Source organism: Kutzneria sp. NPDC051319, from assembly GCF_040682195.1.
GTDB lineage: Bacteria > Actinomycetota > Actinomycetes > Mycobacteriales > Pseudonocardiaceae > Kutzneria.
Genome location: NZ_JBFBAM010000023.1, coordinates 1 through 57,281, shown reverse-complemented (window position 1 = coordinate 57,281; position 57,281 = coordinate 1). Strand labels below are relative to the sequence as shown.

The window sequence follows — 57,281 nt, the reverse complement described above, 5'->3', positions numbered from 1 at the left end:
TCGCGCCAGCGTGGCCTGGTGATGTCGATCTCGCCGACGCAGCGCATGCCGTACCGGTCGAGGTAGGCATCGATGGCCGCACGCGCTTCTGTCCCGCCCGCGAGCTTCGCCAGCGCGTCCAGGAAGTCCTCGTCCTCGACGCCCTGCAGATACGCCACCACCTCCGAGTGGGGGCGGATCACGTCCGCGACGTCGAGCAGCGCCAGTCCCATCTCCGAGGTGACGTTGCCGGGGGCGGACAGCGTGAGCGGGTCAGCCGCGTTCTTCTCGCCCAGCCACTCCGCCAGCTTGTCGTTGAGCCACCAGGTGGCCTCCATCCCGGCCATGATCGCTTGAAGGCTCAGCGGGTCACTGAGGACGCGCTTGTGCTCGGCGAAGGCGTCCAGCAGGAAATCGAACAGCGCCGGTCCGGTCTTCGTCCGGATGTCGCGCTCCAGGGCGCTGATCGACTCCTGGCTGCGTTCGACGAGCTCGGCGACGACGGTCGGATCGGTCGTGATCGGGGCGGACGGGCCGCCGGCCGCCCGGCCGCCGGGACTCGCGTCCGGCAGCGTCGGGACGAAGTCCTCGCGGTCGAGGATCGTTTGCAGAGCGTCCCTCATCAGGGGATCGTCTTTGCCCATGACGTCCAGGAGGCCGGCGCGGCTCGCGGGCGAGGCCAGGCGCCGGGTGACGTCGACGAACAGCCGCCCGCCGGCCGTGTGCATCGGCGCCATCGCCGTCAGCTGCCACACCGACAGCCCCAGTGGCTTGATCGGGTCGGTCATCATCTGCCCGTGACCGACCGACACGTAGACGTGATTCTCCTGGTCGCCGGCCTCGGGAATGGGGAACAGCGTGGTGATCGGCCGGCTCTGAACGAACTGGAAGCCGTCATCGGCCAGGCACCATTCGATGTCCTGCGGGCGGGCGAAGTGCGCCTCGATCCGCCGCCCGAGCTGCACGAGCCGCACGACCTGCGCATCCGTCAGCGCGGGCTGCTCCTGTCGCCGCGGGTCGATCGGCACCTCCTGCGTGCCACCGGTCGGCAGGGCGTGCACGGCCCGCTGTTTGGCGGCGATCGTCCTGGCGACGATGTCGCCGTGGCGCACCTTGTACACGTCCGGATTGACCCGGCCGGAGACCAGGGCCTCGCCGAGGCCGAAGCCGGCGTCCACGGTGGCGACGGTGCGGTTGCCCGTGACGGGGTCGGCCGTGAACAGGATGCCGGCCGCATGCGGGACGACCATCCGCTGCACGACCACGGCCATCTGCACCGCGCGATGGTCGATGCCGTTGCGGCGCCGGTAGGTCACGGCTCGCTCGGTGAACAGGGATGCCCAGCACCGGCTGACGTGCTGGAGGACCGCCGTCGGTCCGACGATGTTCAGAAACGTGTCCTGCTGGCCGGCGAAGGAGGCCGTCGGCAGATCCTCGGCCGTGGCGCTGGATCGGACGGCGTAGGCGGCGTGCTCGCCGTGCCGGACGAGCGCGCCGGTGATCGCCGCCGCGAGATCGTCCGGAACTGCGATCGCTTCGATGGTCCGACGAATCTGCGCGCTGAGCGCGCGGATCGCCTCCCGGTCATCCGGGTTCACGCGCGACAACCGATCGAGCCGATCGTCGAGCGACAGCGCGGCCGTCACGATCCGACCGAACGCGTGGGTCGTCACACAAAAGCCGGCCGGCACACGGATGCCGTCGATCCGTGACAGCTCGCCCAGGTGCGCGCCCTTGCCGCCGACGTCCGCGATCCGCGTCTGGTCGACCTCGTCAAATTCCACTATGTACTGCCCGATCACCGCGATACCCCCGTGGCCGTCGCATTCCATTGCTGGGCGCCGGCCGATCGAATCGACGGCGCCTCCACTTCGGTCGAACCCCGTGTCGGCGACCACACACGCACGTTCTGCCCCCATGTCCTCGTCCACTGTGGATCGGCCGCCGATTCTGCGGCACGACCGGGGTCTTGCGGCAAGCCCCCCGTTCCGCTATACGTTGAAAGTGGCGGGGAGTGTGATCTCCTTGCCTTCTCTTTTGCTCGTCCGCCGTGGACACAGGCCGGCTGCGCGAGATGCTCGATGAGCTCCGGCGGATGCGGCAGCGGTGCGAGCCCAAGTCGAAGCCGCGGTGGCGCTCACACCCGGATCTTGAGGCTCCTTCGCGCCGGTGATGGTGGCCCGCACTCGGTGCGGTGTCGAACCGGCCGGCCGGTCGCGCTTCAGCGTGGTTTTCCGCGCTCCGGGAACGTGGCCAGCCCTTGCTCGACCAGCCGGGCGGCGCGGCGGACCTCCTGGGTCACGGCGTCGATCGCGGCCGGCACGGGATGACCGGGTCGCAGGTGGATCCGGAGAGCCCGGAACTGGACCCGCCACAGGCCCAGGAGGGTGGCCGCGACGATCTGGGGTTCCGGGTCGTCGGGTCGCAGTCCGGTCCGGTCGGCGAGCACTTCGGCCGCGATGTCGACGAACCGGTCGGCGGTGTCACTCCGGTATGCCCGTAGCGACGGGGTGTTCCGGATCAGGTCGCCGAACTTCTGGTACTGCGCCAGCCTGCGGTCGGTGTCGGTGTCGGTGTCGGCGGAGAGGCCGGCGACGACGCCGTGCAGTTCGTGGTCGAGCACGGCCAACATCGCGGTGACCGGGGGCAGCGCCGGGTTCGACAGGTGCGTGCGCAACGCCTCGGCCGTCGCCTCCAGCCGGTCCAGCAGCAGCGCCTCCTTGCTCGGGAAGTAGTTGAAGACGGTCTTCTCGGACACCCCGCACGCCTCGCCGACGTCGGTCACGCGGACGGCGTCGAAGCCGTGCTCGACGAACATCCGCGCGGCGGTGTCGGACAGCTGCTGGCGCATCGCGCGCTTCTTGCGCTCGCGCAACCCTTCGGCGGCCGGCCGACTGGTTCCCGTTGTCGCCATGCGGCCATCCTACTTCAGCCGCACGAAAAGTTCTGCTACGGTATTTTTCTAGCCGCTAAACCTACTCGTCAGGGAGGCCGCCATGGCCGAGATCCACATCGTTCGCGACTACCCGCACTCGCCCGCGAAGGTCTGGCGGGCGATGACCGACCCGGACCTCATCCCGTACTGGACCTCGACCGGGAAAGGCGCTCGCGCCGTCGGGTTCCGGCCCGTGGTCGGCAACCGGTTCCAGTTCGTCGCCAAGCCGATGCCCGGCTGGCGGGGGATCGTCGACTGCGAGGTGCTGGAGGTCAGCGAGCGGGAGCTGCTGCACTACACCTGGGTCGGGGCGGCGGGCGAGGCGCCCAGCCACGTCCGCTACCGGCTGGAGCCCACGGCCGAGGGAACTCGCTTCACCTACCACCACACCGGGTTCACCGGCGTCGGCGGGTTCGCCATGGCCAAGTTGCTCGGCTCGGTCCGGACCAGGATGCTCACCGTCGGGGTGCCCGCCCTGCTCGCCGAGCTGGACGAGACCGGCGCACTGCGCCCGGGCACGACGCTGCGGCTGACTCAGCCCCGGTGAACATCCCCGCTCAGACCTTCGCGCTCGTCGCGGCGGTCACGCACTTGTGGATCTTCACGATGGAAAGCGTCCGCTTCAGCCGCCCGCAGGTGCACGCCATGTTCGAGGTTCGCCCGGCGGACCTCGACACTGTCCGCCCCTGGGCGTTCCACCAGGGCTGCTACAACGCTCTGCTGGCCCTGCAGATGCTCGCCGGCCTGATCGCGGTGCACCTGGGCGCCTCCACCGCGGGCCACGCCCTCGTCCTGGCCGCCGGCGCGTCCATGCTCGCGGCGGGTGTGGCCTTGATCGCCTTCGACCCCCGCCGGGCGCGGATCAAGGGCCTGATCGGCCAGGGCGCACCGGCCCTGGCCACGCTCATCGCCCTCGTGGCCTGAACGCGTCGTCATCTCCTAGCCGGCGAACTCCTCCCGCAGCTCCCGGCGCAGCAGCTTGCCGGTGGCGGTGCGGGGGAAGTCGGTGCGGAACTCGATGCGGCGGGGGCGTTTGAAGGAGGCCAGGCCGGCGGCGCAGTGGTCGAGGAGCTGGCGGGCGAGGTCGGGGGAAGGGGCCGAGGCGGGCTGGACGATGGCGATGACGCTCTGGCCCCACTCGGCGTCGGGCACGCCGATGACGGCGGCGTCGGCGACGGCGGGGTGGGTGAGCAGGTGCTGCTCGACCTCGGCGGGGTAGACATTGACGCCGCCGGTGAGGATGAGGTCGGTGCGGCGGTCCAGCAGGTAGAGGTAGCCGTCGGAGTCGAAGCGGCCGAGGTCGCCGACGGTGTGCAGGTCGCCGATGCGGTTGGCCCGGGTCTTGGCGGGGTCGTTGTGGTACTCGAACGGGTCGCCAGGGGCGTCGTAGTAGATGGTGCCGGCCTCGCCGGGCGCCACCTCGTGGCCGTCGTCGTCGAGCAGCTTGACGGTGAGGCCGGGCAGCGGCCGCCCGACGGTGCCGGGGCGGCGCAGCCAGCCCTGCGGGTCGATCATGCTGACCAGGCCCTCGGTGGCGCCGAGGTACTCCCACACGATGGGGCCGAGCCAGTCCATCATGTGCTGCTTGACCTCCACCGGGCACGGCGCGCCGGCGTGGATCAGGGTGCGCAGGCTGGACAGGTCGTAGCGGTCACGGACCTCGGCCGGCAGTCGCAGCAGGCGGACGAAGTGAATGGGCACGAAGTGGCTGTCGGTGACGCGGTGCTGCTCGATGGCCCGCAGCGTGGCCTCGGCGTCGAACTTGCGCCGCCAGACGATGGTGTGCCCGAGGTGCAGCGCCGAAAGGGAGAAGTAGCTGGGCGCGGCGTGGTACAGGGGCGCGACGACGAGGTGCACGCCGTCGTCGGGCTTGAGACCGAACGGGGCCACGGAGTCGGCCATCGCCTGGGCGATCACGCCGGGCGGCCGGCCGGTCAGCCTGCGCTGCACGCCCTTGGGGCGGCCGGTGGTGCCGGAGGTGTACATCATGACCCGGCCCTCCAGGAGATCCGACGGGTCCTCGGAAGGGCCGTCCAAGGCCGCGTAGTCCTGCCAGCCCGGCACGGCGCCGTCGACGGCGAACCGGTGCGGCACGGCCAGGTCGAGGTCGGCGGCCAGGTCGGCGTGCGCGACGACGACCTTGGCCCCGGAGTCGGTGACGATGAACTCGACCTCGGGCGGCGTGAGGTGGGTGTTGACCGGCACCAGGTACAGCCCGAGCTGCCCGGTGGCCAACACCAGCTCGTAGTAGGCGGACGAGTTGTGCACCATCGCGGCGACGACGTCACCGGGGGCGAGCCCGAGGGCCCGCAGCGCATGGCTGAGGCCGTTCACGCGGGCCCGGAGCTCCCCGAAGGTCGTGACCTGGCCGTCGGAGTCGACCAGCGCCGGCCTCGACGGATCCGCGACCGCTACTCCATAGAACCCGTTCGGCATCCCCAGATCCCTTCGCGAAGGAACGTCGCCTCCGACGGTACGGCCGTTGTCGAATGAGGGGTGGGATTCGGTGCCCCGTCGACGACTTTCGATGCCCGAGCGACCATCGGTCAGAAGTGGTCATGGGTGACTTGTTCTGGTTGTTCTGTTTAGGTTATCGCGCACCGATGTCCCGATCTTTCGTGATCCTGCGCGTAAATTCCGTGCTGCGCTCGCCGCCGGCCTCGCCGCGGCCGTGATCGCGGCGTAAGCCCCGGTCTGGCGCAGGCGGCCCTGCTACCGCACCCGGGCCGCCTCGACGATCACGCTGTTCACCGGGGACAAGATCACCGTCAACGGCCAGGACGTGTCGCCGCTGCCCGGGTTCCTACCACTGCCGGTGGTAGGAAACCGGGACGTACGCTGAACCGAGGTCTGGGTAACCCTTGGCCGCCGAGGCACGCTCACTTCGTGACCGAAACACTGAGCACACCACGGCGGGCCGCCACTCGCCTGCCGGGCAAGGCCCTGTTCGGGCTGTTCTTCGCCGGCTTCATCGCCATCCTCACCGAGTGCCTGCCGGCCGGCCTGCTGCCGGAGATGAGCGCCACGCTGCACACCAACGCGGCGCTGACCGGCCAGGTCGTCACGATCTACGCGCTGGCCACCGCGCTGGGCGCGATCCCGCTGTCGCGGCTGACCGCGCGCTGGCCGCGCCGCAACGTGCTGATGGTGGCCCTGGCTGTCGTCCTCGTGACGAACGCGCTGACGGCGCTGTCCACCGACTACACCCTGACCATGGTCATCCGCTTCGTCGCCGGCCTCGGCACCGCGATGGTCTGGCCCCACCTCGGCAGCTACGCCGCCCGCCTGGCCCCCGCGCACCTGCAGGGCCGCGCGGTCGCCATCGCCTCCGCCGGCACGCCGATCGCGCTGGCGCTGGGCGTCCCGCTGGGCACGCTGGTCGGCAGCGTCGGCGGCTGGCAGATCGCCTTCCACGCCTCGGCTTTGCTGGCCGGTCTGAACATGCTGTGGATGCTGGCCACGCTGCCCACCAAGCCGGGCCTGCCCACGGACGACCGGTTCAGGCTGACCAAGGTCCTGATGATCCCGGGCCTGCGCACGGTGCTGTACGCGCTGACCGCGTACATGGTGGCGCACAACATCCTCTACACCTACGTCACCGATTTCCTGGGCTACGCCGGCATGTCCGGCCAGACCGGCTGGGTGCTGTTCGCCTTCGGCGTCACGTCGGTGCTGAGCGTGCTGGTCGTCGGCACGCACATCGACCACCACCTGCGCCGGCTCACCGTCGGCAGCACCCTGGTGTTCGCCGTCAGCGCGCTGGTGCTGGCCGTGCTGTCGGGCGTGCCGGTGCTGGTCTACGTGGCCGTGGCGGCCTGGGGCCTGGCCTTCGGCAGCTCCGCCAGCCTGTTCATCGTGGCCGGTATGAAGGCGACCGGGGAGGCCGCGCACGTGGCCCAGTCCATCACCATCACGGTGTTCTCCGGCTCCATCGCGATCGGCGGCTTCCTCGGCGGCCTGCTGATCGACGACCTGGGCACCGGCTCGATCACCTGGGCCACGCTGGTCCTCCTGGTCGCCGCCGCCGTCGCGGTCATCGGCGGCCGCAAGCACGCCTTCCCGAAGGGAGCCTGAGCCATGCGTACCGGACACTGCCTGTGCGGCGCGATCAGCTACAGCTACGACGCCGAGCCCGTGATCGAGGTGCTGTGCCACTGCGACGACTGCCAGCGGCACACCGGCTCCGCCTTCTCGGAGAACGTCCTGGTGCCCCAGGATTCGGTGCGGATCAACGGCATCCCCAAGGTGCACAACACCGTCGGCGCCGAGAACGGACAGGTCCGGGACCGGATGTTCTGCGGCGACTGCGGGACCCCGATCTTCACGGTCATGCGTGAGCGGCCCGAGATCATCATCGTCAAGGCCGGCACGCTCGACGACCGGACCGGCCTCAAGCCCACCGCCGAAGTGTGGGGGCGTCGCGCCCAGGAATGGTTCGGGCCGGATCCCAGCCGGGTTCGGTTCGAGGGCGACGCCGAGTAGGAACAGTGGCGGTCACCGTGTCCTCCGCCGGGAAACCGGCGGAGGGCACGCCCGCACGTCGTGGCGCCGAGGACCGCCGTGGCATGGGCCGCGAGAGTAACGCCCAACGTTGGTGTGGAACACAGAGAAAGAGCGGCCTCCCGTGGGCCGCCGCTCTCTTTTTCTCAGTAGGGGAACACCTTCTGCTGCCCGGCGACGGTCACCCAGCGGGTCTCGGTGAAGGCGTCCACGCCCCACCGGCCGCCGAACTTGCCGTAGCCGCTGTCCTTCACGCCGCCGAACGGGACCTGCGGCTCGTCGTCCACGGTCTGGTCGTTGACGTGCACGATGCCGGTCTGCAGCCGGCGGGCCAGGGCCAGGCCGCGGCGGGAGTCCTCGGTGATCACGCCGGCGGTCAGCCCGTACGGGGTGTCGTTGGCGATGGCCACGGCCTGCTCGTCGTCGTTCACGGTGATCACGGTGACCGCCGACCCGAAGATCTCCTCGTCGAAGATCCGCATGTCCGGGGTGACATCGGCCAGCACCGTGGCCGGGAAGCGGGCCCCGTCGGCCTCGCCGCCGCCGGTCAGCACCCGCGCCCCGGCCGCCACCGCCGAGGCCACCAGCTCCGACACCCGCCGCGCGGCGCCGGCGTTGACCAGCGGGCCGATCACCGTGGCGGGATCGGACGGGTCACCGGCCGGCAGCGCGGCCACCTTGGCCGCGAACTTCGCCGTGAACTCCTCGGCGACCGACCGGTGCACCAGGATCCGGTCCACCGACAGGCAGATCTGCCCGGCGTTGTTGAACGAGCCGAAGGTGGCCGCGTTCACGGCGTAGTCGATGTCGGCGTCGTCCAGCACCAGCAGGGCGTTCTTGCCGCCCAGCTCCAGCAGCGCCGGCTTGAGGTGCTCGGCCGCGGTCCGGCCGATGATCCGGCCGACCTTGGTCGACCCGGTGAAGTTGACGATGCGCACCCGCTGGTTGGCGATCAGGGTGCTCGCCACGTCGGCGGCGTCGGACGGCGCGTTCGTCACCACGTTGAGCACGCCGGCCGGCAGTCCGGCCTCCCGCAGCACGTCGGCGAGAAACAGACCGCAGGCGATCGGGGCCTCCTCGCTGGGCTTGAGCACCACGGTGTTGCCCACCGCGATCGGCACCGCGAACGAGCGCACGCCCAGGATGAGCGGGGCGTTCCAAGGGGAGAACGCCGCCACCACGCCCAGCGGCTCCCGCAGCGCCAGCGACAGCTGGCCCTCGGTGTCGGTGGCCAGCACCTCGCCCACCGGCTGGCCGACGGCCGCGGCCGCCTCGCGGAAGATGCCAGCGGCCAGGTCGACGTTGAAGCCGGCGAACACGGCGACCTCGCCGACCTCCTCGGCCATCAGCGCGGTCGCCTCGGCGGCCCGGGCCTCCAGGACGTCGGCGGCCCTGAGGAAGATCCGGCGCCTGACCGCCGGGGACGTCGCCGCCCAGGCCGGGAAGGCGCGGTGCGCCGCGTCGACCGCTCGGGTGATGTCGGCCGGCCCGCCCGCCGCGACGACCGCGTACACCTCGCCCGTGTACGGGTTGAGGTCCTCGGTGGTACGACCATCAAGTGCTGGCACGTCCTCGCCATTGATGAACAGCTCACGTTTGATCGTCATGACACCAAACTGCGCCCGTTCGGTCGGGGTGCCCAGATCTCCGCTCCGCCTACGAAACGGGTGCCTACCACCGGCAGGGACAGGCAGAGCGGGCCGCCCGGCCTGATACTGGGGCCATGGACCCACGCACTGAGCTGAGCGAGTTCCTGCGCACCCGCAGGGCCCGGCTGACCCCGGGCGACGTGGGGCTGCCCGAGTTCGGCCGCCGTCGCCGGGTGCCGGGGCTGCGCCGCGAGGAACTGGCCCAGCTGGCCGGCGTCTCCGTGGCGTACTACACGCGCCTGGAGCAGGGCAACGGCCGCAACGTCTCGGTCGAGGTCCTGGACGCGATCTCCGCCGCCCTCAAGCTTTCCGACGCCGAGCACGCCCATCTCCTGCACCTGGCCAAGCCCGGGCAGCACAAGCGCCGTCCCACGCCGCAGCGCCAGCAGGTGCGGCCCGCGCTGCTGGAGTTGTTGAGCGCCATGGATTCCGTGCCGGCCTACATCTGGGGTCGGCGCACGGATGTGCTGGCCTGGAACCGTTCCGCGTCGGCGCTGTTCGGCGACTGGGCCGCCCGCGCGCCGCAGGACCGGAACTGGGCCCGGATCGTGTTCCTCGACCCGGAGGCCCGCAACCTGTTCGCCGACTGGGAGGCCAAGGCGTCCGATGTGGTCGGCCAGCTGCGGATGGACGCCGGCCAGCACGCGGGAGACCCCGTGCTCAACGAGCTCATCGGCGAGCTTTCCGTGCGCAGCGACGAGTTCCGGACCATGTGGGCGACCCACAACGTCAAGCGCAAGACCTACGCCGGCATGAACCTCACGCATCCGCTCGTCGGCGGGATCACCCTGCACTACGAGACCTTCGCCCTTCCAGGCGACCAGGAGCAGTTCCTGTCCACCTATCATGCCGAGCCGGCCTCACCTTCGGCCGAGGCCCTGCGCATGCTGGTCAGCTGGGGAACGGACGCGGCGGTGTCGCGGACCTGACCGGCTCAGCATCCGGCGGCGAAGTCGGTCAACCCGGCCGTCTGCCGCTGGGCCTCGACGTCGGCGAGACGTTCCGTCAGGGCGGCGTGCAGGAAGCGGTAGGAGTCGCTGCCCAGGACGAGGCGCTTCGGGGCCGGTGATCGGTCGGCGCTGGCGATGATGCAGGCGGCCATCTTCGCGGGGTCGCCGAGGGAGGGGCGGTCGCGGTCGCCGGCGGCACGGGTCATGGCGGCGGGGGAGTGGTCGTAGGCGGGTATGGGCGTGGCGGTGCGGAGGCTGTCGAAGCGGAACTCGGTGCGGGCGCCGCCCGGCTGGACGATCGTGACCTCGATGCCGAACGGGGCCACCTCCTTGGCCACCGACTCCATGAAGCCCTCGATGCCCCACTTGCTGGCGTGGTAGAGCGAAGCGCCGGGGTTGGTGGCCTGGCCGCCGTAGGTGGAGAGCTGGATGAGCCGCCCGTCGCCCTGGGCGCGCAGATGCGGCAGCGCGGCCCGGACGACCTGGATCGAGCCGACGAGGTTGGTGGCCAGGATGTGGGTGATTTGCTCGTCGGTGACCTCCTCGGCCGCGCCGAACAGGCCGTAGCCGGCGTTGTTCACCACCACGTCGATCCGGCCCAGCTCGTTGAACGCCCGGTCGACGGTGTCCCGGATGGCGGCCGTGTCCGTGACGTCCAGCCGCGCCACCCGGAGCTGGTCGCCGTACTTGTCCTCCAGGTCAGCCACCGTGCCCGGCCGGCGGACGGTGCCGGCGACCCGGTCGCCCCGTTGAAGCAGCTGCTCGGTCAGCTGTCGGCCGAAGCCGCTGTTGATGCCCGTGATGAGCCATGTCATTCCCCGAGCGTGCCGTCGGCACGAGCCCTGCGGGAGTGTCGAGGAGTTCCTGGGAGTAGCAGGACCACCCACCGCCGGCCCCGGCGCATTACCGTCGGTGATATGAGCACAGGCAACGCGCTGGGGGAGTTCCTGCGGGCGCGGCGGGAGCTGGTGCGACCCGAGGACGTCGGCCTGCGGGCGGGCGGGATCCGCCGGGTGCCCGGGCTGCGCCGTGAGGAAGTGGCCATGCTCGCCGGCATCAGCGCCGACTACTACCTGCGACTGGAGCAGGGCCGGGACCGCACCCCGTCGGCGCAGGTCCTCGATTCCCTGGCCGACGTGCTGCACCTGGACGAGGACGCCGCCGCCCACCTCCGTGAGCTCGCGCGCCCCCGGTCCCGCCGCCGTCCCCGTCCACGGGCCGAGCGGGTGCCGGCCAGCATCCTTCAGCTGGTGCAGACCCTCACGCTGCCGGCTTTCGTGCAGAACAAGTACATGGACGTGCTCGCCGCGAACTCTCTCGCCGTCGCGCTGTCCCCGCATCTGGCGCCCGGCACCAACCGGCTCCGTTCCCTGTTCACCGACCCCGAGGCCCAGCGGCTCCATCCCGACTGGGAGCAGGGCACGGCCGAGGTCGTGGCCCAGCTCCGGGCCGTCATCGGCGTCGACACCGAGGACCCGCGCCTGGCCGAGCTCATCGGCGAGCTCTCGCTACGCAGCGAGCGCTTTCGGCGCCTCTGGGCCCGCCACGACATCGGCCGCCGGCGCAGCGCCACCACCCGCTTGATCCACCCGCAGGTCGGTGAGTTGGCGTTGCACCGCGACAAGCTCGCCGTCACCGGCACCGACAACCTGGTCGTGGTCGTCTACCACGCCGCGCCCGGCTCGTCGTCGGCCGAGGCACTGGCCCTGCTGGGTTCGTTGATCACGCCCGAACTGCCCACCGTCGACCCGATCCATCACTAGCGCGGGTGTTAGCGTCACGGCGTGGATGAGCTGAACTGGGCCGGCAATCTCGCCTACGCGGCGGAGAAGATCCTCCGCCCGGGCACCGTGGACGAGGTACGCGAGATGGTGGCGGCCGCGCCGCGGATCAAGGCGCTGGGCACCCGGCACTGCTTCAACGACATCGCCGACTTCGACGGCGGCGTGCAGATCGACATCAGCGGCGTGGAGTCGCCGATCGAGATCGACACTGCGGCGGCGAAGGTCACCGTGAGCGGCGCGACCCGCTACGGCGAACTCGCGCCTGTGTTGCACGCCCAGGGATTCGCGCTGCCCAACCTCGCTTCGCTGCCGCACTGCACGATCGCCGGCAGCGTCGCGACCGGCACGCACGGCTCCGGCCGTCGCAACCAGGGCCTGGCCTCGGCAGTGTCCGCGTTGGACCTGGTCACGGCCGAGGGTGAGCTGCTCAGCTTCGCCAAGGGGGACAAGGACTTCGATGGCGTCGTGGTGAACGTCGGGGCGCTCGGTGTCGTCACGCGCATGACGCTCGATCTGGTGCCGGCTTTCGAGGTGCGGCAGAACGTGTTCGACGCGCTGCCGTGGGACGCTTTGTTCGATCATTTCGACGAGATCGAGGATTCGGCGTACAGCGTCAGCATGTTCACCAACTGGGCCAACGACTCCGTCGACCTGGCCTGGCTGAAGAGCGTCGGCCCGGCGCGCACGGAGCTGTTCGGCGCGCGGCCGGCCGACGGTCCGAGGCATCCCGCGCACGCGGCCGGCCTGCCGGCCGACAACTGCACCGAGCAGCTGGGTGTGCCCGGCCCGTGGCACGAACGCCTGCCGCACTTCAAGCTGGGCTTCACGCCGAGCGCCGGCAACGAACTCCAGTCCGAGTACTTCGTGCCGTACCAGCATGCCACCGCGGCCTTCGAGGCCCTGCGCGGGCTGGGCGACCGCATCGCGCCGCTGGTCCTGTGCTCCGAGATCCGGGCGATCGCCGCCGACGACCACTGGCTGAGCCCGGCCCAGGGCGGTGACCGCGTCGCGCTGCATTTCACGTGGTATCAACGGCAGTCCGAAGTCGAGGCGTTGCTGCCCGTGATCGAGGAGCGGCTGGCCCCCTTCGGCGTTCGGACGCACTGGGGCAAGCTTTTCCACACCAGCCCTTCGGCCGAGTCGTGGCCGATGCTGTCGGCGTTCCGTGATCTTCGACAACGGCTGGACCCGAACGGTGTGTTCCGGAGTCCTTACGTGGCAAGGAATATCGGCTGATCTGACACCTCGTCCGCGGCGCTGCCCGCCCTCGTCGTTCGACGGGCGGAGTGCTTGCGGTGTTCATGACCGTGAAAATGTTGATTCTTGACGGACTCTGATCGGTTCCTTAGCTTTCTGGGCAGGTGGCACTCCCAGGAGGCAGAAACATGCGCTTACCCCGATCGCTGCTGGCCCTTCTCGGCTGTGTCGCCCTGGCCCTGACCGGGGTGACGCCGGCCGCGACAGCCGCGCCGCCGCCCCAGGCCAAGGCGAGCCACACGATCGGCTACGACGGTTACTCGTTCCTGATCGACGGCCAGCGGACCTACCTGTGGTCGGGGGAGTTCCACTACTACCGGCTGCCCAGCCCCGACCTGTGGCTGGACGTCTTCCAGAAGATGAAGGCGGCCGGCTTCAACGCCACCTCGCTGTACTTCGACTGGGGCTACCAGTCCTCGGCGCAGGGCGTCTACAACTACAGCGGCGTGCGGGACATCGACAAGGTCCTGGACATGGCCGAGCGGGCCGGCCTGTATGTGATCGCCCGGCCCGGGCCGTACATCAACGCCGAGGTCGACGGCGGCGGCTTCCCGACCTGGCTGTCGACCACGCCGGGGCACACGAGGTCGGCCGATCCGACCTATCTGGCCTACTCCGACGAGTGGCAGTCGCAGATCGACGGCATCCTCAAGCGCCACCAGCTCACCGACGGCGGCGGCAGCGTTATCGCCTACCAGGTGGAGAACGAGTACTACAACGGAAACGACGCCGGCCGCGCCTACATGAAGCACCTTGAGGACAAGGCCCGCGCCGACGGCATCAAGGTTCCGTTGACCGGCAACAACAACGGCACCTTCAACGCCGGTGCGGCCGCGCTGGACGTGGACGGCCCCGACTCCTACCCGCAGGGCTTCGACTGCTCGAACCCGACCGCCTGGAACGGCGTCCCCGACATCAGCTACGACCACCCGGCCGGGAAGCCGTTGTACACGCCGGAGTTCCAGGGCGGGGCCTTCGACCCGTGGGGCGGTCCGGGCTACGCCAAGTGCGGGCAGCTGATCAACGACCAGTTCGCGAACGTGTTCTACAAGCAGAACATCGCCGCCGGGGCCACCGCGCAGAGCTTCTACATGCTCTACGGCGGCACGTCGTGGGGCTGGAGCGCGATCCCGCAGAACTACACCTCCTACGACTACGGGGCGGCGATCACCGAGAGTCGGCAGCTGGACCCGAAGTACTACGAGGACAAGCTGATCGGCGAGTTCACGCAGTCGGTGGCGCCGCTGACCAAGACCGACGGCCTCGGCTCCGCCCCGCTCACCTCGGCGGCGTTGAGCGACACCGCCCGCATCAACCCCGACACGCACACCCAGTTCCACACCTTGCGGCACAGCGATTCCACGTCGGCGGCCACCGACACCACGCACGTCGCCCTGGACCTGGCCGCGCATTCCGGCTACACGTATGACGATCCGGCCGCGACCTACGCCGGCACGTGGAGCCACGTGGGGCCCGAGCAGAACTACACCGGCGGCGACTACCTGCACACCGAGTCGTTCTCCGACACGGCCGGCGACAGCATGAGCATTCCCTTCACCGGCGGTGGGATCCGCTGGATCACCTCCAAGGACGGCAACCACGGCATCGCCGACGTCTACCTGGACGGCGCCAAGGTCAGCACCGTCGACCTGTACGCGGCGACCAAGCAGAACCAGCTCACCGGCTACGAGGTCCGAGGGCTGGCCGACGGCCCGCACACGTTGAAGATCGTCGTCACGGGTCAGAAGAACCCGGCGGCCTCCGGCGCCTTCGTGGTGGTGGACGCCGTCGACCTGTTGTCGGCGGCCACCAAGGACTACTACCCGTCGGTGCCGCAGCAGCCGGACACCGGCATCACGCTGAACGGCCGCCAGTCGAAGATCCTGGTCGCCGGCTACGACCTCGGGCAGTCCCGGATGCAGTACTCGACGTCCGAGATCATGACCAACGCCACCATCGGCAACCGGGACATCGCCGTGCTGTACGGGGATTCCGGCCAGCCGGGCGAGACAGTGCTGCGTTATGCCAAGCAGCCCACCGTGACCGTGCTCGGCGGCTCGGCGACCGGCACCTGGGACGCCGCGAGGGGCGACCTCCGGCTCAACTACGTCCACAACGGACTGACGCGGGTTCTGGTCAGCGAGCCGGGTGTCAGGCCGCTCCTGCTTCTGCTGGGGGACAAGGCGACCGCGGAGACGTTCTGGCGACAGGACACCGCCGCCGGCCCGGTGCTGGTCCGCGGGACGCACCTGCTCCGCACCGCCGCCACCGCGGGCCACACCCTGGCCCTGACCGGCGACACCGACACCGACGGCTCGGTGGAGGTCTTCGCCGCCGCCGACAAGATCACGTGGAACGGTCGCGACGTGCGGACCCGGACCACCAGCAGCGGCAGCCGCACCGGCACGCTCCCGGTGGCGAAACCGGTCACCCTGCCGGCGTTGACGAACTGGAAGCACCAGCAGGAGTCGCCGGAGAGCCAGCCCGGCTTCGACGACTCGCGGTGGCCCGTCGCCGACAAGATGACCAGCAACAGCACCACGGTCGCCGGCACGCTGCCCGTGCTGTTCGCCGACGACTACGGCTTCCACACCGGAAACACCTGGTATCGCGGCAAGTTCGCCGGCGACGGCACCCAGACCGGCATCACCCTGTCGTCGCAGAGCGGCGGCTCGGCCGGCGCGACCTCGGTGTGGCTCAACGGAACCTTCCTCGGCAGTGCCACCACCACCCAGCACACCTTCGCCTTCCCGGCGAACGCGCTGCGCAAGGGCGACAACGAGCTGTCCGTGCTGACGGTCAACATGGGCCACGACGAGGACTACGGCAGCTCCAACGGGAACGAGGCCGCCCGCGGGCTCATCGGCGCCCGCATCACCGGCTCGCCGCTGACCTCCGTCACCTGGCGGCTCCAGGGCGCGAACGGCCTGGACCAGACCCGTGGCCCGCTGAACACCGGCGGCCTCTACGGAGAACGCACCGGCGTGTCGCTGGCCGGCTACCCGGACCGGTCCTGGCCGACCACGACGCTGCCGGCCAAGGACACCACGCCCGGAGTTTCCTGGTACCGCACCAATGTCCGCCTCGATCTCCCGCGCGGGCAGGACACCTCCGTCGGCGTCACGATCGCCGACGACCCGTCGCGGCAGTACCGGGCGCTGATCTTCGTCAACGGCTGGCAGATGGGGCAGTACGTCAACTACCTCGGGCCGCAGCACAGCTTCCCCATCCCCAACGGGGTGCTCAACCCCAACGGGGACAACACGATCGCCATCGCTGTGTGGAACCTCGACGGCAGCACCGGTGGCCTCGGCCAGGTGTCGCTGACCAACTACGGCAGCCACGCCTCGCCGCTGACCGTGCGGCAGAACTACTCACCGGGCTACGACCCGGGCAAGTACGCCGTGCCGCCGGCGCCCCGCAGTTCGGTGACCCTGCAGGCCCCCAACACCGCCGCCGGCGGACAGCAGTTCACCGCCACCGCGACCGTTCAGACCCGGGAACACAACGTGTCGGCGGCGTTGACCGCGCCCGCCGGCTGGACCGTCGGGCCGGTCACTCGTGACGGGAACACGTTCTCGTGGCCGGTGACCGTCGGGGTCGCGGCCCCGACGGCGTTGAAGGTGACGGCCAAGGCCGGCCGCGAGACCGTGACCGACGAGCGAATCGTCGGCACCGTGCCGGCCCCGCCGCCCAGCGGGCAGGTCGCGGTGAGCAGCCTGCCGTTCCTGGCCGCCACCAACGGCTGGGGCCCGGTGGAACGGGACACCAGCAACGGCGAGGCCGACCCCGGCGACGGCAAGCCGATCACCGTCGCCGGGGTCCAGTACCCGAAGGGTCTGGGCACCAACGCGGCCAGTGACGTGCAGTTCTATCTGGCCGGGAAGTGCAGTCGCTTCACGGCTTCCGTCGGCGTCGACGCCGAGGCCGGCAGCTCCGGCACGGTCACCTTCGCCGTGCGTGTGGACGGCACGACATTGGCGACCACGCCGGTCATGCACGGCAACCAGGCCGCCGCCACCATCGACGTCCCGGTCAGCGGCGGGCAGGTGCTCGACCTGGAGGTCGGCGACGGCGGCGACGGCAACGGCCTCGACCACGCCGACTGGGCTGTGCCCACGTTGACCTGCGGCTGAGGTCAGACCAGGCTGGCCCAGAAGGCGCACTGGTGCTCGGCCACCAGGTCGACCTGCTGCGGCCGGCCGGGGGCGAATGCGGTCACGTCGTGGTCGCCCGGCTGGAAACGGGGCCAGGCCGGCAATCCCGGGCCGTTGGGATTGCCGGTCCAGGCGAAGTGCGACCAGTAGCCGATCATGCGGTCGGCCAGTGCCTGCTGCGAGCCGGTCGGCAGGTGGCCGAACAGGTACTGCAGCTCGGAGCCGTGGTAGGCGCCGAGCGGGAACAACGGGGAGGGCCAGCCGGGGGCGTTCTCGTCGGCGAATTCGTCGGCGTAGGTGGGCATGAGGCCGGAGGCGAACTGGTCCGTGGCCAATGAGGTGCAGGAGAACACCCAGTCGGTGGTCGAGCGGGCGAAGGTGAGCGTGGGGTTGTCGCCGGCGGGGTAGTGGGCGAGGACCTGAGGGGCGTCGGCCTTGAAGATCTGGGTCTGCAGCTGCTCGTACTGCGACGGGGTGATGCCGTTCGGGTACTGCGAGGCGATCAGGATCGTGCCCTCGTCACGGTTGCTGCTGACCAGGAGCGGCACCCGGTTGAACTGTCCACTGTAGATGGCCGTGGCCGGTTTGAGCGGGATGACGGAACCGCCCCAGACCGGATGCCAGCTGTAGGTCGGGCTGTACGGAATCGCCGCGGCGGCGGCCAACAGCTCGGCGGGTGTCCTGCCACGCAGGCAAACCAGGTCCGTGCAGCCGAGCTGGGCGGCGAGGGCGGCGCCGTTGCGCTCGGCGATGGTCTTGTCCGGCTCCGGCGCGACGCAGCCGCCGCTCTCGGTGATGGCCCGCTGGAACAGCCCGGCCGCGCCCGGCGAGACCAGGTTCATGCAGACGCTGGCGCCGCCGGCCGACTGCCCGAACAGCGTGACGTTGCCGGGATCGCCGCCGAACGCGGCCGCGTTGGCCTTGACCCACTTCAGCGCCGCCTGCTGGTCCTGGATGCCGTAGTCGCCGGACTGGTCGCCGGCTTCGGCGTCCAGGGCGGGATGGGCGAGGAAGCCCAGCACCCCGAGCCGGTAGTTGATCGTCACGACGATCACGTGCGCCTTCTCGGCGAAGCTGCGGGCGTCGGTGTCGGCCCCCGAGCCGGCGATGAAAGTGCCGCCGTGCAGCCACACCATCACCGGCAGCCGGTGGGCCTCCCGCGGCGCGGTGACGTTGAGGAACAGGCAGTTCTCGTCTGTACGCGGCTCGCCGGGGGCCTGCGGGCAGGCGTTGCCGGGGGCGGTGGCGTCCAGTGGCTGCGTCCACGGCCGGACCGGTTGCGGCGGTCGCCACCGTAACGGGCCGACCGGCGGCGCGGCGTAGGGAATCCCTTGGTAGGAAGCGTAATCCGAGGTGACGGTGCCGTGGACCGGGCCGTCGGTGGTGGTGACCACCGCGGCCGGCGGGCAGGGAGTGAGCAGGCCGGCCAGGAGGGAGAGCACGAGAAGCTTCGGCATGATTAGTACGCTATGGCGTACTAATGGGAGGCCGCCACCGAATTTCCGCGGCGCGGTCGAGATACGGTCGGCTCGTTCGTCATCAAGGAGACGAAGGAGGACCCGTGCAGTACATGCTGCTGATCTACGACTGCGACCGGCCCGAACCCGGGGATCCGGGCTTCGAGGAGGCCCTGGCCAGGGTGAACGCGTTCGCGGAGGAGTGCCGCCGGCGCGGCGCGTTCGTCTACGGGCACCCGTTGCAGCCCGAGAGCACGGCGACGACGGTCAGCGTCCGCGACGGCAAGACCCTGATCACCGACGGGCCCTTCGCCGAGACGCACGAGCACCTCGGCGGCGTGTACGTGTTCGACTGCCGCGACCTGGACGAGGCGTTGGAGCTGGCTGCGCTGTGCCCGATGGCGGAACAGGGCTCGATCGAGGTGCGACCGGTCGCCCCGGTGGCCGGCCTCGACCACCGACCGTCGGCATGACCGACCTGCTGCACCGGGTCTACCGCGAGCATCGGGCCCGCATGCTGGCCGCCCTGATCCGCGTCCTCGGCGACTTCGAGCTGGCCGAGGACGCATTGCAGGACGCCTGCGCGGCGGCGCTGACGACCTGGGGCTCGGCAGCGCCGGACGACCCGATGGCGTGGCTGCTGACCACGGCCCGCAACAGCGCGATCGACCGGTTGCGGCGGGCCCGGGTCGGCCGGGAAAAGCTCGCACAGCTGGGAGAACGTCCCGAGGCGGTGGACACGGGCACGGAGCGGCTGGTTGCCGTGGGGGACGAGCGGCTGAGCCTGATCTTCACGTGCTGCCACCCGGCGCTGGCCGAAGACGCCCGGGTCGCCCTCACCCTGCAAGCCGTGGCCGGGCTGACGGCCGGCCAGATCGCGCAGATGTTCCTGGTCGGCGAGCCGACGCTGGCGCAACGCCTCGTGCGGGCCAAGCGCAAGATCCGCGACGCCGGCATCAGCCTGCGGGTGCCGGCCGATCACCTGCTGCCCGAGCGGCTGTCCGGCGTGCTGGCGGTGGTGTACCTGATCTTCACCCAGGGCTACACCACGGCCGAGGAAGATCCGCGCCGGGAGGCGATCCGGCTCGGCAAGCTGATCGCGGCGTTGATGCCGGACGAGCCGGAGGCGCTCGGGCTCGTGGCGTTGATGCTGCTGCACGATTCCCGCAGCGCCGCGCGGTTCGGCCCGGACGGCGACGTTGTGCTGCTTGAGGATCAGGATCGGTCCCGGTGGGACGGCGCCGAGATCGTCGAGGCCATCGGTGTGTTGGACCGAGCGTTGGCCTTGGGCCGGCCGGGTCCGTATCAGGTGCAGGCCGCGATCGCCGCCCTGCACACCCGGCCCGAGACGGACTGGGCGGCGATTTCCGCTTTGTACGGCCAACTGCTGACGGTGTCCCCGTCCCCGGTCGTGGCGTTGAACCATGCCGTGGCGGTGGCCATGGCGACGACGCCCGATGAGGGGCTGGCCTTGATCGACCGGATCACCGGCCTCGACCGCTACCACCTGTGGCATGCCGCCCGAGCGGATCTCCTGCGTCGGCTCGGCCGCAAAGACGAGGCCGCACAGGCGTATCGGCGGGCCCACGAGCTCGCCGCGAGCCCAGCCGACCGGCGATTTCTCGCCGGTCGGCTGCGTGACCTCGACTAAGCCTTCCGCCCGAGGAACGCCAGCATCCTGGTCTGCTCGTCGGCGTCGTCGGGCGGTGTCAGCTCCGGCCCGAAGAAACCCGGCCGCCGCATCACGTTCGCCCGCGACCACTCGAACGCCGCCGACACCGCGGCCGGGTCCAGCGTGACCGGCCGGCCCAGTGCGTGGGCGATGTCCCAGGTGTGCGTGACGGTGTCGCTGAGCAGCAGCCTCACCACTCCCGCCACCGGAATCTCGCCGACACCGGGCAGAGACACCGGTTTGGCCAGTGCTTCCTCGGTCAGCGTCGCCGACGCCGCGGCGCGGGCCTCCCGCCACAACGACAGCGGCTCACCCTCGGCCAGCACAGCGGCCGGATGCGCCGAACCGGGGGCGCCCCCGTACTCGGCGTACTCCTCGCCGGTCGCCCACGCCCGCAGCTGCCGCTGCGCCCAGATCACGTGCCCGGCGACGTCCCGCACCGACCACTCGGGGCAGGTCGACGGCGTTTCCCACTGGTCGGGGGCGACGCCGGCCAGCACCGCCTCGAACCCGTCCTGGGCCCGCCCGTACAGCTCCATCACGTTCATCGTTGATCCCTTTCTGACCGTACTCACCACTCGTAGGACGAACGGCGGGACCCGAAAACGACAGAACGCGGCGACCGATTTCCGCCAGCTCGGACCGGTCGCCGCTGGGCAGACTCAGGGCATGACGAAGTACGACAAACTGGTGGCCGCAGCGGACTGGGCGGCGGTGACGGCCGAGCTCGACGACTACGGCTGCGCGCTGCTGCCGCCGCTGCTCACCCCGGCCGAGTGCGCGAAGATCATCGCGCTGTGGCGGTCCCCGGAGCGGTTCCGGGCCGAGGTGAACCTGCGGCAGCACCGGTTCGGCGACAACGGCGACTACCGGTACTTCGCCGAGCCGTTCCCCGACGCCGCGCAGGAGCTGCGGCAGGCGCTGTATCCGCGGCTGCTGCCCATCGCGCGGGACTGGCACGCCCGGCTGGGCCGTGAGGCCGAATGGCCCGACACCCTGGACGAGTGGCTGCGGATCTGTCACGACGCCGGGCAGACCCGGCCGACCCCGATCCTGCTGCGCTACGAGCCCGGCGGGTGGAACGCTCTGCACCGTGATCTCTACGGGGACAAGGTGTTCCCGCTCCAGGTCGTGATCAACCTCAACGCGCCGGGCGAGGACCACACCGGCGGCGAGTTCCTGCTGGTCGAGCAGCGGCCCCGGGCCCAGTCGCGTGGCACCTCGACCCTCATTCCCCAGGGCCACGGCCTGGTGTTCACCACTCGTGACCGCCCGGTGCAGGGCGCACGCGGCTGGTCCGCTTCGCCCGTGCGGCACGGCGTCTCGGCCGTCCGCTCAGGCCTTCGACACACCCTCGGCCTCGTCTTCCACGACGCCACCTGAGCGCCCCAGCACGTCCATGGCGGCCAGGATGTTCACGTAGTCGCGGAGGTGGGTGATCCGGCCGTCGTGCGCGGTGAGCACGACGATGTTGGGCAGGGCGAACTCGCCGGCCGCCGGGCTGGTGCCGAGGGCTTCCTGTTCGACGATGATCGTGGCCGGATCGCCGGTGTCGTGGATGGCGATGGTGCGGTACGCCCGGTACTGGAAGGCCTTGGCCTGCCAGGCTTCCGCCATCCACCGGATGATTTCGTCCACGCCGTCCAGCCGCGACGGCAATCCCGGTCGTGTGAACGGGAATTCGTGCACGGCGTCGACCGCGTACAGCTGCCGCATGGCGTCGACCGACTGGTCGATGGCCGCTTGCCGGAAGCGCTCCAGAACCTCTCGCGGGCCCGTCTTCCGGCGGCCGATCACCTTGCGGTGGCTGATCCGCCAGCCGTCGGGGCTGCGCGTGACGGTGTCCTGGTAGGTGACGCTGCCGGCGGTGCCGTCGGCGTTGACGCCGATGCCCTTGGAGCGCACAGCGGCCGAGGCGCCGTCGACCTCCGTGATCACGATGTTGGTGACGTGATGGCCGACCGGGCCGGCGGCGCCCTCGGCGGCCGCCCGCAGCGCGGCGATGCCGACCAGCTCGCCGCGGCCGAAGTCGTGCAGGTCGTAGAGGACGTCCGGGGTGAACAGCTCGTCCAGCCGGTCCAGCTCGCCGCCGTCGACGAGGTGGCCGTGCCCGTTGACCAGGTCGGTGATGTCGATCCGGTCCTGGTTGGTCAGCGCCATGGGTCGCCTCCCGGCTAAAGTGAGACACGGTCCGGTTGTCGGCACCGTAACGGACTATGTCCCCGGTTAGCAAGGCGGTAGCGCGATGCGAGCGGATGCCCGGCGCAACTACGAGCGGCTGCTCGATGAGGCGCGCAGAGCGTTCGCCGAGCACGGGGTGGACGCGTCGCTGGACAAGATCGCCCAGCGGGCCGGCGTGGCCAGCGGGACCCTGTACCGGCACTTTCCGACCCGGCTCGATCTGGTCGAGGCCGTGCTGGCCGGGCAGATCACCGAGCTGGGCGACCTCGGCCGTGGCCTGCTCGATGCCGCGGACCCGTTCGACGCGCTGCGGACCTGGTTGCGGGCCACGATCATCCACGGCGTGACCTACCGGGGCCTGGCCGCCGCGATGATGAACTCGGCCATCCGCAGCGACCTGGTGTCCGGGCTGCACGCCCAGCTGTTCGAGGTCGGGGCCGCGCTGCTGGACCGGGCCTGGCAGGCCGGCGCGATCGTCGCCGTGGACGAGGCCGACGTGCTGAAGATGGCCGGCGGCATCGCCTGGGCCGCCCAGGACGATCCCGCCCAGGCCGACCGGCTGCTGGCGTTGCTGATGAACGGCCTGGCGGCGCGCAGGCCATGACGAACACGCATGGCCGCCCTGCCACATTCTCGCTTTTGGCATGGCCGGCGCCCGCTTAGCGTGGTGGACATGACACCGAAAGTCGCCCTGGTCACCGGGGCAACCCAGGGGCTGGGCCTGGCGTTGGTCGAGGGGCTCGCGCAGCGCCTGACCCCGGCCGACACCGTCTACCTCACCGGCCGCGACCTGGACCGCGTCACCACCGCCGCCGAGGGCGTGCCCGGCGGCGGGGCCGAGGTGCGGGCCGCGCTGCTCGACGTCGCCGACCCCACGGCCGCCGCCCGCTTCGCCGACCAACTACGGAAACGCCACGGCGGCGTGGACATCGTGTTCGGCAACGCCGTCATGCGCGTCGGCCCCGACGACGATCCGCCGGCGTTCATCGACCAGTACGTCGAGGTCAACAACCTCGGCACCACCCGCATGCTCCGCGCCTTCGCGCCTTTGCTGCGCGACAATGCCCGCCTGATCGTCGTGGCCAGCTCACTGGGAACCCTCCGCTACCTCGCGTCCGTGCTCCACAGCCGCTTCGACGACCTGCCTTCACTGGACGACGTCGACCGCGAGGTCTCGGCCTGGCGGGACGCCGTCCGCAACGGCACCGTCCGCGCCAGCGCCTGGCCCGGCTTCGTCAACATCCCCTCCAAGATCGGCCAGGTCGCCGCCGTGCGAACGCTGGCCCGCTCCAGGCGTGATGCCGACCTAGCCCGCGGCATCCTGCTCGCCTCCGTGTGTCCGGGCATGATGAACACACCCACCTCCGGCGTGTGGTGGGACGTAGCCAACGCGCCGACCCCGGCCCAGGCCGCCGTCGCCCTGCTGGACCTCGCGCTCGACCCCGTCAAACCCGAGCACTACGGCGAACTCCTGCTCGACGGCGCCGTCCTGCCCTGGAAACCCTAGGCCTTTCCCCGGATCAGGCGTTCGGCCGCCTGCTCACGGAGCGCGGTGACGGCCAGGGGAGGATCGCCGTGCAGTGCCTCCCACCGGGCGTTGTGGGCCGGTGGCCACAGACTGGCCGCCCAGGCGACTTCCAGCTCCTCGGGCGTGAACGGGCGGCGGCGGAAGTGCTGGTAGGCGGCCAGGAACGCCTCGGAGGCGTCGATCGGGGCCAAGGTCGGCTGCCCGGAGGAGGCGAAGGAGCCGCTGGCCGCGCCGACGAGGGCGGCCTCGGGCTGCCAGGTCAGGCTGTCCCAGTCGTGCACGAGCCAGATGCCCGTGCCGTGCCAACGGAGGTTCTGCGCTTCGAAGTCGCCGTGGCCCAACACGCACGGCAGATCCGTGGCCAGTAGCCGGTTGCGGACCCGCTCGGCGGTCTCGACGACGTGAGAGGGAACGCTGCTCTGGTCCCGGTCGTCGAGGAGGTCGATAGCCGGCCAGAGGCCGGGATCGCGGTGGTCCCAACGGATCCAGCGCGGATTGGGGAGCGGTGGCGGGACGGCGACGTCGGTGAGCGCGGCCATGAGGCGGGCGAACACCTCGGCGTAGCGCACGGCCACGCCTGGGCCGTCGCCGTGCAGGACTTCGCCGCCGGGGCGGTACTCCTCGGCGTGCACGGCGAGGTCTCCGACGCCGATCACCTCGGTCAGCGTTCGGGCACAAGGGAATCCGCTCTTGGCCAGCTGGGACTGAGCGTCCACACAGGACGCTGCGCGCCCGTCGTCAGGGCGGCCCTTGACCACGACCTCGGCGCCGTCGGCCAGCCGCAGGCCGAACACCGTGGAAATGGACGTCACCTGGAACAGCGTGTCCCTCGGCACGCTGTCCAGGTGCTTCCGGCACCAGGCCGGCAACCAGTCGTTCACGGTCGCGACTTTGCCACCTGGCGGCGTTGCAGGTAACCCTCGGCGATCACCATGGTCACCACCAGCCCGAGCCAGGCGCTGCCGCTGGCGATGTCGTGGCCGATGACGACCTCGCTGTCCTGGTACACGGGGCCGGCGGCCTGGGGAATGATGATCAGCGCCATGATCGGCATGAAGAACCGCGAGGCCAACGAGGACAACGTCAGGGCGTAGTTGCGGATCATCCAGCGGCGGTGGTCGGCGAACCGTCGCGCACGGGCCGCCCGGTAGCCGGCGACGGCGGTGATGATCCACAGCACATCGAGCACCGACACCGCGGCCTGGTTCGCCGCGCCGTACGGGGCCAGCACCATGACCGGGATGGCCAGCACCGAGGACGGGAACACGCCGAGGAAGAAGTACGCACGCCCGGTCCAGCGGTGAGCCTTCGGATACCGCGCCCGCAGCGTCGGCCAGAACTGGACCAGTCCGGTCAGCGTGGCGACCGTCGCCGTGAAGATGTGCGCCACCAGCAACACGAAATGCCCGGTGCCTTGTACGGGGATCCGACTGCTGCTCATCACCGGCGGCACGTACGCCGACAGCATGTAGACGAGGGTCGCCACCGTGACCACCGCCAGCGTCACCAGCGGCCACCGCCGCCGCTTGCGCCGCTCGACGCGGCCGGTGGTGGGTTCGCTCTGCACGATCGTCGCCATGTGCCCTGCTCCTCGACTGGTTGTGTCCCAATCGATCCTGGTACGTGGCGGCGATCCGGGCACTGGTCGTGCCACCCGTGGCACGGTGGTGCTAGCCCCACCGGCCACCGCGAAGCTGAACCCACCCGCCTCAGGATCCGCGCGCCGGCCGGCACGCGGATCCGTCGATGGCTCAGCTGGTGGCGGTGCCGGTCTGCGCGGCCTTCCAGTCGCCGCCCGAGACCTGGTACACCGTCAGCACCTTGTTGGTGCTGTCGCCGTACTGGTCGAAGCCGACGGGGCCGGTCGCGCCGCTGGCGGTGTAGGAGCCGATGTTCTTGACCAGCGCTCCCCGCATGGAGGCGGCCCAGGTGCCGTTGTCACCGAGGGTCTTGGCGGTGCTGGCGATGATCGCGTTGGCGGCGTCGTAGGCGAAGGCGCCGTAGGCGGCGTAAGGATCCTTGTACGCCTTGGCGGTGTAGGCCTTGACGAAGTCCTGGGCGCTCTGCAGCTGGTCGGTGGGCGCGCCGACGGAGGTGGCCAGGTCGCCCTCCTTGCCGCCGAGGTCGACGAACTTCTTGTCGAAGATGCCGTCGCCGCCCATCAGGGCGACGGTGAGGCCGAGGTCCTGCGCCTGCTTGGACAGCGGGCCGGCGACGGGGTACTCGCCGCCGTAGTAGATCGCGTCCGGCTTGGCCCGCTTGACCTTGGCCAGCACGCCGGAGAAGTCGGAGTCCTTCTCGCCGACCTGCTCGGTGTCGACGATGGTGGCGCCGTCCTTGGTGGCCCGCTTGGTGAACTCCTCGGCCAGGCCCTTGCCGTAGGTCTTGCCGTCGGTGACGATGGCGATCTTCTTCTTGCCGGCCTTGGCGACCAGGTAGTCCGCCGCGTACGGGCCCTGGAAGTTGTCCGTGGCGCAGACCCGGAAGTACGAGTCGAACTGGCGCTTGGGCGCGGCGGTGTTGTCGCCGACGGTCAGCGACGGGTTGGTGTTGGCCGGGGAGACCTGGGGGATCTTCTTGGCCGCCAGGATGGGCTGCACGGCCTGGGCGACCGAGGAGTTGTAGGTGCCGACCACGCCGATCACGGTGTCGTCGGCGGCCAACTTGCTCGCGGCGTGGGCGCCGACCTGCGGCGTGGCCTGGTCGTCCTCGCCGACCATGACCAGCTTGTAGCCCTTGACGGCGCACTTGGAGTTGGCCTCGTCGACGGCGAGAGCGGTGGCGTTCTGGATGCCCAGACCCACCGCGGACACGCTGCCGGTCAGCGGCGCGACCACCCCGACGACCAGGTTTCCCTTGCTGGTGTCGCAGGAGGCGGCGTTGCCGCCACCGGCCTCGGTCTTGTTGGTGCCGCATGCGGCCAGCAACAGCAGCACCGCCGGCGCCACCGCGAGCCTCGCAACGCGAGATGACATCACAGAAACCTTTCACATACAGGAAAAGAAGAGGCATGTATCCGGACGGCCGCCAGTCATGCTGGCTATCGGTCCGGCGGGCTTGTCGCAGCGGACGATCTTGTGTCCACCGCGACGCGAGCATACGTCGGGATGCGGGCGGTGAGCGTTGGTCGCCTTCGGCCCGCCACGGTTGTCTGCACGATCGGTCAAACGGGTGAAATCGCAGGTCAGAACCGGAATCGGGTGACCGAAATCCCGGCCGTCCGCCCGCTGGGGCGGGGATGTCCCTGGCCCGTTCGGGCAACCCGGCCCGCCGTGGTGTCCACAGAGGACGTGATCCGGTCAGAACAAATGGGGTCGACGGCGCTTGTCGACGGCCGTTCGACAGGACAGGACATGCCATTTCGGTAATCGGCGGCCGCTGCGAGTTCCCCCGGCTGGAGCACGGCGGCCGGGTGCGCGCGGACGTACCGTTCGGAGATGAATGTCCAGGTGAGGGCGGGGTTGCCGCGCAGATGTGCCGCCTTCGCGCAATGGTTGACATTTGACGTCGGAATTGACGTCTCCACTCGTTCGATGGGAGTTCGGTCAACGATGTTCACATTGGGGCGGGTCGCGGCCGCGCTGGCCGTTGTCACCGCGGCGGCGCTGCTCGGCACCACGGGAACCGCGACGGCGGCGACGGCGGCGAAGGCCAAGACCGGGCCGATCTCGGTGGCCTACGTCGAGGTCAACAACAACAGCATGGTCAACGTGGGCAAGTACACGCTGGCGAACGGCGGGGCCACCGTATTCGACGTGGCGGTCATCTTCGCGGCCAACATCAACTACGACACGACGACGAAGTCGGCGTACCTCTACAACAACCCGAACGTGCAGCGGACGCTGGACAACGCGGCGACCGAGATCCGGCCGCTGCAGGCCAAGGGCATCAAGGTGATGCTGTCGATCCTGGGCAACCACCAGGGCGCGGGCTTCGCCAACTTCCCGTCGCAGGCGGCCGCCAACGCCTTCGCCAAGCAGCTGTCCGACACCGTCGCCAAGTACAACCTCGACGGCATCGACTTCGACGACGAGTACGCCGAGTACGGCAACAACGGCACCGGCCAGCCCAACGCGAGCTCGTTCGTCTACCTGGTCACTGCGCTGCGCAACTACCTGCCGAACAAGCTCATCTCGCTGTACAACATCGGCCCGGCCGCCTCCCGGCTGACCTACAACGGCGTGAGCGTGGACTCGAAGTTCAACTACGCCTGGAACCCGTACTACGGCACGTGGGGCGTGCCCGGCATCAAGCTGCCCAAGTCCGGCCTGTCGCCGGCGGCCATCGAGATCGGCGCGACGGCCACCAGCACGGCGACCAGCCTCGCCCAGCGCACCAAGTCCGAGGGATACGGCGTGTACCTGACGTACAACCTCGACGGAACCGACCGGCACACCTACATCTCGAGTTTCACCAACGCGCTCTACGGCAGCGCGGCGGTGTACAAGAGGTAGTCGGCCCGGCTACCGCTCACACGTGCGGTGGGCGGTAGCCGTCGACCTGGAGGCCGCGGAAGTCGAGCTTGTTCGGGGTCTTGCCGACGAAGACCAGGCCTCGGGCCTCGGTCAGGGCCGCGGCGAACGAGTAGCTCGGCTGGCCGAGCTCCGGCAGCCAGGTCCACTGGTCAGCGGCGAAGCTGAAGAACCTGCGCACGATCTTCCCGTGCGTGGACGGGATCTTCGTCAGCCACTTGTCGCCGCCGCTCCAGTGCGAGGCCGGCCGCAGCTGCACGTAGACGTCGTCGGTGGCGCTGTAGGTGAGCGTGAAGCCCTTGGAGCGGGAGAGATCGGCCTGGGCCTCGAACTGGTTGCCCAGCCACAACACCGCCACATGCCATTCGGCGTTGAGGAATGCCACCTTGGCCGCGTAGCCACGGCCTTCGCGCACGAGCAGGCTGCCGGTCGCCGGCACGGTTGTGCCCTCGCCCGAAGCCAGCCACTGCTCGTAGCCATCGATCGACGGCGTATTGGTGCACGCGGCGGCGTTGGTCGTGGTGCCGACCAGCGCCGACAGCACGCAGACGAGTGCGACCAAGGTCCTGGTGATCTTCGAGCCCCCATGCATTCCCGGGAAGCTAGCAGAACTCCGGCATCGGTCGGAGGGCCAGGAATGCACCGTCGGCCGCTGATCGTTATGCTGCCCCGAGCGATCAAACGATCAGAAGCGGGTGGCGGCATGCGGGAACCGGGCGAGCACCGGCGGCAGCGGATCCTGGCCGCGGTCGACCGCCGCGGCCAGGCCAGGGTCACGGATCTGGCCTCCGAGCTGGACGTCTCCGTGGTGACGGTGCGCCGCGACGTGGAGGAGCTGGCGGTGGCCGGCAAGCTCGCGCGCGGCCACGGCGTGGTCCGATCCATGCTGCCTTCGGCGCCGCAGCCGCCCGTGCGGGCCAAGGAGGCCGCGGTGGCGCTGGTGATCCCCGAGCGGCACGCGTACCTGGACGAGGCGGTCAACGGCGCTCGCGCCGCGCTGGCCGCGGGTGGCATGCGGGCCGTGCTGCACATCGCGCCGCGCGTCGCCGGGGCCGAGCGGCCCATCGCGGAGCGCGTCGTCGCCGAAGGGGCGCGTGGTCTGCTGATTGCCCCGCGCTGGCGGACGGCCGATGACGAAGTGGCGGACTACCAGTGGTTGTCCGAGCTGCCCGTGCCGGTCGTGTTCATGGAACGCCGTCCCCGCGCGGGCAGCGTGCTGCACGCGGCCGACTCGGCCTGCACCGATCACTGGTACGGCATGCACCTGGCGATCGACCACCTGGCGGGGCTGGGCCACCGTCGCATCGTGCTCGCGGCCCGCGACGACAGCCCGACGGCGCGCACGCTGCGGTCGGCATTCGTGGAGATCGCCGCGTCGCGGCCGGAGATCGAGGACTGGGCGGTGACGCTCAGCGCCCCGGACGCGCGGGCCGACCCCGATGTCCCGGCCGCCTCCCCGCCGGTGGCCGAGCTGATCCGGTCGGTCGGCGCCACGGCCGCGGTGATGCACAGCGACGTGGACGCGCTGATGCTGGTCCAGCAGCTCGACGAGGCCGGGATCCGGGTGCCGGCGGACTGTTCGGTGGTGGCTTACGACGATGTCGTCGCGCCGTTGGGCGTTACCCCGCTGACGGCGGTCGCGCCGCCGAAGACCGAGGTCGGGCGGGCGGCGGCCGAGCTGCTGCTGGCCCGCTTGGCCGGGCCGAGCCGGCCCCGGCGGGTGGCTGTGCTGCCCGAGTTGAAGGTCCGCGGGTCGACAATGAGCGTTTGATCGAATGAACGCCAACGATTGACCGTAATGCGTTCATCCGCACATACTCGGTTCGTGCGCAGACCACGAACCGCCCTCGCGATGTCGCTGGCCGCCGCCACGGCGGTGCTCGACGAGACCACGCTGGCCGCCCTGCGCCGCGTCTGCGACCTGGCCCCTGGCCCGGCGCTGGACGACCTGACCACGCCACGGGCCCGGAAGGTGTTGCGGGACACCGAGGTGCTCGTAACGGGATGGGGCTGCCCGCCGCTGGACGCCGCCGCGCTGGCGGCCGCGCCGCAACTGCGCGCGGTGGTGCACACCGGCGGTTCCGTCCGCGGCCACGTCACCGAGGAATGCTGGGCGCGCGGCATCGAGGTCGCCTCCGCCGCCGCGGCCAACGCGCTGCCGGTCGCCGAGTACACCGTCGCGATGATTCTGTTGAGCGGCAAGAAGGTGCTCGAACGGGCCCGGGAGTACCGGTCGTCCCGGCGGGTGGAGGACTGGCTCGCGACGCCGCCGGGCATCGGCAACTTCGACCGCACCGTCGGCATCCTGTCCGCGTCGATGATCGGCCGCCGGGTGATCGAGCTGTTGCGGCCCTACAGCTTCCGCATCCTGCTGCACGATCCGTTCGTGACGTCGCGGGAAACGGCTGCGCTAGGCGCGGAAGCGGTCGACCTGGACCAGCTGTTCACCCGCAGCGACGTGGTCAGCGTGCACACCCCGCTGCTGCCGTCTACGCGCGGGCTGGTCGACCGGGCCCTGATCGCGTCGATGCGCCCCGACGCCGTGCTGATCAACACCGCCCGTGGCGCGATCCTCGACCAGGATGCGCTGGCCGAGGCCACCGCCGCCGGGCGCATCCGCGCCGTGCTGGACGTGACCGAGCCGGAGGTGCTGCCGGCCGACCATCCCTTGTGGGAGCACGATAATGTGCTGATCACCCCACACCTGGCCGGCTCGCAGGGCTCCGAGTGGCGTCGCCTCGCGGACACGGCTGTGGCCGAGGTGGCCCGGTGGGCGGCGGGCCGGGGCTTCGCGCATCCGGTGCCACGCGAAGGGCTGGGACGCATCGCATGAGCATGCCGCGGCTGCCGGCCGAGGACCGGCGACTGAGCCCCCGCACCGGCTACACACGCCGGCACTGGGAGGCAGTCGCCGACGGTCTGGTCGAGGCCGCGTGGCGGTGGGCCAGCCCCCGTGGGGCGCTGCTCCACCTGCCCGGGCGGCCGTCGTCGAACGGGGTTCGCTCGGACGGACTTGAGGGCTACGCCAGGACTTTCCTGGCCGCCGCCTGCCGCATCGCGGGCGCGGGCGGCGACGATCCACACGGGTGGCTGCCGCGCTATGCCGACGGCATCCGGGCCGGCGTTCGCACGCCCGGCCGGGACGACGAGGAGTCGTGGCCGGTCATCCTCGATCACGACGTCGCCGGCCAGCCCATGGTGGAGTCCGCCTCGGTGGCCCTCGGGCTGCGGCTGACCCGGCCGTGGCTGTGGGACCGCCTCGACGAGCCGACCCAGGACCGCGTCGAGGACTGGCTGCGGGGCGCGTTGCGGCACGTGCCGTCGCCCAACAACTGGTATCTGTTCCCGTTCACGGTGGCCGGTTTCCTGGAATCCGTGGGTCGGGGCGACGCCGAGACGGCGCACGCCCGCGCCCGGGCCCTGGAGCTGCTGGACACCTGGTATCGGGGCGACGGCTGGTACTCCGACGGCGACGGCCGCGCGTTCGACCACTACAACGGGTGGGCGCTGCACCTGTATCCCGTGCTCGACGCGCACCTGACCGGCAAGGTGGACGTGCACGGGGAGCGGCTGCGCCGGCACCTGGCCGACCTGGCGCTGATGTTCGGCGGCGACGGCGCGCCGCTGCACTTCGGCCGGTCGCTGACCTACCGCTTCGCTGCGGCATCGGCGATCGGCCTCGGCGCGGTCACCGGCGACACCCCGCTGGTCCCAGGGGTTTCCCGCCGGCTGCTGAGCGGCGCGCTGCGCCACTTCCTCGATCACGGCGCGGTGGACCTGACGGGGCTGCTGAGCATCGGCTGGCACGCCCCCCATCAGCCCACCGCCCAACACTATTCCGGCCCTGCCTCGCCGTACTGGGCGTCCAAGGCCTTCGTGTGCCTGCTCGCGCCGGAGGACCACCCGTTGTGGATGGACGAGGAGCTTCCCGCGCCCGTCGAGGAACGAGACCACGTGGTCGCTCTGCCGACGCCGGGCCTGTTGATACAGTCCACTGTGGCCGATGGCATCGTCCGTGTGCACAACCATGGCAGCGACCACGTCCGCCCGGACGAGGGCGAATCGGCGGCCGGCGACGATCCGCACTACGGCCGCCAGGCGTATTCCACCCGGACCGGGCCGACCGCGCCCGGCAACATCGCCGACAACCACCTCAACGTCATCGTCGACGGGATCGGCAGCGTGCGGCGGCGGATCCGCCCGCTCGGCGCCGGACCGGACTGGGCCGCCTCCTGGCACCGACCCGTGTTCGTGTCGGGCTCGCCGATGCGCCCCGGCCTGCGGGTGGAGAGCGTCACGGTGGCGCGCGGGCCGTGGGAGCTGCGGGTCCACCGGGTGATCGCCGCGCCGTGCGGAGCCCGGGTCGAGCTCACCGGCTGGGCGACCTCGGGGACGCCGCGCTCACGATTGTTTCCCTTGCACGGCTGGGAATCGGGTGGCGAGGCCCCAGCCCCGTACGGCACCGCCTTCGCCACGACGGTCACGGTGCCGCGGCTGACCGCCGATGTCGAGGGCAGCGCGCTGTTCGTCGCGCTGGCCATACTCACCGCCGACCCGGCGCCGCCGTCGTCGCCGGTCGTCGAGGTTCCCGACGGGGACCGGATCCTCGTGCACTGGCGGGACGGCCGCCACACCCGAATCGCCTTCGATCCCCTGGTGGTGAACCACTCGTGAGAAGCGCCCTGCTGGTGGCGGCCGTTCTCCTCGTCGCAACCGCCCCTCCCTTACTGGCACCGCCGGCGCACGCCGACGGCTTCGAACGCGTGCTGAACGGCTCCTTCGCCACCGGCAAGACACCGTGGTGGAGCAGCGGCAGCACACCGTCCCAAGTGGACGACGGCCGGCTCTGCGCCGATGTGCCGGCGGGCACGGTCAATCCGTGGGACTCGATGATCGGCCAGAACGACATCCCCCTGGAGGCCGGCCAGCCGTACACCCTGCGCTTCACCGCGTCGGCCACGTCGAACGTGACGATCCGAGCCGCGTTGGCGCTGGCTGTGAAGCCCAATACGTCGATGTTCACGAAGGCCGTGACGATCGGGACCACGGTCAAATCCTTCACGGTCACCGGTGTCGCGACGATCGCGACCCTGAGCGGACAGCTGGGCTTCCAGCTCGGTGCCAACGCCGGCGCGTTCACGTTCTGTGTGGACGACGTGTCGCTGACCGGCGGCGTGATCCCGCCCGGCGGCGGCCACGACTACGGCTCGCCGATCCGCGTCAACCAGCTCGGCTACCTGCCGTCCGGCCCCAAACAGGCATCCATTGTGGACAACGCTGACCGCCCCCTGTCCTGGCAGCTCAAGGATTCCGACGGCCGGACAGTCGCCACCGGTCGAACAAAGGTGCAGGGCGACGACGCCATGTCCGGCGACCACGTGCATATCGCCGACTTCTCGACGTACCGCCGCAGTGGTCACGGCTACACTCTGACCGTCGGCTCCTCGGTCAGCGAACCGTTCGACATCGAGGCCGACCTGTACGACTCGCTGCGCCGGGATTCGCTGGAGTACTTCTACGACAACCGAAGCGGCACTCCGATCGAGGCCGCCTACGCCGGCGCGGCCTACGCCCGGCCCGCCGGCCACATCGGCGTCGCCCCGAACAAGGGCGACACGAGCGTGCCGTGCCTGCCGGGAACCTGCGACTACAGCCTCGATGTGGCCGGCGGCTGGTACGACGCCGGTGACCAGGGCAAGTACGTCGTCAACGGTGGCCTGGCGACGTGGCAGCTGATGGACTCCTACGAGCGGCAGCGGTCCGGTGACGGGCTGCTGGCGATTCCCGAGAACCACAACGGGATCCCGGACGTCCTCGACGAGTCCCGGTGGGAGATGGAGTTCCTGCTGAGCATGCAGGTGCCGGCCGGGCAGCCGCTGGCCGGCATGGTCCACCACAAGATCCACGACCTGGCCTGGACGCCCCTGCCGACCATGCCGCAGAACGACCCGCAGCCCCGGTACCTGCACCCGCCGTCGACGGCGGCGACGCTGAACCTGGCAGCCACGGCGGCCCAGTGCGCACGGGTGTGGGCGTTGTGGGACAAGGCCTTCGCGCAGCGGTGTCTGACCGCCGCCCGCACCGCCTGGCAGGCAGCGCTGGCGCACCCGGCGATCTACGCCCCGGCCGACGACAACGTCGGCGGCGGCGCCTACGACGACACCGACGTGAGCGACGAGTTCTCCTGGGCGGCGGCGGAGCTGTACGCCACCACCGGCGACCACACGTACCTCGGCCACATCACCACCGGCATCACCTCGGCCGGCTTCTCCTGGCGTGACACCGGGGCGCTGGCGGATCTGACGATCGTGCGGGCGCCGTGGCGGTTCCCGGCGATCATGGTGCTCAAGGCCCGGGCCCGCGTGCTCAAGGTGGCGGACGGTTACGTCAAGGACCTGAAGTCGCAGGGATATCCCAATCCCTACCGGCCGACGGACGGCCAGTACGTGTGGGGCTCCAACAGCGCCACCACGAACAACGGCCTGATCATCGCCACCGCCTACGACCTGACCGGCCGTCCCGGGTACCGCGACGCGGCGCTGGAGTCGATGGACTACCTGCTCGGCCGCAACGCCGTGAACCAGTCCTTCGTCACCGGCTACGGCGAACGCGCCAGCCACAACGAGCACAACCGGATCTTCGCCCACGAGCTGGATCCGGCCCTGCCCAGCCCGCCTACCGGTTCGATGGCCGGCGGTCCGAACTCGGGCCTGCAGGATCCGGTGGCGCAGCAGAACCTGCCGGGCTGCCGGCCGGCCAAGTGCTACCTCGACGAGATCGACTCGTACTCCACCAACGAGGTGGCGATCAACTGGAACTCCTCGCTGGCCTGGCTGGCCGGCTTCGTCGATTCCCTGCGACCGTAACCGAAAGGAGGTCCACGATGAGGTGGGCCGTCCTCTCCGCGACCCTGCTGGTGCTGGCCGGCGGCGTGCCCGCACCCGCCGCCACCGCCGGCTTCTACGTCAATCCCGACTCGGCCCCGGCCGCCTGGGTGCGGGCCAACCCCGGCGATTCCCGGGCCAGCACGATCCAGGCCTCCATCGCCGGCCGGCCGATCGCCCGTTGGTTCGGCGATGACGCGAACATCGGCGCTACCGTCGGCAGTTACGTCGGCGCGGCGGCCAGCCACAACCAGTTGCCGGTGCTGGTCGCCTACAACCTGCCGGGGCGGGACGTCTGCGGCGGCGAGTCCAGCGGCGGCGCAAGCGGCGTCGGCGCGTACGAGACGTGGGTCTCCGGCTTCGCCGCCGGCATCGGGACCAAGCCCGCGGTGGTGGTCATCGAGCCGGACGGCCTGGCCGACATCAGCTGCATGACGTCGTCCTCGGACATCGCCGACCGGCTGGCCATGCTCGCCTTCGCCGCGCGGATGTTCCACGAGAAGGCCCCCACCGCGTCGGCCTATCTCGACGCCGGCAACGCCGGCTGGGTCGCCGCCGACACCATGGCCGGCCGGCTGAAGTCCGCCGGTGTCAGTGATATCCGGGGGTTCGCGCTCAACGTGTCCAACTTCTACACGACGGCTTCGTCGATCACCTACGCCAATGCCGTCAACGCCGCCCTCGGCCGCGCCGCCGGGTTCGTGATCGACACCAGCCGCAACGGCAACGGCTCGAACGGCCAGTGGTGCAACCCTTCCGGGCGCAAGCTCGGCACAGCGCCGCAGAACGGGGGCGGCGCGGACATGTTGTTGTGGATCAAGACGCCCGGGGTGTCCGACGGCAAGTGCGGGGTCGCGCCCACGGTCCCGGCCGGTCAGTTCAGCCCCGACCTGGCCGTCCGACTGATCAACGGCACCTGATGGCCTGGCGGTTCGCGGTGAGCACGCTGGGCATGCCCGGCGTGCCACTGGCCCAAGCCGTGCGCACCGCCGTCGCGCACGGCTGCGAGGGCCTGGAGATCCGGGCGCACCCGGACGAGGAGGTCCACCTCGGCATGGCGTCCGCCGCCACGGCGCGACGGTTGATCGCCGACGCCGGGCTGGAGGTCGCTTGCCTCGCCGGCTACGCCAAGGTGTGCGCGCCGGGTCCGGACGGGCCGGTGATCGCCGAGCTCCGGGCCCTGGTCGACCTCGCCCACCAGCTCGGGGCGCCGTCGATCCGCGTGTTCCCCGGCGGCGACGGCGCTGCGTACGACCGGATTGCGGCAGTGCTCGACGACGTGCGGGCGGCCGGCGTGCGGCTGCTCGTCGAGACGCACGACTCGCACCCGACCGGGGAGGCTGTGCTGACGATCGTCGAACCGATCGGGCAGCCGGCGGCGGTGGCCGCTTTGTGGGACGCGGTGCATCCGTGGCGGCAGGGCGAGTCGCCCGCCCGCACTCGGGCCGTGCTCGGCGACTACTTCGGATACTTCCAGCTCAAGGACGCCCGTGCGGCCGACCCGACGCCGCTGCCGCCCGGTGACGGCGAGGTCCCGCTCGCGGAGTGCGCCGAGGTCCTCCAGGCGTGGTCCGGCTGGGTCTCGGTGGAGTGGGAGCGCGCCTGGTACCCGGACATTCCGCCGGTGGAGACCGCGCTGGATGCCGCCTCCCGCTGGCTGCTCGCTAATCGGCTGTGACGCGCTGACCTGCACAAACTGATCTATACGCACGGTGTATACCTTCAGTGTATAGTCCGATGGCATGGCACAGAACGCGCTCGAAGTCCGCAGGATCGGTCCGAGTGGGACGGTCGTCCGGCCGCCAGCGAGGATCGCCTGGCCGGCGATCGGCTCCGTGGCGGTCGGAGTGGTGGTGCTGCTCCTAGCGATGGCCTCGCGCTACGGCTACTACCGCGACGAGCTGTACTTCCGGATGCTCAGCGACCATCCGGCGCTCGGATACGTGGACCAACCACCGTTGACGCCCTGGCTGGCGGGCCTGGCCACGCACCTGTTCGGCGACACGGCGGTGGGCATCCGGGTGCCGGCGGCGCTGTGCGCGGCGGCGGCCGTGGTGCTCACGGCCATGATCGCCGCGGAGTTGGGCGGCTCGGCCCGGGCGCAGGTCACCGCGGCGCTGGGCACCGCCGGGTCCTGCTACGTCCTGCTGGTCGGGCACACGCTGCTGACCTCTAGCTTCGACCTGGCGGCGTGGCTGGCCGTGGCGCTGTTCGCGCTGAAGGCCCTGCTGCGATCCGAGGGCACGTGGTGGCTGTGGGCCGGCGTGGCCGTCGGGCTGAGCCTCTACAACAAGTACCTCATCGCCCTGTTCGGCCTCGGCCTGCTGGTCGGCCTGCTGGCGGCCGGCCCGCGCCGAGTGCTGGTCAGCCGCCCGCTGCTGGCCGGTGTCGCGATCGCGCTGGTCATTGGCGTGCCGAACATCCTGTACCAGGCGACGCACGACTGGCCCCAGCTGAAGATGGCCGCCGCCCTCGGCGCGGACGGCAACAGCGACCGGAACCGCCTGTTCATGCTGCCTGGCCAGCTGATCCTGGTCGGCCTGCCGCTGGCCCCGATCTGGATCGCCGGCCTGGTCGGGCTGCTCAAGCGTCCGGGGACCCGCGCGGTGGCGTTGAGCTTCCCGGTCGCGCTGGCCCTGGTCTTCGCCACCGGCGGCCGCATGGACTACGCCGCCCCGCTGCTGTTCGTGCTGTTCGCGGCCGGGTGTGTCGGGCTGGACACGTGGGCGTTCAGCCGGGGCCGGCGTCGCCTGGTGACGTGGGCGCTGGCGCTGAACACGGGGCTGTCGGTGCTGCTCACGCTGCCGGTGCTGCCGGAATCGGTGGTCGCGCACACCCCGATCCCGATGGCCAACGTCGAGGTGCGGGACAGCATGGGCTGGCCGGAACTTGCCCACCAGGTGCGGGACGTGGTCGCGGGCCTGCCGGCCGGCGAGCAGCCGGTGCTGCTGGCCCAGGACTACGGCGAGGCCGGCGCCCTGGCCCGCTGGCCCGACGGCCTGCCCGCCGTCTACAGCGGACACAACGAACTGGCGACCTGGCTGCCGCCCGAGTCGGCGACCACGGTCGTGGCGGTCGGCATCAACCCCGATCTGCTGGCTCCGAGCTTCGCCCAGTGCGCGTTGGTCGGGACGGTGGAGCTCGGCGCGGACGTCGGCAACCAGGCCCAGCATGCCCCGATCGTGGTGTGCACCGGCCGGCAGTGGTCCTGGCAGCAACTCTGGCCTCGCCTCGTCCACCTGGGCTGACCTGCGTTTATCCGCTATACACGAAGCGTATAGACGTGATGTATAGTGGCCAGTGGGCTCACCACTGGCGGGGACACCCGCGGAAGCCGATGATGGCTCGACTAGTCGGGGGACGGACGAGAGATGAGCGTGACGACAGCATCCACGGACGACACGCTGGCCGGCGGCCGACGCGAGGAGGCGCTGCTGCGCGGCGTCGACCTGTCCAAGGCGTTCGGCCCGACGCCCGCCCTTGAACGGGCCAGCCTGGCCGTGCGCGCGGGTGAGGTGGTCGCGGTGATGGGCCCCTCGGGCTCGGGCAAGTCCACACTGCTGCACTGCCTGGCCGGCATCATCGCCCCGGACGCCGGCGCCGTGCACTACGCCGGCGCCGACATCGGGGCCATGTCGGACATGGAGCGCAGCGCCCTGCGTCGCACCGAATTCGGCTTCGTGTTCCAGTTCGGGCAGCTGGTGCCCGAGCTGACCTGCCTGGAGAACGTGACCCTGCCGCTGCGGCTGGCCGGCGTCGGCCGCCGCGACGCCGACAAGACCGCCCGCGAATGGCTGGCCCGGCTGGAGGTCTCGGACGTCGCGGGCAGTCGACCGGGCGACGTATCCGGTGGTCAGGGTCAGCGCGTGGCGGTGGCCCGTGCGCTGGTGGCCGGGCCGCGGGTGGTCTTCGCCGACGAGCCGACCGGCGCGCTGGACTCCCTCAACGGCGAGCGGGTGATGAGCCTGCTGGTGGCGGCGGCCAAGGACACCGGCGCCGCCGTCGTGCTCGTCACGCATGAGGCGCGGGTCGCCGCCTACTCCGATCGCGAGGTCATCGTGCGCGACGGCAAGACCCGGGATGTTCCGTGACATCGACGGTCTCGCGGCCGGTCGTGCGGGACAGCTGGCTGCGCGACTTCGCGCTGGGCATCCGGCTGGCCGTCGGCGGCGGCCGGACGTCCTGGGCGCGGCTGGCGCTCGGCACCGTCGGCATCGGGCTCGCCGCCACGGTCCTGCTGCTGTTCGCCTCGGTCGGCACCATCACGGGCGGCGTGAACGGCCGTCTCGCCGGGCGAGAGGCCAACTCCACCGTGATCAGCGGCGTCAGCCCGACCCAGTACTTCCCATCCGACCTGGCCTTCCGCAACACCACCATCAACGGCGCCTACCTGCACGGCACCGGTCCGAACTCGCCGGTCCCGCCCGGCATCGGCGCGCTGCCCGGCCCGGACCAGGTCGTGGTGTCGCCGGCGCTGGCCCGCCTGCTCGACGCGAACCCGGACCTGCGGCACCGGTTCCCGCAGAAGATCGTCGGCACGATCGGCGACGCCGGGCTCCGCGGCCCGGCCGACCTGCTGTTCTACGCCGGCGCCGGGCCGCTGCCGACGGTCGGGCCGGGTCTGACCACCGTGGTCGACGCGTACTCCTTCGGCCGGAAGGGCCTGTCGGGCCTGGGGGATCCGACGCTGTTGATCGTGACGGTGATCGGCAGCGTCGCGCTGCTGGTCCCGATCTTCATCTTTGTCGCGGTGAGCAGCCGCATCGCCGGCGCGCAACGGGATCGACGGCTGGCCGCGCTGCGCCTGGTCGGCGCGGGGGACCGGCAGGTGCGTCGGATCGCCGCCGCCGAGTCGCTGGTCAGCGCAGTCATCGGCATCGTGTTCGGCGCCCTGGCCTTCCTGGGTCTGCGGCAGCTGGCGCCCCGGTTCGAGCTGCTCGGCTGGAGCTTCTTCACCTCGGACGTCGTGCCGTCGCCGCTGCTGGCCGTCCTGGTCGTCGCGCTGATCCCGGTGCTGACCGTCGGCACGGTGCTGTTCACCATGCGCCGCGTGATCATCGAGCCGCTGGGCGTGGTGCGCGGTGGCAAGCCGATCCGCCGACGGGGATGGTGGCGGTTCGCGCTGATCGTCGGCGGCGCCGCGCTGTTGCTGGCCGGCAGCGCCGTCGCCGTCGACAACTGGCTGGTCGCCCAGGTGACGATCGGCGCCACGGCGTTGTTGATCGGCGTGCCGGCGATCCTGCCGTGGTTGCTGGAGCGGGTGGTCGACCGGGTTCACGGCGGTTCCCCGTCCTGGCAGCTGGCCATCCGCCGGCTCCAGATGGACAGCGGCACCCCGGCCCGCGTGGTCAGCGGCGTCGCCGTGGTGCTGGCCAGCGCCATCGCCATACAGCTGATGCTGCTGTCGACGTCCACTCAGTACACGAGCTTGGGGGCGGTCGACGGCAAGGACTGGGTGACCGTGTACTCCACCGCCGCTGCCGTCGACCGCGTCACCGCCGACCTGGCCAAGACGCCGGCGGCCAAGCAGGTGCACCTGATCGAGAGCGTCAACGCCGTCAAGGACAAGGCGACCTACGGCCTCACCGTGGCGTCCTGCCCGACCATCGAGCTCGTCCTGCACGTGAACAACTGCGTTGACGGGCAAGGGTTTCTGGCCGGTTCCGCGTTCCAGGCGGCGCCGAAACCGGGCGACACCTGGACACTGGTCGCCGCCACCTACGGGCCTGCCGCCTCGAAGGTCCTCGGCTCGTACACCGTGCCGGCCAACCTGACCCCGGTGACGCAGCCGGTCGGCCACGGCTCGGGACCGTACATTATGGACGGTGTCGTGCTGACCCCGGTCGCGGCTTCCGGCCTGCCCGTGGACAAACACGCCGAGGCGTGGGTGGTCACCGATCCCGGGCAGGCCGACGCCACCGATCAGATCGCCGCCGCGGTCGCCGGCCTGACCTGGCAGGTTTTTGTCTCCTTCAGCGCCACCGACCTGGTCAACGCCGGCCAGAGCAGCTTCGAGACCATCCGGGCGGCGCTGCTGACCGCGTCGGTGTTCACCTTGCTGCTGGCCGGAATCAGCATGCTGGTGCTCACGCTGGAGCAGGTCCGCGAACGCCGCCGCCCGCTGGCCATGCTCGCCGCCGCCGGCGTGCCGAGATCCGTGCTGGCGCGGTCCTTGCTGTGGCAGACCGCGGTTCCGGTCGTGCTGGGCGTGACGGTGGCCGTCGGTATCGGCATCGCCATTGCGGCCCTCGTCATCCGCCTGACCTCGCTCGGCCTGCACATCGACTGGCCGACGATCGGCATTTCCGCCGGTGTGGCCCTGGTTCTGGTGTTTGTCGTGACGGCGTGCAGCCTGCCGTCCCTGCGCAGCGCCACCCGCCTGTCGGCGCTGCGCACGGAATGATCACGCCTTGGCCAGCAGCTCCCTGACCCGATCGGCCGAGGCCGGCACGCCGGGCTGCTGGTACAGCCAGGAGAAGAAATCCTCCTGGCTCAGGCCCGTCGGCGATGGCGGAAGGTAGCACTCGACGTAGGCCGGGGTGCCGGGCTGGAAGCGCCAGCTGTCGGCCAGGCTGCCGGTGTCCACGGTGTCGTAGCCGATGGTGTCCAGCAGGGTGGCGACGGCGGCGTTGGCCGCGGCGTCGTCACCGGCGATGGCCAGGGCGCTGCGGTCGGCCGCGCCGGCGGGGCGGGGGAGTTCGGCCAGTGCCTTGAAGAAGATGTTGTTGAACGCCTTGACCACGTGCGACTCGGCGAGGTGCCGCTGCACGAGCGCGCTGGACGTCAGCTCGCCGGAGTCGAGCTCGGCGATCTTGCCGTCGCGGTCCGGGTAGTAGTTCAGGGTGTCGATCACCGTCTTGCCGGCCAGCTCGGCCGCCGGCAGCTTCGGGTAGGCGTGCAGCGGGATGCTGGCGACCACGATGTCGCCGGCCTTCGCGGCCTCGGCCGGCGTCGCCGCGCGGGCCCGGTCGCCCAGCTCGGCCACCAGGTCGGCCAGCGTCTCCGGGCCGCGCGAGTTGCTGAGCACGACGTCGATGCCGGCGTTGACGGCCAGGCGGGCCACGGTGCCGCCGATCATGCCGGCGCCGATGAATGCGAGTGTCACGATGCCCTCCAAATGGCAGTCGAATGTCACTTCTTCGGACGCTAGCACAAGTGGCAGACGACTGTCGGTTGCTAGGGTGGGGGTGTGACCGAGCGGACCGTGCGCGCCGACGCCGCGCGCAACAGCGAGCGCATCCTGCGTGCGACGCGGGAGGTGTTCGCCAACCTCGGTCCCGACGCGCCGCTGGAGGAGGTCGCCCGCCGGGCCGGCCTCGGCATCAGGACCCTCTACCGGCACTTCCCGTCCAAGGACGACCTGGTCCAGGCGGTGATCAACCTCAACGTCGCCGAGGAGCTGACCGCGTTCATCGAGCGGGCCTCAGCCGACGACAACCCGCTGCGCGGCCTGACCAGCCTGTTCGAGGCGACGCTGGACCTGGTCGAACGCGACCGGCACATGGTGACCGCCGTCAACAACTCCAGCGTCGTCACGTGTGAGAGTGCGACCTCGCTCCGGGCAGCGCTGGCCTCCTTGACCGGCCGGGCCCAGGAAGCCGGTCTCGTGCGGGCCGATGTGACGCCGGACGACATCCACCGGCTCCTGACCATGCTGAGCAGCGTCGCCTACGCCGACGACGGCTGGCGGCGCTACGTCGTGCTCGTGCTGGATGCCTTGTCGCCCAACGGAACCACTTCGCTGCCGCCCGCGTCCTCGACCGCCGCCGTTTGCGGGACCTTCGACCTGCGCTGAACCACGGCCAGCAGGGCGCCGACGATCGTGATCAGCGCGCCGACGGCCTCGATCGTGGTGAACGACTCGCCCAGGAACACCACCGAGGAGACGGTCCCGAACACCGGCACGGAGAACATCGCGACGGTGGCCGTGGTGGGGCCGACGACGTGCAGCGCGCGGTAGTAGAACAGATAGGCGATCGCCGTGGGGCCGACGGCCAGGAACGCGATGATGACCCAAGTGGACGGACGCACGTCGTCCCAGTCCGTTGTGGACAGCGACGGGACTGCCGTCAGCGCCAGGGCCAGCGCGCCCGCGCCGGTGGCGTAGGTGGTGGCGCGCAGCGGTTCCATGCCGCGCAACACCTTCTTGGAGGCGATGCTGTACGCGGCCCAGCACGCGGCGGCCAGCAGGTAGAGGACGTCGCCGCCCAGACGCGCGCCGGAGACGCCGCCGGCCCCGATGCCGACGAAGAACACGATCGCGCCGGCAACGCCGGTCACCAAGCCGACGATCCGCAGCGCCGACGCGGTTTCCCGGCCCGAGACCAGCAGGGCGACGGTGGTCAGGACGGGGCTGAACACCGGCACGATGATGCTGCCGTCGATGGCCGGGGCCAGGGTCAGGCCCCAGAAGAAGAAAAAGTTGTAGGCGAAGACGCCGACCAGGCCGACGCCGCCGGCCACGCGCAGATCGCGCCAGGAGAACCGCATCCTGTCAGGGCGCGGCAACAGCAGCAGCACGAGGACCACGGCGGCCCCGCCGAAGCGCAGCATCGCCGCCACCTCGTGCGGCAGCTCGCCGACGACGACCTTCGATCCGGTGAAGGCCGTGCCGAACAGGACCATGGTGATCAGCAGGTAGAGGTACGGCCCGGTGCGCGGCCCGTCGGTGGAGTGGTCGGACATGGCTCATATCGTGCTGCCGGTTCCGGCCGCCGTCTTGTACGTTCCTGACATGGTCGGTGAACCGGAGGTGCGCGCGTGGCGCCCGGAGGTGCCCGGCATCACCGAGGTGTTCCACGCCCACTTCACCAAACACGCCTACCCGCTGCACACGCATACCGTGTGGACACTGCTCATCCTGGACGACGGCGTCCTGCACTTCGACCTGGACCGGCACGATCACGACACGCTGCGCTCCCAGGTCCTGCTGCTGCCGCCGCACGTGCCCCACGACGGCCGGACCGCCGCGCCCGAGGGCTTCCGCAAACGGGTCATCTACCTGGCCGAGGACGCGCTGTCCGCCACGCTGATCGGGCCGACCACCGACAGCCCGAACCTGGCCGATCCGTTGCTGCGGGACCGGATCGCCCGCCTGCACGGTGTGCTGGCGCAGCCCGGCGAGTCCTTCGAGGCGGAGAGCAGGCTGGCGTTGATCGTCGACCGCCTCGACACGCGGCTGCGGCGGCAACCGGTGGACCTGGCGCCGATCCGTCGGGGCGTGGCCGACGACCTGCACGACCTTCTGGACGCCCGGCTGGCCAGCGGGCTGACCCTGGACGAGGCGGCCGGGTTGCTGCACAGCCATCCCGCGCACCTGGTCCGGGCCTTCACGCGGCGGTTCGCCATTCCGCCGCACCAGTACATGACCGGCCGACGGGTGGAGATGGCCCGACAACTGTTGTTGTCCGGGCTGCCGGCCGGGGCGGTCGCGGCCGAGGTCGGGTTCTACGACCAGTCGCACCTGACCCGGCACTTCAAGCGGATGCTCGGCGTGAGCCCGTCGCGTTATGCGGGCGCTACCTCAGGCCGTCGAGCAGGGCGTTGAGGCCCAGCCGCCAGCGGCGTTCGATGGAGTGCCGGGTGCCGAGGCGGTGGGCGCTCTCGGCCTTGGCCATTCCCTCGGCGTAGACGAACAGCACGAGGGCGATGTCGACGGGATCGCCGCTGAGCAGACCGCCGTCGACGGCGTCGCGCACGCGGCGGGTGAAGATCTTGCGGACCCGCACGCCGGCCTTGGTCTCCTCGGCCGTGGGGTCGAAGTCGGCGAAGGGCCGGGCGAACATGATCTCGGCCAGCACCGGGTTGCTGACGATGAAGCGGCGGAAGGCGTCGGCCAGTTCCCGGACGGCGTCGAGGGGATCGGGCGTCTCGGGCAGGGCGGCCAGCTCGTCGGCCAGCAGGTGGAAGCCGTGGAAGAAGACCTCGCGCACGATGCCGGCCTTGTCGCCGAAGACCTCGTAGATCGCCGGCAGGGAGGCGTTGGCCCGGCCGGCCACGGCCCGGGTGGTCAGGCCCGCGACGCCGTCCTCGGCCAGCACAGCCAGGGCGCCGGCCAGGCCGCGTTCGCGGAGGTCTTCGGTGCGCTGCTTCACCCGGGGCACGTGGCCGATCTTAGCAGGCTCGTTACGTAACGGCGTTAGAAATGTCTGGATCAGCGTTACGGAACGGCGATACGATACAGTGGCCGGGTGACCGCCACCGTTGTTGAGCTGCTGCGTGAGCGCAAGCGGCAGGGGAGTGTGCCCGGACGGCGTCGTGACGACGCCCGACTGGTGCTGTTGGTCGAGGGCGGCAGCTCTCGCGGCGCTTATTCGAGCGGCATGACCATCGCCATCGAACGACTCGGCCTGCTGCCGGCGTTCGACGCGGTGTACGGCAGCTCGGCCGGGTCGCTGAACGCCGCCTGGCTGCTGTGCGGCCGCGCAGAGAAGACCCAGCACGCCTGGTGGGACCCGGAGATCATGGGCGCCACCATCAGCCCGCGCCGCGTCCTGCGTGGACAACCCGTCGTGGACACGGGCTATCTCGTGAACACCGTCTACACGTCGGTCATGCCGATGGGCTTCCGCGAGGTGCTGGACAACCCTGTCGAGTTCCATCCCATGGCCACTGACGCCCGCACCGGCCAGCCGGTCGACCTGCACGACCAGGTCCATGACCAGGCCAGCCTCCAGGCGGCGCTCCGGGCGTCGACCGCGATGCCCTTCCTGGCCGGCGATCCGGTCGAGATCGGCGGGCGAGCGCTGGTCGACGCCGGCGTGAGCGAGGGCGTGCCGATACGGACGGCGTTGGCCCAGGGCGCCACCCACATCGTCGCCCTGCGGACCCGCCGCGCCGACGAGCCCGCGCTGGCTCCTTCCCGCGGCGAACGGCTCCTGCTGTCGCGGTGGTTCGCCCGCCACGCGCCGGGGTGCACCGAACCGTGGCTGCACCGGGCGGAGATCCGCGCGCATGAGGAGCGCCTGCTGGAGTCGCATCCGGCCGCCGTGTCGATCCGCCCGCCGCTGGGGAGCCCGACGGTCGGCCGTACCGAACGCCGGGCTCCGGTGCTTCGCTCCGTTGTGGACACCGGCCGGGAGGCGGCGATGGATGTGCTGGAAGAACCCGTGTGAGGCCCTTACAGGCGGTCGGCGTCCATCACGGCCTTGGCGAAGTCCTGCGGGGCCTCCTGCGGCACGTTGTGGCCGATGCCCCGGAAGATCCGATGCTCGTAGCGGCCGGTGAACTTGTTCCGGTAGGCCTTGCCGTCGATGGCCGCGCCGTCGAAGTCGGAGCCGATGGTGATGGCCGGAACGGTGATGGGCGGGGCGGCCTGGAGCTTCTGCTCGATGGCGTCGTACTGGGCCTCGCCCGGGGCCAGGCTGAGCATCCAGCGGTAGTTGTGGATGACGATCGCCACGTGGTCGGGGTTGGTGAAGGACCTGGCGCTGCGGTCGTAGGTGGCGTCGGAGAACTTCCAGCCGGGCGAGGCGGTCTGCCAGATGAGCTTGTTGAAGTCGTGGACGTTCTGTCGGTAGCCGGCTTCGCCGCGGTCGGTGGCGAAGTAGTACTGGTACCACCAGCCCCGCTCGGCGGCCGGAGCCAGGGGCTGTTGCTGGGCCTTGAGATTGTTGAGCAGATAACCGCTGACCATGGCGGCGGCCTTGACCCGCTCGGGCCACAGTGCGGCGACGCTCGTGACGGTCCGGCCGCCCCAGTCGTAGCCGCCGAGGACGGCCTTGTCGATGTGCAGGGCGTCCATCAGCGCCACGAGGTCGGCCGCGGTGGTGGCCTGCTGTCCATTGCGGACGGTGTCGGCCGACAGGAACGTTGTGGTGCCATAGCCCCGCAGGTACGGGATGATGACGCGGTAGCCCGCGGCGGCGAGGATCGGGGCGACGTCGACGTAGGCGAAGATGTCGTACGGCCAGCCGTGCAGCAGGATCACCGGCTGGCCATTGGCCGGGCCGTCCTCGGCGTAGCCGATGTCCAGCGGGCCGGCCTTGATCTGTTTGAGCGAGGCGAAGGAGGTGCGCCCGGGCGTGCTCGCGGCGGAGACGGGGGCGGCCGCCCTGCCCGTCGAGCAGCCGGCGATCGACGCCGTGGCCACGACTCCGGCGAAGCCTTGGGTGAACTGTCTCCTGTTGAGCATCGGGAACTCCTGTCGAGGGCAACGATCGGTGCCTGGTCGACGCTAACCGCGGTCGACCGGAGCGGGCCACTGTGTGATGACGTAATCCTTGTACGTCAACGGTCTCGGCCGGCTTCCGTGTACCGTGATGGTGTCACCAGCACGCTCCACGCGCATCTCCGGCATAAGGCGGCGCAGCCAGCGGAGAACGAAGTAGTTGCCGCACAGCACATCGCAGCGGATGTGCTTGGCGTCGATCGTCAGCTCTCGCACCAGGCGGCCGCCGACCCCTTGCCGCCTATACGCTTCCGCGACGACAACACCCACGTCGACGGCATTGTCAACCGATGCCGCCATGCCGCCGTCGCCGTCCTGTGTAACCGGTGCCGCCATGCCGTGGCCGATCACCACGTCGCCGTCCCAGGCGAGCAGTGCGTTGTCGCCGACCAGGATCTGGATCAGAGCATCGGTCACTTTCGGGAGCTCGCTGAAGAAGCGCTGGTGCCGGCTGGTCGGGGAGAGTCCGTCGAGGAACCGGCGAACCGGGTCGCAGTCGCCCGGCCGGGCCGGTCGAATCACCGTCACCAAGGGACTATGGCGTCGCGGGATGCCCGGCCGCTACCCGAAAACGGGGGTATCCGCATTGCGCGCCGGCGACCGGGGGCCCAATGATGTTAGTGGTTGCTAACGCGGAGGAATCCCCATGATTGACACCAGGTTGGACGAGCGGCACGAGACGCTGCGCAAGACCGTGGCGGCCTTCGCCCGGGACGAGGTGGCGCCGGTCATCGGCGACTTCTACCGGCGCGAGGCGTTCCCGTACGAGATCGTGGCCAAGATGGGCCGCATGGGTCTGTTCGGCCTGCCCTTCCCTGAGGAGTACGGCGGCATGGGCGGCGACTACTTCGCGCTCTGCCTGGTCCTGGAGGAGCTGGCCCGGATCGACTCCTCAGTGGCGGTGACGCTGGAGGCCGGGGTTTCCCTTGGTGCGATGCCGATCTACCGGTTCGGCACCGAGCAGCAGAAGAGGGAGTGGCTGCCGTCGCTGTGCAGCGGGCAGATGCTCGGGGCGTTCGGGCTGACCGAGACGGGCGCGGGATCGGACGCCGGAGCCCTGCGCACGACGGCGGTCCGGGACGGCGGGGAGTGGGTGATCAACGGCAACAAGGCCTACATCACCAACGCCGGCACGGACATCACCGGCATGATCACCGTGACGGCGGTGACCGGCGTCGCCGAGGACGGCGGCAAAGCGATCTCCACGATCATCGTGCCGGCCGGAACGCCCGGCCTGAGCGTGTCGCAGCCGTACTCCAAGGTGGGCTGGACGGCCTCCGACACCCGCGAGCTCCGCTTCGACGACCTACGGGTGCCGGTGGGCAATCTGCTGGGCGGCGAGGGCCGCGGATACGCTCAGTTCCTGTCCACTTTGGCCGAAGGCCGGATCGCGATCTCCGCCGTGGCCGTGGGTCTGGCCCAGGGCTGCGTGGACGAGTGCGTGCGGTTCGCCCGCGAGCGGGAGACGTTCGGCCGGCCCATCGGCAAGCACCAGGCCATCCAGTTCAAGATCGCCGACATGGCCGCCCGCGTGCACACCGCGCGGCTGGCCTACTACGAGGCGGCGGCCAAAATGCTGCGCGGCGAGCCGTTCCGGCGCGAGTCGGCCATCGCCAAGCTGGTGTCCTCCAACGCGGCCATGGACAACGCCCGCGACGCCACGCAGATCTTCGGCGGCATGGGCTTCATCAACGACACGCCGGTGGCCCGCTTCTACCGTGACGCCAAGATCCTGGAGATCGGCGAGGGCACCAGCGAGGTCCAGCGCATGCTCATCGCCCGGGAGCTGGGCCTGTGAACCCCTTGTCCCGCACGCGAACCCACTCCTGGACGGATCCGGCGGAGCTGGCCGTGCTCGCCCGCACCATGTCGGGCCTGGACTTCCTGCGGATGCTGGCCGGCGACGAGACCCGGATTCCCATGGCCAGCACGCTTCCGTTCCGCATCACCGAGGTCGAGGAGGGCCGGGTCGTGTTCGTCGGCGAGATCGGCGAACACGTCTACAATCCGATCGGCACCGTGCACGGCGGTTTCGCCGCCACCCTGATGGACGGCACCGCCGGCAGCGCCATCCACACCACCCTCCCGGCCGGCATCGGCTACGTCAGCATGGATCTGTCGTTGCACTACCTGCGGCCGATCACCATGGACAACGCCGGCCCGATCAGCGCCATCGGCACCGTGCTCAATCGCGGCCGTCGCACCGGACTGGCCGCTGTGGAGCTTCGTGACGGCGACGATCGCCTGCTGGTGCAGGCAACCAGCTCGTGCCTGCTGTTCGACCTCGAAGGATGACCATGGGACAACGGACCTACAGCTGGAACGACCCGCACGAGCTGGACAAGCTCGGGCGGGGCATGGACGGCCTGGAGTTCACCCGGCACCTGATGGAGGCCGGCGAGGACGGGCGGATGCCGATCGCCTCCACCTACGGCTTCCGACTGGCCGAGGTCGAGCCGGGCCGGGTGGTGTTCGTCGCCGAGGTCGGCGAGCACCTGTACAACCCGATCGGCGCGGTGCACGGCGGTTTCGCCGCCACCCTGCTGGACAGCGCCGCCGGCAGCGCCATCCACACCACGGTTCCGGCCGGCACCCCGTACACGACTCTCGACCTGTCCGTGCACTATCTCCGCCCGATCACCGTGGATGTCGGCCCGGTGCGGGCGATCGGCGTCGTGCTCAATCGCGGCCGCCGAACGGCGTTGGCCCGGGCCGAGGTCCTGGACAGGAACGACCGGCTGTTGGCGTACGCGATCAGCTCCTGCATGGTGTTCCCGACCGATGGGTGACGTGCGGCAGGTGCTCGACGAGCTGCTCCCCGAGCGGCTGATGCGGCTGCGCAAGGCCACCGGCATGCCGGTCGTCCTCGGCGGCGCGATCGCCGGCCGGGAGCTGGTGCTGGACCGGCATATGGGCACGCTCGGCGACGCCATGCACGGCTTGGTCGTGCAGCCCGGCAAGGGCCTGGGCGGTAGTGTGTTGCGGCACAAGGCCCCGCTGCGCGTGAACGACTACGTGACCACTTCGGCGATCACTCACGAGTACGACCAGGCGGTGCGGGCGGAGCGATTCACCTCCGTGTTCGCCGTGCCCGTGGTGGTCTGGGGCGAGGTTCGCGGCGTCCTGTACGGTGCCGTGCGCGACCGTCGGCCCATCGGCGACCGGACCGTGCAGAGCGCCGTCACCGTGGCCGCGGAGTTGCGGTCCGATGTGGAGGGTCGGCTTCGCCGGGGCGGTGCCCTGGCGGAGCTGGCCGCCGTCATCCGTGAGATGAAGGACCCGGAGCTGCGGGCCCGTTTGCTTCGCGTGCAACGGGAGTTGTCGCCGGCGCCGCCGCTCAAGTCCGTGCTCGCGCCCCGGGAGATCGACACGCTGCGGCTGGTCGAGGTCGGCGCCGGCAACCAGGAGATCGCCGCCCGGCTCGGGCTGAGCGTGGAGACCGTGAAGGCCTATCTGCGGTCAGCCATGCGGAAACTCGGTGTGCACAACCGCACCGCCGCCGCCCACCAGGCCCGACGGCACGACATGCTGTAGCCGGCGCGAATATCGGGCAGCTTTGGCGTGGGAATCGCGCCAGTGGCACGATGGAGGCCCAGCAGCGGCCATCCGGGGGAGAACGTGTCCTTGCGCTTCGCGGTGTTCGGGGGCGTGCGGGCCTTCGACGGTGACGACGAGGTCGACGTCGGTCACGCCCGCCAACGGCAAGTGCTGGCGGCGCTGGTGGTGGAGGCCGGGCGCACGGTGCCGGCCGACGGGCTGGTGGACCGGGTCTGGGGCGACCGGCCGCCGAGGCTGGCACGGAACACGCTGAACAGCTATTTCTCCCGGCTGCGGGCGTTGGGCGTGCCGGTGGTGGCCGAGCGCGGCGGTTACAGGGTGGACATCGCCCGCGCGGCGGTGGACGCCAACGAGTTCCGGGACCTGGTCGCGGCGGCGGCCGTGGCCGAGGACGACGAGGCAGCGGCGGCGTTGTTGGGGCGGGCGCTGGACATGTCCCAGGAAGAGGCGCTGGCCGGTATCGACACGCTGTGGGCCGACGCGCTGCGCGAGGACCTGGGGCGGCTGCGGTTCACGGCGCGGCTGGACCTCAACGACATCGAGCTGCGCCGCCGTCGGCACACGCAGATCCTGCCGCAGCTGGACGAGCTGATCGCGGAGCATCCCCTGGACGAGCGCCTGAGCGGGCAGACCATGCTCGCGCTGTACCGGGCCGGCCGCCAGGCCCGTGCGATCGCCGAGTACGAGCGGATCCGGACCCGGCTGGGCACCGAGCTGGGCGTGGACCCGAGCCCGCCGTTGCAAGCCGTCTACCAGCGGATACTCACCGGCGACGCCGACGTCGGCGTCGCGGTGACGCCGGTGCCGAGGCAGCTGCCGACCGCGTCGCCGTCGTTCGTCGGCCGGACGGATCTGCTGGCCCAGCTGGACGGCCTGGCCGCCGGCGGGGCCCAGGTCGTGTCGGGGATCGGTGGCGTCGGCAAGACATGGCTGGTGTTGCAGTGGGCCGGCCGCAACGTCGAGCACTTCCCCGACGGCCAGCTGTACGTCGACCTGCACGGATTCGGCCCGGGCGAGCCGATGTCGCCGGACGCCGCGCTGCTCGGCTTCCTCCTGGCGCTGGGCATGGACGCCGCGGTGATCCCGGCCGACGGGCAGTCCCGGGCCGCGCTGTACCGCAGCATGACCGCCGGGCGGCGTCTGCTGGTGGTGCTGGACAACGCCGCCGACACGGCCCAGGTGACGCCACTGCTGCCCGGCGCGGGTGGCGGCGCGGTGTTGATCACCAGCCGGAACCGGCTCACCGGGCTCGTCGCCTCGCACGGGGCACGGTTGGCGCTGGTCGACGTGTTGTCCGACGGTGACGCCCGTGATCTCCTTGCGCGGCAGGTAAGTGCCACGCGGCTGGCCGCCGAGGCCGAGGCGGTCGACGACCTGGTCCGGCACTGCGCCGGGCTTCCGCTGGCGCTGGGGATCCTGGCCGCGCGGGCGGTCACCGAGCCGGATCTGCCGTTGTCCGAGCTGGCCGACGAGCTGCGCGAACACACCTTGGACGGCTTCGACGCCGGCGAGATCGACCTCACCCTGCGGGCGGTGTTCTCATCGAGCCTGCGGCCGCTGCCCGCCGATGCTGTCGAGCTGTTCACCCTGCTCGGCTCCGCGCCCGGCCGTGACACCAGCTTGGCCGCCGCTGCGGCGCTGGCCGGCCGGACCGCCTCGGCGACGCGAAACATCCTGCGGCGGCTGGAAAACGCCAACCTCGTGGTCCGCACGCCGGCCCAGCGGTACCGCATGCACGACCTGGTCCGGTTGTACGCGCGTGAGCTGCCGGCACCGACGTTGCCGGAGGCGCTGCTGCGGGTCGTCGACTTCTACCGCATGAGCATCTGGCACAGCGACGAGGCGCTGCGGGCCACCCATTCCCTCGCGGCGCTGCAACCGCTGGTCGAGGGCGTGGTGCCGGTGCGTCCGTCCACTTTGGAAGAGGCGCTGGCCTGGTTCGACACCGAACACGACTGCCTGCTCGCCGCGGGCGAGGTCGCGGCCGACCAGGGCCGGCCCGCGGCGCTGGTCGACATCCTGATGAAGTCCTCCGAGTTCCGCGTCCGCCGCGGGCGGTTTTTCGAGTGGACCGACCTCGGGCTCCGGGCGATCGAGGTCGCAGACCGGTCCGGCGACGACGTTCTGACGCTGACGGCCCAGCGGTTGTTCGCCAGCAACGCCATTCTCGGCGGCGACCCGGCGTCCACAATAGATGTTCTCGGCGAGGCGCTGGCCACGGCCGAACGGCTGGCCGACCCCAGCCAGCTGGCGCACACCCACCACGTTTTCGCCGGCGCGTGGGAATTCCTGGGCGACCACACCCGGTCTGTGGAGCACAACCTGCGGGTGCTGGCGCTGATCGACCCGGCGGACAAGCCCATGCTCTTCTGCCGCGCGTCGACGGCACTGGCCTTCTGCCGCGCCCGCCTGGGTGCGATCGACGAGGCCGCGGCCGACCTGGAACGCTCGGTGGCCGTCGCCCGCGAGAACGGTTTCGTCAGCGAGGAAGCCAACGCCGTCGGCCAGTTGGCCTGGATCGACCGCAGGCGGGGCAACCTGGAACAGGCGATCGAGCGCTTCGAATGGGTCGTGGACACCGCCGGTCGCATCGGCAACGTGCAGCTGGCGGCGCAGTACCTGGTGGAAATGGCCGAATGCCACCGGGAACTCGACGATGTCGAGCGGGCCCGCGCCGCCTGGTCCCGCGCGCTCCTGTTCTACAGCGGCCAGCCCCGTGGCCGGGTCATCGAACGCATCGAGGAAGGCCTTGCCACCCTGGCCTAGCGGATGCGGAAGCGCCGCATCATCTTCAGTCCGGACAGCATGCTCGTGACGTACTTGTCGGGATCCTGGCCCGGGCGCGGGCCCATCACCTGCTTCTTCAGCACGGCCATGTTCTGCACGTCGGTGTACTTGAGCAGGCCCTGGTCGCCGTGCCGGGCGCCGACGCCGGAGTTCTTGACGCCGCCGGACGGGGTGCCCTTGGCGGCGTAGGCCGTGGCCAGGATGTCGTTGATGTTGACGTTGCCGGACTCGATGCGCGCGGCCACCGCCCGGGCGGCGGCGATGTCGCTGCCCCACACCGAGGCGTTGAGGCCGTAGTCGGTGTCGTTGGCCAGCTCGACGGCTTCGTCGACCGTGCGGTACTTGTGCAGCGCCACCACGGGTCCGAAGGTTTCGGTGACGCCGCAGAGCATGTCCTTGGTGACGCCTTCGAGGATCGTCGGCTCGAAGAACGCGGGCCCGAGATCGGGGCGGGGCCTGCCGCCGCACAACACGGTGGCGCCCTTGGCCACGGCATCGTCCACATGGGACTTGACCCGCCGCATGTGGTCCACGGAGACCAGGGATCCCATCTCCGGCCCGAACTCGTAGGCGGCCCGGACGTCCAGGTCCCGCGTCTTGCGGAGATAGGCCGTCTTGAACTCGTCGTAGCGGGACTCCGGCAGGTAGATCCGCTCGATGTGCATGCAGATCTGGCCGGTGTTGCCGAAGGCGCCGAAGATGGCTCCCCGCACGGCGTCGGCTATGTCGGCGTCGGCCAGCACGATCATCGGGTTCTTGCCGCCGAGCTCAAGGCAGCAGCCGATGAGGTTGCGGCCGGCCCGTTCGCCGATAACCTTGCCGGTGGCGGTCGACCCCGTGAACATCACGTAGTCGGCGTTGTCGATCAGGGTCGGGCCGACGTCCGGGCCCTCGCCGCAGACCACCTGGAACAGGCCTTCCGGCAGGCCGGCCTCCTCCAGCATCTGCACGCCGTACAGCGGCGAGAGCGCCGTCTTGTTGTCGGGCTTGAGCACCACGCCGTTGCCGGCCATCAGCGCCGGGATCGCGTCGGAAATGCCGGTGGCGAACGGGAAGTTCCACGGCGCGATGATGCCGACGACGCCCTTGGGCTGGCGGATCTCGGTCGAGGACGTCAGCATCGGCACCGGCCCGCCGCGCCGGGTCGGCGCCAGCAGCTTGGCCGCCCGCTTCAGGTAGTGGCTCATGACCATCGGCGGGTCGCAGGACTCCTCGATCGCCATCAGCCGGTTCTTGCCGCTCTCGACCTGGATGAGATCGGTGACCGTGCGGGCGTTGTCCACGAAGATCGTGTGCGCCCGCTTGAAGACCGCCAGCCGTTCCCGGACCGGCGTGGCGGCCCACTTCCGTTGCGCCGCACGGGACTTGGCGAAGGCCTGCTCGATGTCGTCCGGAGTGGACTGGGGCAGCTCGACCAGCAGCTGCCCGGTGTAGACCTCGGTGAGGTGCCACGGGCTGCCGCCCGGCACCCGGGCGACGAGCTGCCGGAGGAAGGCGTCGGTGGTGGAGGCCGGGCGGGTGAGCTGGACCGGGGTGAGGGTCATGATCCGCTCCCGAGGACGAGGGCCGCGCCCATCTCGCCGATCATGATGCAGGGCGCGTTGGTGTTGCCGCCGGTGACCGACGGCATGATCGAGGCGTCGCACACCCGCAACCCGTCGACCCCGCGGACCTTGAGCTCCGGGGTCACGACCGCGAGCTCGTCCACGCCCATACGACACGTGCCGACACCGTGGTAGACCGAGGTCGCGCGGTTGAGGATCGCGTCGCGCAACTCCTGGCCCTGGAGTTTGATGCCGGGGTGGATCTCCTCCTTGACCGCGCCCTTGAACGCCGGCGAAGCCATGATCTCCCGCACCATCTCGCTGCCCTCGGCCAGCACGTCGAGATCGCCCTGATCGGCCAGGTACTGGAAGTCGATCAGCGGCGTCGCCGTCGGATCGGCCGAGGCCAACCGGAGCGTGCCGCGGCTGCGGGGGTAGATCAGCGTGGTCAGCACGGTCAGCGCCGGCCGCTTGTCGACGTCGTGGCGGATCGGCGCATCCTGGTTCGGCGACACGTAGGCCCACGGCAGGACCTGGAGTTGCAGATCGGGGATGCCGTCGGCCTGGGACGTCTTGAGGAACGCCACCGCCTCGAAGACGGTGTTGGCCAGGAAGCTCTTGCCCGGCCGCATCATCTCCTGGAGCAGGCCGCGCGCGTAGTACGAACCCGTGCCCCGGTTGCGGCTGGAGGACACGTTGAAGGTCAGGGCGTGGAACATGTGGTCGTGGAGGTTGTCGCCGACCGGGAGGTCGGCCAGCACGGTGATGCCGTGCTCCTTGAGGTGGTCGGCATGGCCGATGCCCGACAGCATCAGCAGCTGCGCGGAGCCGACGAAGCCGGCGGCGAGGATGACCTCCTTGCCGGCGCGGACCGTGCGCCGCGTGCCGTCGGCGTCGGTGACCTCGACGCCGACCGCCCGGCCGTTCTCGATGATCACCTTGCGCACCAGCACCTGCGACTGGAGTTCCAGCGTCGCCGGGGCGAGGTGGTGCAGGTAGCCGCGGGAGGCGCTGTAGCGCAGGCCGTCGGCGGCGTTCTGCTGCATCCGACTGACGCCTTCTTGCGACTCGGCGTTGTAGTCGTCGAGGATCGGGCACCCCAGCGCGTCCGCGGTGGCCTCGACGAACTGGAGCGAGGCCTCCTGCGGGGTGCTGCTGCGGGTGATCCGGATCGGTCCGCCGGCGCCCCGGAACGCGTTCTCGCCGTCCTCGAAGTCCTCCATGCGCTTGTAGGCGCCGTTGACGCTGTCGGCGTCCCAGCCGGTGTTGCCCTCGGCCGCCCAGGAGTCGAAGTTGGCGCGGTTGCCCCGGACGTAGACCATGCCGTTGATCGAGCTGGAGCCGCCCACCACCTTGCCGCGGGGCACCGGCATCCGCCGATCGAGAACGTGTTTCTGCGGCACGGAGTAGTAGCCCCAGTCCACGATGCTCTTGAGCTGCGGGACGGCGTGCATCGGGCCGACCAGCCCCGGCTTGCGGACCAGCAGCTGCTCGTCGCTCTTGCCCGCTTCCAGCACGATCACGCTGGCCCCGGACTGGGCCAGTCGGCCGGCGATCGCCGCCCCCGAGCTGCCCGACCCGACCACCACGTAGTCGGCCTCGACCCCGCGCGCCTTCTTCGCCATCAGCCGCTCCTAGCCCGCCGCCCAAAACTGGAACGTGTTCTAGTTCAACGGCCACCGTATTGCGTCGCCCCCTGTTCCGCAACGGTCAGCCCGAAACCCCCCGCGAGTAACGGGGGCCTGTGACGGCCGCTGTTGATGCGGGAAAATAGGCCGGCGTCCGTCCGGGACGCCGACGTGACTGTGATGCCTCGAG

50 protein-coding genes (1 of these 50 running past the window's edge) are annotated in these 57,281 nt (G+C 70.5%); 31 read left to right on the top strand and 19 right to left on the bottom strand.

The features are described from left to right. A protein-coding gene (rph, locus tag AB0M73_RS23510) for a rifamycin-inactivating phosphotransferase (RefSeq protein ID WP_363893908.1) crosses the window boundary here: on the bottom strand, positions 1–1,763 show its 5' portion. The gene continues 817 nt to the left of window position 1, outside the view; only the first 1,763 of its 2,580 coding nucleotides appear in the window; its start codon is at positions 1,761–1,763; its stop codon lies beyond the left edge, outside the window. A gap of 437 nt (positions 1,764–2,200) precedes the next feature. Further along, complete coding sequence (locus tag AB0M73_RS23505; RefSeq protein ID WP_363893906.1) at positions 2,201–2,893, bottom strand: TetR family transcriptional regulator; 693 nt, start codon at positions 2,891–2,893, stop codon at positions 2,201–2,203. Positions 2,894–2,975: 82 nt separating this feature from the next. Here AB0M73_RS23505 and AB0M73_RS23500 point away from each other — a divergent pair, with 82 nt between their 5' ends. Beyond that, positions 2,976–3,461, top strand: a complete 486-nt coding sequence (locus tag AB0M73_RS23500; protein WP_363893903.1) for an SRPBCC domain-containing protein — start codon at positions 2,976–2,978, stop codon at positions 3,459–3,461. After that, on the top strand, positions 3,458–3,838 hold the full coding sequence (locus AB0M73_RS23495) for a DUF1304 domain-containing protein (protein WP_363893900.1): 381 nt from the start codon (positions 3,458–3,460) through the stop codon (positions 3,836–3,838). The genes AB0M73_RS23500 and AB0M73_RS23495 overlap by 4 nt, the downstream gene beginning before the upstream one ends. Positions 3,839–3,853: 15 nt before the next feature. On the opposite strand, the gene AB0M73_RS23490 is transcribed toward AB0M73_RS23495, so the two are convergent. Continuing rightward, complete coding sequence (locus tag AB0M73_RS23490) at positions 3,854–5,350, bottom strand: AMP-binding protein (protein WP_363893897.1); 1,497 nt, start codon at positions 5,348–5,350, stop codon at positions 3,854–3,856. A gap of 450 nt (positions 5,351–5,800) precedes the next feature. Between AB0M73_RS23490 and AB0M73_RS23485 the strand changes: the two genes are divergently transcribed. Together AB0M73_RS23485 and AB0M73_RS23480 are read left to right on the top strand one after the other, a co-directional pair. After that, on the top strand, positions 5,801–6,988 hold the full coding sequence (locus AB0M73_RS23485) for an MFS transporter (protein WP_363893895.1): 1,188 nt from the start codon (positions 5,801–5,803) through the stop codon (positions 6,986–6,988). Positions 6,989–6,991: 3 nt separating this feature from the next. Next, complete coding sequence (locus AB0M73_RS23480) at positions 6,992–7,396, top strand: GFA family protein (protein WP_363893892.1); 405 nt, start codon at positions 6,992–6,994, stop codon at positions 7,394–7,396. A 164-nt stretch (positions 7,397–7,560) separates the two neighbouring features. Here the strand turns inward: AB0M73_RS23480 and AB0M73_RS23475 are convergent, their stop codons facing one another. Beyond that, entirely contained in the window at positions 7,561–9,021 is a 1,461-nt protein-coding gene (locus tag AB0M73_RS23475; protein ID WP_363893889.1) for an aldehyde dehydrogenase, read from the bottom strand. 116 nt (positions 9,022–9,137) lie between these two features. Here AB0M73_RS23475 and AB0M73_RS23470 point away from each other — a divergent pair, with 116 nt between their 5' ends. After that, complete coding sequence (locus AB0M73_RS23470) at positions 9,138–9,992, top strand: helix-turn-helix transcriptional regulator (RefSeq protein ID WP_363893886.1); 855 nt, start codon at positions 9,138–9,140, stop codon at positions 9,990–9,992. A 5-nt stretch (positions 9,993–9,997) separates the two neighbouring features. On the opposite strand, the gene AB0M73_RS23465 is transcribed toward AB0M73_RS23470, so the two are convergent. Beyond that, positions 9,998–10,828, bottom strand: a complete 831-nt coding sequence (locus AB0M73_RS23465) for an SDR family oxidoreductase (RefSeq protein WP_363893883.1) — start codon at positions 10,826–10,828, stop codon at positions 9,998–10,000. Positions 10,829–10,930: 102 nt separating this feature from the next. Here AB0M73_RS23465 and AB0M73_RS23460 point away from each other — a divergent pair, with 102 nt between their 5' ends. The 3 genes from AB0M73_RS23460 (at position 10,931) to AB0M73_RS23450 (ending at position 17,190) form a co-directional block, all read left to right on the top strand. Further along, on the top strand, positions 10,931–11,776 hold the full coding sequence (locus AB0M73_RS23460; RefSeq protein ID WP_363893880.1) for a helix-turn-helix transcriptional regulator: 846 nt from the start codon (positions 10,931–10,933) through the stop codon (positions 11,774–11,776). Between the two features lie 21 nt (positions 11,777–11,797). Then, positions 11,798–13,033, top strand: a complete 1,236-nt coding sequence (locus AB0M73_RS23455; RefSeq protein ID WP_363893876.1) for an FAD-binding protein — start codon at positions 11,798–11,800, stop codon at positions 13,031–13,033. 149 nt (positions 13,034–13,182) lie between these two features. Next, entirely contained in the window at positions 13,183–17,190 is a 4,008-nt protein-coding gene (locus AB0M73_RS23450; protein ID WP_363893873.1) for a beta-galactosidase, read from the top strand. Positions 17,191–17,192: 2 nt separating this feature from the next. Here the strand turns inward: AB0M73_RS23450 and AB0M73_RS23445 are convergent, their stop codons facing one another. After that, positions 17,193–18,668, bottom strand: coding sequence for a carboxylesterase family protein (locus AB0M73_RS23445; protein WP_363893870.1), 1,476 nt, complete (start codon positions 18,666–18,668; stop codon positions 17,193–17,195). Between the two features lie 104 nt (positions 18,669–18,772). Between AB0M73_RS23445 and AB0M73_RS23440 the strand changes: the two genes are divergently transcribed. Together AB0M73_RS23440 and AB0M73_RS23435 are read left to right on the top strand one after the other, a co-directional pair. After that, positions 18,773–19,141, top strand: a complete 369-nt coding sequence (locus AB0M73_RS23440; protein WP_043715137.1) for a YciI family protein — start codon at positions 18,773–18,775, stop codon at positions 19,139–19,141. Continuing rightward, entirely contained in the window at positions 19,138–20,319 is a 1,182-nt protein-coding gene (locus AB0M73_RS23435) for a sigma-70 family RNA polymerase sigma factor (protein ID WP_363893865.1), read from the top strand. Before AB0M73_RS23440 ends, AB0M73_RS23435 begins: the two co-directional genes overlap by 4 nt. Here the strand turns inward: AB0M73_RS23435 and AB0M73_RS23430 are convergent. Further along, on the bottom strand, positions 20,316–20,888 hold the full coding sequence (locus AB0M73_RS23430; protein ID WP_363893862.1) for a TIGR03086 family metal-binding protein: 573 nt from the start codon (positions 20,886–20,888) through the stop codon (positions 20,316–20,318). The two genes, AB0M73_RS23435 and AB0M73_RS23430, sit on opposite strands and share 4 nt — an antisense overlap. Before the next feature lie 121 nt (positions 20,889–21,009). Between AB0M73_RS23430 and AB0M73_RS23425 the strand changes: the two genes are divergently transcribed. After that, positions 21,010–21,723, top strand: a complete 714-nt coding sequence (locus AB0M73_RS23425) for a 2OG-Fe(II) oxygenase (protein WP_363893859.1) — start codon at positions 21,010–21,012, stop codon at positions 21,721–21,723. Here the strand turns inward: AB0M73_RS23425 and AB0M73_RS23420 are convergent. Continuing rightward, the gene (locus AB0M73_RS23420) at positions 21,676–22,500 is read right to left on the bottom strand and encodes a nuclear transport factor 2 family protein (protein WP_363893856.1); all 825 of its coding nucleotides are present in this window, start codon (positions 22,498–22,500) and stop codon (positions 21,676–21,678) included. The genes AB0M73_RS23425 and AB0M73_RS23420 overlap by 48 nt on opposite strands. An 85-nt stretch (positions 22,501–22,585) precedes the next feature. Here AB0M73_RS23420 and AB0M73_RS23415 point away from each other — a divergent pair, with 85 nt between their 5' ends. After that, complete coding sequence (locus tag AB0M73_RS23415) at positions 22,586–23,125, top strand: helix-turn-helix domain-containing protein (RefSeq protein ID WP_363893853.1); 540 nt, start codon at positions 22,586–22,588, stop codon at positions 23,123–23,125. Positions 23,126–23,194: 69 nt separating this feature from the next. After that, positions 23,195–24,028: an SDR family NAD(P)-dependent oxidoreductase gene (locus tag AB0M73_RS23410; RefSeq protein ID WP_363893850.1), complete on the top strand. Its 834-nt coding sequence runs from the start codon at positions 23,195–23,197 to the stop codon at positions 24,026–24,028. On the opposite strand, the gene AB0M73_RS23405 is transcribed toward AB0M73_RS23410, so the two are convergent. The 3 genes from AB0M73_RS23405 to AB0M73_RS23395 all read right to left on the bottom strand — a co-directional run bounded on the left by AB0M73_RS23405 (position 24,025) and on the right by AB0M73_RS23395 (position 27,024). Beyond that, the gene (locus tag AB0M73_RS23405; protein ID WP_363893847.1) at positions 24,025–24,930 is read right to left on the bottom strand and encodes a phosphotransferase; all 906 of its coding nucleotides are present in this window, start codon (positions 24,928–24,930) and stop codon (positions 24,025–24,027) included. The genes AB0M73_RS23410 and AB0M73_RS23405 overlap by 4 nt on opposite strands. Next, on the bottom strand, positions 24,927–25,628 hold the full coding sequence (locus AB0M73_RS23400; protein ID WP_363893844.1) for a DUF2306 domain-containing protein: 702 nt from the start codon (positions 25,626–25,628) through the stop codon (positions 24,927–24,929). Before AB0M73_RS23400 ends, AB0M73_RS23405 begins: the two co-directional genes overlap by 4 nt. Before the next feature lie 172 nt (positions 25,629–25,800). Beyond that, a complete protein-coding gene (locus AB0M73_RS23395; RefSeq protein WP_363893841.1) occupies positions 25,801–27,024 on the bottom strand; it encodes a branched-chain amino acid ABC transporter substrate-binding protein in 1,224 nt (407 codons plus the stop codon). Between the two features lie 576 nt (positions 27,025–27,600). On the opposite strand from AB0M73_RS23395, the gene AB0M73_RS23390 reads away from it, so the two are divergent. Next, on the top strand, positions 27,601–28,503 hold the full coding sequence (locus AB0M73_RS23390; protein ID WP_363893838.1) for an endo-beta-N-acetylglucosaminidase H: 903 nt from the start codon (positions 27,601–27,603) through the stop codon (positions 28,501–28,503). 16 nt (positions 28,504–28,519) lie between these two features. Here AB0M73_RS23390 and AB0M73_RS23385 read toward each other — a convergent pair whose 3' ends face one another. Continuing rightward, positions 28,520–29,113 carry a hypothetical protein gene (locus AB0M73_RS23385; RefSeq protein ID WP_363893835.1) on the bottom strand — a complete coding sequence of 198 codons (594 nt, stop codon included), beginning with the start codon at positions 29,111–29,113 and terminating at the stop codon, positions 28,520–28,522. 111 nt (positions 29,114–29,224) lie between these two features. Between AB0M73_RS23385 and AB0M73_RS23380 the strand changes: the two genes are divergently transcribed. The 9 genes from AB0M73_RS23380 to AB0M73_RS23340 all read left to right on the top strand — a co-directional run bounded on the left by AB0M73_RS23380 (position 29,225) and on the right by AB0M73_RS23340 (position 41,808). Continuing rightward, positions 29,225–30,292: a substrate-binding domain-containing protein gene (locus AB0M73_RS23380; RefSeq protein WP_363893832.1), complete on the top strand. Its 1,068-nt coding sequence runs from the start codon at positions 29,225–29,227 to the stop codon at positions 30,290–30,292. Positions 30,293–30,346: 54 nt separating this feature from the next. Continuing rightward, positions 30,347–31,354, top strand: a complete 1,008-nt coding sequence (locus AB0M73_RS23375) for a hydroxyacid dehydrogenase (protein WP_363893829.1) — start codon at positions 30,347–30,349, stop codon at positions 31,352–31,354. After that, positions 31,351–33,195, top strand: coding sequence for a DUF2264 domain-containing protein (locus AB0M73_RS23370; protein ID WP_363893826.1), 1,845 nt, complete (start codon positions 31,351–31,353; stop codon positions 33,193–33,195). Before AB0M73_RS23375 ends, AB0M73_RS23370 begins: the two co-directional genes overlap by 4 nt. After that, positions 33,192–35,387, top strand: coding sequence for a glycoside hydrolase family 9 protein (locus AB0M73_RS23365; protein ID WP_363893823.1), 2,196 nt, complete (start codon positions 33,192–33,194; stop codon positions 35,385–35,387). The genes AB0M73_RS23370 and AB0M73_RS23365 overlap by 4 nt, the downstream gene beginning before the upstream one ends. 17 nt (positions 35,388–35,404) lie before the next feature. Further along, positions 35,405–36,325 (top strand): glycoside hydrolase family 6 protein, encoded by a 921-nt coding sequence (locus tag AB0M73_RS23360; protein WP_363893820.1) that lies wholly within the window; start codon positions 35,405–35,407, stop codon positions 36,323–36,325. Next, complete coding sequence (locus AB0M73_RS23355; protein ID WP_363893817.1) at positions 36,325–37,083, top strand: sugar phosphate isomerase/epimerase family protein; 759 nt, start codon at positions 36,325–36,327, stop codon at positions 37,081–37,083. The genes AB0M73_RS23360 and AB0M73_RS23355 overlap by 1 nt, the downstream gene beginning before the upstream one ends. 64 nt (positions 37,084–37,147) lie before the next feature. After that, positions 37,148–38,653, top strand: coding sequence for a glycosyltransferase family 39 protein (locus AB0M73_RS23350; protein ID WP_363893814.1), 1,506 nt, complete (start codon positions 37,148–37,150; stop codon positions 38,651–38,653). A 156-nt stretch (positions 38,654–38,809) separates the two neighbouring features. Beyond that, positions 38,810–39,496 carry an ABC transporter ATP-binding protein gene (locus tag AB0M73_RS23345; RefSeq protein WP_363894072.1) on the top strand — a complete coding sequence of 229 codons (687 nt, stop codon included), beginning with the start codon at positions 38,810–38,812 and terminating at the stop codon, positions 39,494–39,496. After that, entirely contained in the window at positions 39,493–41,808 is a 2,316-nt protein-coding gene (locus AB0M73_RS23340; RefSeq protein WP_363893811.1) for an FtsX-like permease family protein, read from the top strand. The genes AB0M73_RS23345 and AB0M73_RS23340 overlap by 4 nt, the downstream gene beginning before the upstream one ends. On the opposite strand, the gene AB0M73_RS23335 is transcribed toward AB0M73_RS23340, so the two are convergent. Beyond that, positions 41,809–42,510: an NAD(P)-binding domain-containing protein gene (locus tag AB0M73_RS23335; protein ID WP_363893808.1), complete on the bottom strand. Its 702-nt coding sequence runs from the start codon at positions 42,508–42,510 to the stop codon at positions 41,809–41,811. It lies immediately after the preceding gene. Positions 42,511–42,594: 84 nt separating this feature from the next. Here AB0M73_RS23335 and AB0M73_RS23330 point away from each other — a divergent pair, with 84 nt between their 5' ends. Beyond that, on the top strand, positions 42,595–43,200 hold the full coding sequence (locus tag AB0M73_RS23330; protein ID WP_363893805.1) for a helix-turn-helix domain-containing protein: 606 nt from the start codon (positions 42,595–42,597) through the stop codon (positions 43,198–43,200). Here the strand turns inward: AB0M73_RS23330 and AB0M73_RS23325 are convergent. Continuing rightward, positions 43,098–44,090, bottom strand: coding sequence for a DMT family transporter (locus tag AB0M73_RS23325; RefSeq protein ID WP_363893802.1), 993 nt, complete (start codon positions 44,088–44,090; stop codon positions 43,098–43,100). The two genes, AB0M73_RS23330 and AB0M73_RS23325, sit on opposite strands and share 103 nt — an antisense overlap. Positions 44,091–44,139: 49 nt before the next feature. Between AB0M73_RS23325 and AB0M73_RS23320 the strand changes: the two genes are divergently transcribed. Beyond that, positions 44,140–44,952: an AraC family transcriptional regulator gene (locus tag AB0M73_RS23320; RefSeq protein WP_363893799.1), complete on the top strand. Its 813-nt coding sequence runs from the start codon at positions 44,140–44,142 to the stop codon at positions 44,950–44,952. Here AB0M73_RS23320 and AB0M73_RS23315 read toward each other — a convergent pair. After that, complete coding sequence (locus AB0M73_RS23315) at positions 44,924–45,508, bottom strand: TetR/AcrR family transcriptional regulator (protein ID WP_363893796.1); 585 nt, start codon at positions 45,506–45,508, stop codon at positions 44,924–44,926. The genes AB0M73_RS23320 and AB0M73_RS23315 overlap by 29 nt on opposite strands. An 87-nt stretch (positions 45,509–45,595) precedes the next feature. Here AB0M73_RS23315 and AB0M73_RS23310 point away from each other — a divergent pair, with 87 nt between their 5' ends. Further along, positions 45,596–46,519, top strand: a complete 924-nt coding sequence (locus AB0M73_RS23310) for a patatin family protein (protein ID WP_363893793.1) — start codon at positions 45,596–45,598, stop codon at positions 46,517–46,519. 5 nt (positions 46,520–46,524) lie between these two features. Here the strand turns inward: AB0M73_RS23310 and AB0M73_RS23305 are convergent, their stop codons facing one another. Then, the gene (locus tag AB0M73_RS23305; protein ID WP_363893790.1) at positions 46,525–47,538 is read right to left on the bottom strand and encodes an alpha/beta hydrolase; all 1,014 of its coding nucleotides are present in this window, start codon (positions 47,536–47,538) and stop codon (positions 46,525–46,527) included. A 42-nt stretch (positions 47,539–47,580) separates the two neighbouring features. Then, on the bottom strand, positions 47,581–48,102 hold the full coding sequence (locus AB0M73_RS23300) for a GNAT family N-acetyltransferase (protein ID WP_363893787.1): 522 nt from the start codon (positions 48,100–48,102) through the stop codon (positions 47,581–47,583). A gap of 118 nt (positions 48,103–48,220) precedes the next feature. Between AB0M73_RS23300 and AB0M73_RS23295 the strand changes: the two genes are divergently transcribed. From AB0M73_RS23295 to AB0M73_RS23275, 5 genes are read left to right on the top strand one after another with little or no spacing between them, the layout of a single operon-like run. Continuing rightward, positions 48,221–49,372 carry an acyl-CoA dehydrogenase family protein gene (locus AB0M73_RS23295; RefSeq protein WP_363893784.1) on the top strand — a complete coding sequence of 384 codons (1,152 nt, stop codon included), beginning with the start codon at positions 48,221–48,223 and terminating at the stop codon, positions 49,370–49,372. Continuing rightward, a complete protein-coding gene (locus tag AB0M73_RS23290; RefSeq protein WP_363893781.1) occupies positions 49,369–49,869 on the top strand; it encodes a PaaI family thioesterase in 501 nt (166 codons plus the stop codon). The genes AB0M73_RS23295 and AB0M73_RS23290 overlap by 4 nt, the downstream gene beginning before the upstream one ends. A 2-nt stretch (positions 49,870–49,871) precedes the next feature. Beyond that, positions 49,872–50,363, top strand: a complete 492-nt coding sequence (locus AB0M73_RS23285; protein WP_363893778.1) for a PaaI family thioesterase — start codon at positions 49,872–49,874, stop codon at positions 50,361–50,363. Continuing rightward, positions 50,356–51,108 carry a response regulator transcription factor gene (locus AB0M73_RS23280; RefSeq protein WP_363893775.1) on the top strand — a complete coding sequence of 251 codons (753 nt, stop codon included), beginning with the start codon at positions 50,356–50,358 and terminating at the stop codon, positions 51,106–51,108. Before AB0M73_RS23285 ends, AB0M73_RS23280 begins: the two co-directional genes overlap by 8 nt. A 42-nt stretch (positions 51,109–51,150) precedes the next feature. Continuing rightward, a complete protein-coding gene (locus AB0M73_RS23275) occupies positions 51,151–53,898 on the top strand; it encodes a BTAD domain-containing putative transcriptional regulator (RefSeq protein ID WP_363893772.1) in 2,748 nt (915 codons plus the stop codon). Here AB0M73_RS23275 and AB0M73_RS23270 read toward each other — a convergent pair. Together AB0M73_RS23270 and AB0M73_RS23265 are read right to left on the bottom strand one after the other, a co-directional pair. Continuing rightward, positions 53,895–55,463 (bottom strand): succinic semialdehyde dehydrogenase, encoded by a 1,569-nt coding sequence (locus tag AB0M73_RS23270; RefSeq protein ID WP_363893770.1) that lies wholly within the window; start codon positions 55,461–55,463, stop codon positions 53,895–53,897. The two genes, AB0M73_RS23275 and AB0M73_RS23270, sit on opposite strands and share 4 nt — an antisense overlap. After that, entirely contained in the window at positions 55,460–57,091 is a 1,632-nt protein-coding gene (locus tag AB0M73_RS23265; RefSeq protein WP_363894068.1) for a GMC family oxidoreductase N-terminal domain-containing protein, read from the bottom strand. Before AB0M73_RS23265 ends, AB0M73_RS23270 begins: the two co-directional genes overlap by 4 nt. Positions 57,092–57,281 lie beyond the last annotated feature (190 nt).

Excerpts from the sequence above, each read along its gene's own strand:
- AB0M73_RS23505 (WP_363893906.1), bottom strand. The coding sequence starts at position 2,893 with ATGGCGACAACGGGAACCAGTCGGCCGGCCGCCGAAGGGTTGCGCGAG.
- AB0M73_RS23500 (WP_363893903.1), top strand. The coding sequence starts at position 2,976 with ATGGCCGAGATCCACATCGTTCGCGACTACCCGCACTCGCCCGCGAAG.
- AB0M73_RS23490 (WP_363893897.1), bottom strand. The coding sequence starts at position 5,350 with ATGCCGAACGGGTTCTATGGAGTAGCGGTCGCGGATCCGTCGAGGCCG.
- AB0M73_RS23480 (WP_363893892.1), top strand. The coding sequence starts at position 6,992 with ATGCGTACCGGACACTGCCTGTGCGGCGCGATCAGCTACAGCTACGAC.
- AB0M73_RS23475 (WP_363893889.1), bottom strand. The coding sequence starts at position 9,021 with ATGACGATCAAACGTGAGCTGTTCATCAATGGCGAGGACGTGCCAGCA.
- AB0M73_RS23470 (WP_363893886.1), top strand. The coding sequence starts at position 9,138 with ATGGACCCACGCACTGAGCTGAGCGAGTTCCTGCGCACCCGCAGGGCC.
- AB0M73_RS23465 (WP_363893883.1), bottom strand. The coding sequence starts at position 10,828 with ATGACATGGCTCATCACGGGCATCAACAGCGGCTTCGGCCGACAGCTG.
- AB0M73_RS23460 (WP_363893880.1), top strand. The coding sequence starts at position 10,931 with ATGAGCACAGGCAACGCGCTGGGGGAGTTCCTGCGGGCGCGGCGGGAG.
- AB0M73_RS23450 (WP_363893873.1), top strand. The coding sequence starts at position 13,183 with ATGCGCTTACCCCGATCGCTGCTGGCCCTTCTCGGCTGTGTCGCCCTG.
- AB0M73_RS23445 (WP_363893870.1), bottom strand. The coding sequence starts at position 18,668 with ATGCCGAAGCTTCTCGTGCTCTCCCTCCTGGCCGGCCTGCTCACTCCC.
- AB0M73_RS23435 (WP_363893865.1), top strand. The coding sequence starts at position 19,138 with ATGACCGACCTGCTGCACCGGGTCTACCGCGAGCATCGGGCCCGCATG.
- AB0M73_RS23430 (WP_363893862.1), bottom strand. The coding sequence starts at position 20,888 with ATGAACGTGATGGAGCTGTACGGGCGGGCCCAGGACGGGTTCGAGGCG.
- AB0M73_RS23425 (WP_363893859.1), top strand. The coding sequence starts at position 21,010 with ATGACGAAGTACGACAAACTGGTGGCCGCAGCGGACTGGGCGGCGGTG.
- AB0M73_RS23420 (WP_363893856.1), bottom strand. The coding sequence starts at position 22,500 with ATGGCGCTGACCAACCAGGACCGGATCGACATCACCGACCTGGTCAAC.
- AB0M73_RS23415 (WP_363893853.1), top strand. The coding sequence starts at position 22,586 with ATGCGAGCGGATGCCCGGCGCAACTACGAGCGGCTGCTCGATGAGGCG.
- AB0M73_RS23410 (WP_363893850.1), top strand. The coding sequence starts at position 23,195 with ATGACACCGAAAGTCGCCCTGGTCACCGGGGCAACCCAGGGGCTGGGC.
- AB0M73_RS23400 (WP_363893844.1), bottom strand. The coding sequence starts at position 25,628 with ATGGCGACGATCGTGCAGAGCGAACCCACCACCGGCCGCGTCGAGCGG.
- AB0M73_RS23395 (WP_363893841.1), bottom strand. The coding sequence starts at position 27,024 with ATGTCATCTCGCGTTGCGAGGCTCGCGGTGGCGCCGGCGGTGCTGCTG.
- AB0M73_RS23390 (WP_363893838.1), top strand. The coding sequence starts at position 27,601 with ATGTTCACATTGGGGCGGGTCGCGGCCGCGCTGGCCGTTGTCACCGCG.
- AB0M73_RS23385 (WP_363893835.1), bottom strand. The coding sequence starts at position 29,113 with ATGCATGGGGGCTCGAAGATCACCAGGACCTTGGTCGCACTCGTCTGC.
- AB0M73_RS23380 (WP_363893832.1), top strand. The coding sequence starts at position 29,225 with ATGCGGGAACCGGGCGAGCACCGGCGGCAGCGGATCCTGGCCGCGGTC.
- AB0M73_RS23370 (WP_363893826.1), top strand. The coding sequence starts at position 31,351 with ATGAGCATGCCGCGGCTGCCGGCCGAGGACCGGCGACTGAGCCCCCGC.
- AB0M73_RS23360 (WP_363893820.1), top strand. The coding sequence starts at position 35,405 with ATGAGGTGGGCCGTCCTCTCCGCGACCCTGCTGGTGCTGGCCGGCGGC.
- AB0M73_RS23355 (WP_363893817.1), top strand. The coding sequence starts at position 36,325 with ATGGCCTGGCGGTTCGCGGTGAGCACGCTGGGCATGCCCGGCGTGCCA.
- AB0M73_RS23350 (WP_363893814.1), top strand. The coding sequence starts at position 37,148 with ATGGCACAGAACGCGCTCGAAGTCCGCAGGATCGGTCCGAGTGGGACG.
- AB0M73_RS23325 (WP_363893802.1), bottom strand. The coding sequence starts at position 44,090 with ATGTCCGACCACTCCACCGACGGGCCGCGCACCGGGCCGTACCTCTAC.
- AB0M73_RS23320 (WP_363893799.1), top strand. The coding sequence starts at position 44,140 with ATGGTCGGTGAACCGGAGGTGCGCGCGTGGCGCCCGGAGGTGCCCGGC.
- AB0M73_RS23305 (WP_363893790.1), bottom strand. The coding sequence starts at position 47,538 with ATGCTCAACAGGAGACAGTTCACCCAAGGCTTCGCCGGAGTCGTGGCC.
- AB0M73_RS23295 (WP_363893784.1), top strand. The coding sequence starts at position 48,221 with ATGATTGACACCAGGTTGGACGAGCGGCACGAGACGCTGCGCAAGACC.
- AB0M73_RS23285 (WP_363893778.1), top strand. The coding sequence starts at position 49,872 with ATGGGACAACGGACCTACAGCTGGAACGACCCGCACGAGCTGGACAAG.
- AB0M73_RS23280 (WP_363893775.1), top strand. The coding sequence starts at position 50,356 with ATGGGTGACGTGCGGCAGGTGCTCGACGAGCTGCTCCCCGAGCGGCTG.
- AB0M73_RS23270 (WP_363893770.1), bottom strand. The coding sequence starts at position 55,463 with ATGACCCTCACCCCGGTCCAGCTCACCCGCCCGGCCTCCACCACCGAC.